This is a genomic window from Enterobacter sp. Lyrl_3 (assembly GCF_051948675.1).
GTDB lineage: Bacteria > Pseudomonadota > Gammaproteobacteria > Enterobacterales > Enterobacteriaceae > Enterobacter > Enterobacter cloacae.
This window is the reverse complement of record NZ_JAYJLI010000013.1, coordinates 1-57,671: the sequence shown is the minus strand read 5'-3', so window position 1 is coordinate 57,671 and position 57,671 is coordinate 1. Positions and strand designations below refer to the sequence as shown.

The following is a 57,671-nucleotide window of genomic DNA, read 5'->3' as shown; positions in this document are numbered from 1 at the left end:
ATGACATCCCCACCACGCCAACGGCGAGGCAAACGAGGATAATTGCTTTGATGGTGTCGCCTTTCAGGCAAGAGAGAGAACGTTTCATACAATTTTAGCCATATCGAACGTGTATCCATTATAATGAACGGATCAGATTCGGTTTACAAGATGAACGAATCGTTCGATTTATAGAACAAGAGGCCGTTTATGACGCAGCCAATCAGCGTGATCGCCAAAAGTCTGGTGCGAGAACGCCTGCGAACCGGACTTTCACTGGCGGAAATTGCCCGCCGTGCCGGTATCGCCAAATCCACACTTTCGCAGCTGGAGTCCGGCAATGGCAATCCCAGCCTTGAGACGCTGTGGTCGCTATGTGTGGCGCTGGATATTCCCTTTGCACGGTTGCTGGAGCCGCAGCAGCCGACCACGCAGGTGATCCGCCGCGGTGAAGGCACAAAAGTGGTCGCCGGGCAGGCCAATTACGAAGCCATTCTGCTGGCGGCATGCCCCCCGGGCGCACGGCGCGATGTCTACCTGCTCATCACCCAGCCAGGTGCCGATCGTATTTCCCAGCCCCATTCACCGGGGTCGGTTGAACATATTATTGTGACCCAGGGCCGGGCACTGGTCGGTCTGCTTGATGCCGCGGAGGTGCTGGAGGCAGGGGATTACATTTGCTATCCCGCCGACGAACCGCATATCTTCAAGGCCCTGGAGCCAGACACCTACGCGCTACTGGTGGCGGAACAAAATTAACCAGGAAACGGAAACGCATGTCGCTTAAAGCTATCGCCAAAGAACTGGGGCTTTCGGTTACCACCGTCAGTCGTGCCCTCAACGGATATGACGACGTCTCCAGCGAGACGCGCGCCCGCGTGGAAGCGGAAGCCCAGCGACGCGGCTATCGGCCCAATACCTTTGCCCGTCGTCTGAAGATGGGCAAGATCGACGCGGTGGGGCTGGTTTTTCCGGTACATCCTGTTCCGCTCAATAACAGCGTATTTATGGACATGGTCGGCGAAATTAGCCACGAACTGGCGCGACATGAAATCGATCTCCTGCTGATTGCCGATGACGATCTGGCCGATAAACACAGCTATATGCGCATGGTGCAAAGCCGTCGCGTGGATGCGCTGATTGTGGCGCACACGCTGGATCACGATCCGCGCCTTGAGCAGCTTCAGGCTGCCGGATTCCCCTTTCTGGCTCTCGGACGCAGTCAGCTGCCGCAGCCCTACGCGTGGTTTGATTTTGACAACTACGCCGGTACGTATCAGGCCACCCGCTGGCTGATCGAAAAAGGCCATCAGCGCATTGCTTTGCTCGGCGAAAGTAACAACCAGGCGTTCATCACCCAGCGTCGCCAGGGGTATCTGGATGCGCTGCGTGAAGCCGGGCTGTCCAGCGAGTGGCTGCGCGCCATGCCGCCTTCCCGCCGGGTCGGCTACGCCACAACAAAAGAGCTGCTCTCTCTGCCGCAACCCCCCACGGCCATCATCACCGACTGCAACACCCACGGCGACGGCGCGGCAATGGCGCTGGCACAGCTTGGCCGTCTAACCGGCGAGAATGCCGTATCGCTGGTGGTCTACGACGGTTTGCCCCAGGACAGCATCGTCGATATCGACGTGGCGGCGGTGATCCAGTCTACCCGTCAGGGCGTCGGGAAGCAGATTGCCGATATGGTGCGCCAGCTGATTAACGGCGACGACATCGACACTCTTCAGGTGCTCTGGCAGCCGGAATTCTCCCCAGGCCAGACGGCGTAAACAACGCAAAATTCCAAACCCGATCACAGATCCGAAACGTTTTGGTTTGTATCCGAAACGTTTCGGATCAACACTCAGGACATCCCGATGACTGGAGATGTCTGATGCAAGATTCCGTTTTTCGACTCGTAAGCAACACGGTGGACGTGGTGATAAAAACGCACCCGTTTGCCGAAATTCTCTACTGGGGGCCGCACCTTCAGCACTTTTCGCCGCAGGATGCCGCTACGCTCGAACGCCCGGTGGCTAACGGCAGGCTCGACGTGGATTCCCCGGTTACGCTGATGGCTGAACCTGGACACGGCCTGTTTGGTTCACCCGGCATTGAGGGGCACCGGCAGGGGCTGGATGGTTCCCCGGTTTTCAGCACCACCGACGTGCAGCAGCAGGGACAAACCCTGACGATAACGGCAGAAGATGAACACGCGGGCCTGCGCCTGACCAGCGTGCTGGCGCTGGACGCCAGCGGCGTGCTGGTCGTGCGGCACGGCGTAACCAACCTGAAATCGCAGGCGTGGCAGGTGGACCGTTTTGCCGTCACGCTGCCCGTGGCGGAGCGCGCCCGGGAGGTGATGGCGTTTCATGGCCGCTGGATCCGTGAATTCCAGCCGCACCGCGTCATGCTGGAGCATGACAGCTTTGTGATTGAGAACCGCCGGGGTAGAACGTCTCACGAACACTTCCCGGCGCTCATTTCAGGCACGCCGTCGTTCAGCGAAATGCACGGCGATGTCTGGGGTGTGCATCTGGGCTGGAGCGGCAACCATCGCCTTCGCGCTGAAGCCAAAACCGATGGCCGTCGCTATCTGCAAGCGGAAGCGCTCTACCTGCCAGGAGAGATGGCGCTGGAAGAGGGACAAACGCTCTGGACGCCACGCCTTTATGCGAGCTACTCCGCGCACGGGCTGAACGGGATGAGCCAGCAGTTTCACCGCTACCTGCGCGACAACATCATCCGTTTCCCGGAAAACAAACCGCGTCCGGTCCATCTCAACACCTGGGAGGGGATCTACTTCAACCATGATCCGAACTACATCATGCGTATGGCTGACGAGGCGGCCGCGCTGGGTGTGGAACGCTTTATCATCGACGACGGCTGGTTTAAAGGGCGCAACGACGACCATGCTGCGCTGGGCGACTGGTATCTGGATGAGAATAAATACCCGAACGGCCTGCGGCCAGTGATCGACCATGTCAAAAACCTCGGCATGGAGTTCGGCATCTGGATTGAACCGGAGATGATCAACCCGGATTCCGATCTCTACCGCGAGCATCCTGACTGGGTTCTGGCGCTGCCGGGATACGCGCAGGCGACCGGACGACACCAGCTGGTGCTCAACCTGAACATTCCGCAAGCGTTTGATTACCTGGTGGAGCGCATGAGCTGGCTGCTGGGCGAGCATGCGGTTGATTATGTGAAATGGGATATGAACCGCGAGCTGGTGCAGCCTGGCCATAACGGCAGAGCCGCCGCCGACGCGCAGACCCGCCAGTTTTATCGACTTTTAGATGTGCTGGGCGAGCGTTTCCCGCATATTGAATTTGAATCCTGCTCCTCCGGTGGCGGACGAATCGATTACGAGGTGCTGACTCGCAGCCATCGCTTCTGGGCGTCCGACAACAACGACGCGCTGGAGCGCAACGCTATTCAGCGCGGCATGAGCTACTTCTTCCCGCCGGAGGTGATGGGCGCGCATATCGGTCATCATAAATGCCACGCGACGTTCCGCCAGCACAGCATTGCCTTCCGCGGCCTGACGGCGCTATTTGGCCATATGGGGCTGGAGCTGGATCCGCTCACCGTCGATGAGAAAGAGCGCGAAGGTTATCGCCATTACGCTGCGCTGCATAAGCAGTGGCGCGAGGTGATCCACCATGGCACCCAGTGGCGCGTAGATATGCCGGACGTCACCACGCTGGCACAGGGGATCGTGAGCGAAGACAAGTCGCAGGGACTGTTTATCGTCAGCCAGCTCGCGATGCCGGATTATACCCTGATGATGCCGCTGCGCATGCCGGGGCTGGAGGCCAGCGCGCAGTACCGTATCTCGCTGCTCGATCACCCGAATATTCAGATTACGGGAGAGGGGGGGCACACCATGCGCAAGCTGCCAGCATGGATGGAGACACCGCAAACGGTGAGCGGTGAGTGGCTGATGCAGGCGGGTATTGCGCTGCCGATTCTCGATCCGGAAACCGCCATTCTGATTGGTGTGGAACGCGTGTAAGGGTGACGGGCCGGGAAACTGGCCCTCCGTTGAGGATAAAAATAATGAACACAACAACCTGTACCCACAAAGACAACCCTAACTTCTGGATCTTCGGGCTGTTCTTCTTTCTCTACTTCTTCATCATGGCCACCTGCTTTCCGTTCCTGCCTATCTGGCTGTCGGACATCATCGGCCTGAACAAAACCCATACCGGCATTGTTTTCTCCTGCATTTCGCTGTCGGCTATCGCCTTCCAGCCGGTGCTGGGGGTGATTTCGGACAAGCTGGGGCTGAAGAAGCATCTGCTGTGGATTATCTCTGTACTGCTCTTTCTGTTCGCGCCCTTCTTCCTGTACGTCTTCGCGCCGCTGCTGAAAACCAACATCTGGCTGGGTGCGCTGAGCGGCGGGCTGTATATCGGCTTTGTTTTCTCGGCCGGGTCCGGGGCGATTGAGGCCTATATCGAACGCGTGAGCCGCAACAGCGCCTTTGAATACGGCAAGGCGCGCATGTTCGGCTGCCTTGGCTGGGGGCTGTGCGCCTCAACGGGGGGCATCCTGTTTGGTATCGATCCGTCATACGTTTTCTGGATGGGATCGGCGGCGGCGCTGTTGCTGATGCTGCTGCTGGTGGTCGCAAAGCCGAAGCCCAATCAGACGGTACAGGTGATGAATGCCCTGGGGGCCAACCAGCCGCAGATCACCGCGAAAACGGTCTTTAACCTGTTCCGTCAGCGCAGAATGTGGATGTTTATTCTGTACGTGATTGGCGTGGCCTGCGTCTATGACGTTTTTGATCAGCAGTTCGCCACCTTCTTCAAAACCTTCTTCGCCACGCCGCAGGAGGGCACTCGCGCCTTTGGTTTCGCGACGACGGCGGGGGAGATCTGTAACGCCATTATTATGTTCTGCTCGCCGTGGATCATTAACCGTATTGGGGCGAAAAATACGCTGCTGATCGCCGGATTGATTATGGCGACGCGCATCATCGGCTCGTCGTTTGCCACCACCGCCGTGGAGGTCATCGCCCTGAAAATGCTGCACGCGCTGGAGGTCCCGTTCCTGCTGGTGGGAGCCTTCAAGTACATCACCGGCGTGTTTGATACGCGACTCTCGGCCACTATCTATCTGATTGGCTTTCAGTTTGCCAAACAGTCAGCGGCCATTTTCCTCTCCGCCTTTGCCGGAAATATGTATGACCGGATCGGCTTCCAGGAGACGTATCTGATGCTGGGCTGCTTCGTGCTGGCAATTACGGTGGTGTCGGCGTTTACGCTGAGCAGCAGGCAGGAGATAGCCGCTGCCGCGGGCGCGGCAGCGTTAACCAGTCAGTCCAGATAAAACACCTCTTCCAGCCCGGTACTCACCGGGCTGTTGTCCGGATTCGACGGCATTACATCACGCATGTGTTTCCACCAGCGCTGGCAGACGTCGGTATTCGCGACCGCGTTCCAGCGCTCCTCCGATTCAATCTCTACGGTGGCAAACAGCAGATTACGTTCCCTGTCGAGATAAATGGCGTAGTGGTGCGCGCCGTGGTCCTTCAGCACCGCTTCCAGCTCGGGCCAGATGGGGTTGTGGCGACGCGCGTACTCCTCGTGCGCGTCCAGGTTTACCTGCATCACAAAGGCTTTGCGGATCATAATGCCTCCAGATACAGCTCGCGCACCTCGTCGCGGCTGGCGGTGCGCGGGTTGCATGGCGCGCACGGGTCGGCGAGGGCTTTATCCAGCCAGCCTTCGATATCGGCTTTGGTGACACCAAGCTTGCTGAAGCCGGACGGAATGCCGACGCGGGCGCTCAGGTCGCGAATCGCCTGAATCGCTGACAGACTGGCCGCTTCGTCGCTCATGCCGCGCGTGTCGACGCCCATCGCCTGCGCCACGCGAGCAAACCGTGCTACGGCGTTCGGGCGGTTAAAGTTTTCGATGATCGGCAGCAGGATGGCGTTACATACGCCGTGCGGCAGATTGTGCGTCGCGCCCGGCTGGTGCGCCAGGGCATGCACGAGGCCGAGGCCAGCACTGTTAAACGCCATGCCCGCCAGATACTGACCAAACGCCATCTGCTCGCGTGCTTCCAGGTTATGACCGTCGTCGACCGCTTTGGGCAGCCAGAGGTTAATCAGGCGAATCGCCTCCAGCGCGTTGGCATCGGTCAGCGGGTGCGCGCCAACGGACACGTAGGCTTCAATGGCGTGCGTTAACGCATCCATTCCCGTTGCGGCAGTGACGGACGCAGGAATATCCAGCATAACGCTGGCATCATCCACGGCAATATCCGGAATGATGTTCGGGTCGATGATCACCTCTTTCACCTGACGCGCGGAGTCAATAATCACCGCGTTGCTGGTCATCTCCGCCGCCGTGCCTGCGGTGGTGTTGATCGCCACCAGCGGCACGCCCGGGTTTTTCACCTTGCCGACGCCGGAATAATCGGTGGACGGACCCGGATTGGCGGTGAGGATTTTAATCGCTTTGGCGGTATCAATCGGGCTGCCGCCGCCGAAGGCGATAAGATAATCACATTCCGCGTCCCGGTATGCTGCATAGCCTTTTTGCACCAGCGCCTCCGTCGGGTTGGGAAAGACCGCGTCAAACAGCTGATATGACATCTGGTGCGCATCCAGCGCGGTAAACAGACTGTCCAGCAGGCCCAGCTTCACCAGCTGGCCGTCGGTGACAATCAGCGCTTTGCCCCACCGTTTGTTCGCCACCAGCCTGACCATGTCGCCAATAGCACCCGCGCCGTGCAGGCTGATTTTTGGCAGTGCCAACATAAAGCTCATGATAATTCTCCTTAACTATCGCCCGGACCGTCCGGTCAGCGAGGGTTTATGCATATATTTCCAGCGCTGAACGGAGCGGGGTTACGCCGAAGCGCTTGCCGAGCGCAATAAGTTCTTCGCGGGTAATGGTTTGCTTCATACCGCCCATGGAATAAACCTTTACCAGCACTTCAGCGGATTTCTCGGCGGTGTCGATCAGGCCGAAGGTTTCATCAAGCGTAGGGCCGCTGCCGAAGACGCCGTGGAACGGCCACAGCACCAGCGAATGTTTTTGCATATCTCTGGCGGTCGCCTGGCCGATTTCGTCGGTGCCCGGTACCATCCACGGCAGAATGCCGACCCCGTCCGGGAAGACCACCAGACACTCGGTGCTGCCTTCCCACAGCTTGCGGGTGATGAAGTCAGAGCTGTTTTCCAGCACGTAGGTCAGGGCGATCAGGTTGGTGGCGTGGCAGTGCATGATCACGCGGTCTTTGCCGTCAGTCGCCCTGATGCGCTCGCAGTGCGAGAGGAAGTGCGCCGGCAGTTCAGATGTGGGTACCGCTTCATCGGTCAGGCCCCACAGGATGTGGTAGCCCGCGCCGTCGCTGTCCACTTTCACCACGCCAAGGTTGGCCTCAGGATCAATCTGGACGTTACGGAAGAACTTGCCGGAACCGGTGACGATAAACGGCGTATTGGCGAGCAGCGGCATGGGCTGGCTCAGGGCAATATAGCGCGGCTTCTGGTGGAAATCGGCCGTGTAGGGTTCGATATCCGCGTCGTCCAGGCGCAGCGTCAGGTTGCCGCCGTTACGCTCGTCCCAGCCCTTCAGCCAGGCATCGGAGGTGGCTTTGATCATGCCCTGGACGAACCAGGAGGTGGTGATGGTCTGCATAGTTTTCTTTTCCAGTTATCGCGGTGAGGTGAAATCCCTCACCCCAGCCCTCTCCCACAGGGAGAGGGGGTAAAAGTTCCCTCTCCCTGTGGGAGAGGGTTAGGGTGAGGGCAAAATTACCCGCGCTGACTCAGCACGTCTTTCTCATACGCCCGCACGTTTTCCAGCCACTGGCTGCCTGCCGGTGTGTCGTTACGCTGGCAGTACATCTCCCACACGGCCTGCCACGGCAGGGATTTCTGCTCTTCCAGTAGCGCCAGGCGCGCGGTGTAGTCACCGTTTGCTTCCAGCTGTTTCAGCGCTGCGGTTGGCTCCAGCAGCGCACGCAGCAGGGCTTTTTTCATATTGCGGGTGCCGATCACCCATGCCGCGATGCGGTTGATAGAGGCGTCAAAGAAGTCGAGGCCAATGTGCACGCGGTCGAAGAGGTCATGACGGATGATTTCGCTGGCAATCGCCTGGGTTTCGTCATCCAGCAGCACCACGTGGTCGCTGTCCCAGCGCACTGGACGGCTGACGTGCAGCAGCAGGCGCGGCACGAAGAGCATGGCGGCGGAGATTTTGTCGGAGATCACTTCTGTGGGGTGGAAGTGACCGGCGTCCAGGCACAACGCGGTCTGGCGGCTGGTGGCGTAACCCATGTAGAACTCGTTCGAGCCGACGGTATAGCTCTCCGCGCCAATGCCGAACAGCTTGCTCTCCACCGCGTCGATGTGGTGCGCCGGGTTGAGTTTTTCGCTGATGGCCTCATCCAGCGCGGCCAGCAGGCGCTGACGCGGGGCGAGACGGTCGACGGTGATGTCTTTCATGCCGTCCGGGATCCAGATGTTCATCACCGACGGCGTGCCAAGCTGCTCGCCAAACCAGGCTGAGACGCGGCGGCAGGCTTTAACGTGGTCGATCCAGAACTGACGGATCTCGTCGTTGGCATGCGCAAGGGTAAACCCGTCTGCGCTCAGCGGGTGCGAGAAGCAGGACGGGTTAAAATCCAGACCCAGTTTGTTGGCTTTGGCCCATTCCACCCAGTTTTTAAAGTGCTCCGGTTTGATTGCGTTACGCGCCACCGGCTCGTCGGACTCCAGATAGATCGCGTGCAGGTTCAGGCGTTTTGGCCCCGGGATCAGACTCAGCGCCAGTTCCAGATCCGCACGCAGTTCGGTGGCGTTGCGCGCTTTGCCCGGATAGTTACCCGTCGCCTGAATGCCACCCGTCAGAGAACCGCCCGGGTTCTCGAAGCCGGCGACGTCATCGCCCTGCCAGCAGTGCATGGAGACAGGCAGACGGTCGAGCTGGCGCAGCGCCGCGTCGACATCCACGCCGACGGCGGCGAAACGCTGTTTAGCCAAGTCCCAGGCTTGTTCAAGTTGAGTGGTCATGCGCAAAGCTCCTTAGTCAGTCGTTTTTGCTGAAACTGCGCCCGGTAGCGGGCAATTTCATGGCAGGGATTAGGGGTAAAGGTGGTCAGGCGGGTATTCGCGGTGACCACCGAACGGAATTCGTCGACGTCTGAAAGTTCGTCCAGAGTCATCAGTTGAATACCGATGTTGCCGAGCGTTGAGGCCTCCACCGGACCCGCCACCACGGTGATGCCGCAGACATCGGCGCAGAGCTGGTTCAGCAGCTGGTTCTGGCAGCCGCCGCCCACGATATGCAGCTGGCTGAACGGTTTGCCGCGAAGGCTTGCCAGCTCGCTCAGAACATCCGCGTAGAGCAGGGCCAGGCTGTCAAAAATGCAGCGCGCCAGCTCGGCAGGACGGGAAGGCACCGGCTGCCCGGCTTCGAAACAGGCGGCCTGGATTTCGGCGCTCATATGCACCGGGTTAATAAAGCGGTCGTCGTTCGGGTTGATCAGGAACGTACAGGCCTTCAGCTTTTCGGTCTCTGCGATAAGCGCAGGCAGGTCGGCAATGTGCTGCTCTTTCAGCATCCTCTGGAGCAGCCAGAGCCCCATGATGTTCTTCAGCACGCGGTAGCGGCCTTCGGCACCGCCTTCGTTAGTGATGTTTGCTGCCATCGCGGCGTCGCTGGTGTACGGCGTTTTGCTCTCAAAGCCCATCAGAGACCAGGTGCCGGAAGAGAGATAGGCCGCGTCTTTACCGGCCAACGGAGATGCAATTACCGCGCTGGCGGTGTCGTGACTGGCGACGGCGACCACCGGGATTTCATTCCCCTGCGGGCAAATCCAGTAACCGATTACGTTACCCGGATGGGTCGGCGTGCCGAACCAGGAAGGCGAAGCGCCGGTCCAGGCCAGCAGGGTTTCATCCCAGCTGTCGGTGTTGATGTTGACCAGCTGCGTGGTGGTGGCGTTGGTGTATTCCCAGTTCATGTTGCCGGTCAGCCGGTAGCTTAAGTAATCCGGGATCAGCAGCGTGTGCGCCACCTTTTTGACCAGCTCCGGCTGCTGCTCAACCAGCGCGCGCAGCTGATACAGCGTGTTAAAGGACAGAAACTGAATGCCGCTGCGGCCATAGATGTTGTCCTTGCCAAGCTGCGCGATGGCCTGTGCCATCAGCCCGTCGGTGCGGCTGTCGCGATACGAGACGGGCAGGCCGACGCGGTCGCCGTGGCTGTCGAGCAGAACGTAGTCCACCCCCCAGGTATCAATGCCAATGCTGTCGATGCGAATGCCGTCGTTGCAGACGTTGTTCAGCCCGGTGCGGATCTCCGCTTCCAGGGCATCAATATCCCAGGTATCAAAACCGTCCTGTTTTTGCAGGCAGTTGGCGAAACGGTGCATTTCGCGAAGCGTAAGTGTGCGCTTGCCGCAGTCCCAGGTGGCGAGCATTACGCGGCCGCTGGATGCGCCTAAATCGACAGCCACACAATGGCGAAAAGTCATGGTCAGGTCCCTTCTTAAGTCATTGGTGCTGAGTGTAAAAAAGGGAAGAAAAGACCACCTTCTCGTCACTGACAGCCCGAATCTCGCGCTGGCAAGAAAGCAAAGATGAACGTGAGGGAGTTCACAATTTCCAGTCAGGGCGGGGTTTACGGGCAATGTGACGCTGACCGCATTTCCCGATTTTTCTGTCTGTTTCTTAAAAAATGGACAGCTTTTGCGACGTTTGCTGTCAAAAATTTAAGGTGAGTGTGGAGGGCCTTAATTACTATTTTGAGAACTTTTCTCATTAGTGGGGGCCGTTATGACCGTACTGCACAGCGTCGATTTTTTCCCGTCGGGAACGTCTCCGGTCGCGATTGAGCCACGGCTCCCGCAGGCTGCGTTTCCTGAACATCATCATGATTTTCATGAAATTGTGATTGTCGAGCATGGGACAGGCATTCACGTCTTTAACGGCCAGCCGTACACCATCAGCGGCGGTATGGTGTGCTTCGTGCGCGATCACGACAGGCATTTGTATGAACACACCGACAACCTGTGTCTGACCAACGTGCTCTATCGTTCGCCGGACGCGTTCCAGTTTCTGTCGGGGTTGAATAAGCTCCTGCCTCAGGAGCAGGATGGGCACTACCCGTCTCACTGGCGGGTGAATCAGTCCACGTTGCAGCAGGTGCGCCAGCTGGTGAATCAACTGGAGCAGAGCGAGGACGGGCAGGAGACCCATGCCATTGCCACCCGCGAGTTGCTGTTTATGCAGCTGCTGGTGCTGCTGCGTCGCAGCTCTCTGGTGGAAGGGCTGGCAAATAACGACGCGCGGCTGAACCAGCTGATGGCCTGGCTGGAGGACCATTTCGCCGAGGATGTGTGCTGGGAAACGCTGGCGGATGATTTTTCGCTGTCGTTACGCACGCTCCATCGTCAGCTCAAGCAGCACACCGGGCTGACGCCCCAGCGCTACCTCAATCGTCTGCGCCTGATTAAGGCGCGTCATCTTTTACGTCACACCGATGAAAGCGTCACGGATATCGCCTATCGCTGCGGTTTCGGCGACAGTAATCACTTTTCGACCCTTTTTCGCCGCGAGTTTAGCTGGTCGCCGCGCGATATCCGTCAGGGGAAGGATGCTTCACTCCAGTAACGCGAAGGCAATCACCGTTTTATTGCCGCAAAAAGGCTAATAATGTCCGGTTATTCACCGTAGAGGTTGTGGTGTGGCCGCTCAGTTAATTCTTCGCAAAGATGATTTTTTTGCCTCCGCGAGTCAGGCCGTCGCGGTGGCCGACCGCTACCCGCAAAATGTCTTTGCCGAGCATACCCATGAATTTTGCGAGCTGGTGCTGGTGTGGCGCGGCAACGGCTTACACATCCTCAATGACAGGCCCTACCGCATTACGCGTGGCGATCTGTTTTACATTCGCGCCGAAGACAAACACGCCTACGCCTCGGTTAACGATCTGGTGTTGCAGAACGTGATCTACTGCCCGGACAGGCTCAAACTGAACGTCGACTGGGCGGCCCATATCCCCGGTTTTCTCAATGCCAGAGGCGAACCCCACTGGCGCTTGAGCAGCAGCGGTATGGCGCAGGTGCGCCAGACAATCTCCCAGCTGGAGCAGGAGAGCCAGAAGCACGATCCGGTGGCAAACACGATGGCGGAACTGCTGTTCGCCCAGCTGGTCATGACTCTCAAACGCCATCGTTACGCTACCGATAACCCCTCCGCGACCGTTCAGGAAGCGCTGCTGGACAAGCTGATCGCCCGGCTTGCGGGCAGCCTGAATAAAAGTTTCGTGCTGGAAAAGTTCTGCGAGCAGGAGCAGTGCAGCGAGCGCGCGCTGCGCCAGCAGTTCCGCACCCAGACGGGGATGACGGTGAACCACTACCTGCGCCAGCTGCGCATCTGCCACGCCCAGTATCTGTTGCAGCATACGGAGCTGATGGTCAGTGAGGTGGCGATGCGCTGCGGGTTTGAGGACAGTAATTACTTTTCGGTGGTGTTTAACCGCGAGGTGGGGATGACGCCGGTTCAGTGGCGTCATCGCAGTCGAAAGGCAGCGTAATCAGTTCGCCATGCCGAGGCCGACAATGTTAGCGGCAATGATGATCACCACGCAGCCCAGGCTCAGGACGCCCACCGGACGACGCCCGGCGTTATTCCACTCCTTCAGTACCAGCCCAACCAGTCCGCCACACAGTACGTAGAAGCTCATGTGCAGCATCCAGCTTATGTAGTCGTACTGCGGTGGAATGCTGGCGTGACCCCAGGCGTAGAAAAAGAACTGCAGATACCACATGAGGCCACCCAGCATCGACAGCAGCACATTGGTGAGGATTAAGGATTTTGCCAGTGAGAAATCGGCTTTTACCGACAGTTCCTTCACTTTTGCCAGACGAATGAAGCAGAAGCCGAGGTTTACCAGCGCGCCGCCGCCCATGATCACCACGTAGCTTGGCAGCGCCACGTACAGCGGGTCGACGCCCAGCGCAGCGGCCGCTTCGTGCATAGGTTTTGCGGCGTTCATGGCGAACGACATGCCCGCCGAGAAGATGCCGCACATCACTGCCAGCAGCAGCCCTTTCTTCAGGTTAAAGTCCTCGGCTTTGATGCCCATCTTGCGCTCTTTCAGCTGACCCGCACGAGTGACGATACCCACACCGATCACCGCGACAAGCACGCCCAGCAGCGTCATCTGCCCGCCTTTGGTGTTGAGCAACACATCGACATTGCCGTTAAGAATGGGCGTCATCAGCGTGCCGACGATCAGGGTAATGCCAATTGCGATGCCGATACCCATCGACATCCCGAGGTAGCGCATGGTCAGGCCATAGTTGATGTTGCCGATGCCCCACATCGCACCGAACAGAAACACCGGCAGCAGGGTGGAGGCATTGAAGGAGGTGAAGTAGCCCCAGAAATCCGGGAGCAGCATGGCGCTAATGGTCCACGGCAAAATCAGCCAGGAGACGGTACCGCCAACCGACCACATGGTTTCCCACGACCACCCTTTCACCTTTTTGAACGGGGCATAGAAACAGGCTGCACTGGCTGCGCCTATCAAATGCCAGAAGATACCCATCGTAATCGCATGATTCATTTTTACGTCCTCATCGTTTTTATAGTCGGTGGCTTCCCCCCGACTTGATGAGTGTAAAAATTAGGCGGTTCAGGAACCTTCAGAAGGTTGCCGCACTTTGGTTCTGGATGGCAATCAGCACGTTAACCGGGTGAGCAGACTCACAATTTTGTCATTTGGCAAAACCCGAATAACCTTATAAAAACTACGGCATTGATAATCATTTTCAATATCATTTAATTAACTATAATGAACCAACTGCTTACGCGGCATTAACAGCTGTGCCGCCCGACACTAATGGAGAGGATTATGAGTTATACACTGCCATCCCTGCCGTATGCCTATGACGCACTGGAACCGCATTTCGACAAGCAGACGATGGAAATCCATCACACTAAACACCACCAGACCTATGTGAACAACGCGAATGCTGCGCTGGAAAGCCTGCCAGAGTTCGCTAACCTGCCTGTTGAAGAGCTGATCACTAAACTGGACCAGCTGCCAGCGGACAAGAAAACCGTGCTGCGTAACAACGCGGGCGGCCACGCAAACCACAGCCTGTTCTGGAAAGGCCTGAAAACCGGTACCACCCTGCAGGGCGACCTGAAAGCGGCTATCGAGCGCGACTTCGGTTCTGTTGATAACTTCAAAGCGGAATTCGAAAAAGCGGCTGCAACCCGTTTCGGCTCTGGCTGGGCGTGGCTGGTTCTGAAAGGTGACAAACTGGCGGTCGTTTCTACCGCAAACCAGGACTCCCCGCTGATGGGTGAAGCGATCTCTGGCGCATCTGGTTTCCCAATTCTGGGTCTGGACGTGTGGGAACACGCTTACTACCTGAAGTTCCAGAACCGTCGCCCGGACTACATCAAAGCCTTCTGGGATGTGGTGAACTGGGACGAAGCTGCAGCGCGTTTCGCCGCGAAAAAATAAGGTTGCATTGACGCCTGTGAGAAGCGAGTCTGTTGACTCGCTTTTTTTGTATCTGAAGGAGTAGAGATGCATTACCCGGTGAATGTGTTTACAGGCAAGGTAAGGGAATACGACGGCAGCCGCCCGAGCGCCATCGCCAAAGTGCAGGTCGACGGAGAGCTGACGTTAATCGAGCTCGGGCTTGCGGGCGACGAGCAGGCCGAGAAGAAAATCCACGGCGGGCCCGAACGCGCGCTGTGCCACTATCCGCGCGAGCATTATCAATACTGGATAACCGAATTCCCTGAACAGGCGGACCTGTTCGTCGCCCCCGCGTTCGGTGAGAATCTCTCCACCGAAGGGCTGACGGAGAAGAACGTCTTCATTGGTGATATTTTCCGCTGGGGTGATGCCCTGATTCAGGTAACGCAACCGCGCTCGCCATGCTTCAAGCTTAACTTCCATTTCGGCATTAACGACATGTCCGCACGGCTGCAGAGCGCGGGTAAAACCGGCTGGTTGTACCGGGTGGTGCTGGCGGGGCAGGTGTCTGCGGATGCGCCGCTGGAGCTGGTGTCGCGCCTGAGCGATGTGTCGGTGTATGACGCCTGTGCCATTGCCTGGCATATGCCGTTTGATGACGAGCAGTATCATCGGCTGCTGTCGGCGGCAGGGTTATCCACCAGCTGGACAAGAACGATGCAGAAACGCCGCACTAGTCGGCAGATTGAGGATAATTCGCGGAGATTGTGGGGGAAATAGTGCCCTTCACCCCGGCCCTCTCCCCAAAGGGGCGAGGGTGAAAAAACCGCACCGAGCAGTCCCCTCTCCCCTTTGGGGAGAGGGTTAGGGTGAGGGGATTACACGCGCTTATACAACGGTAGCCACAGCGTTAACCGCAGCCCGCCCAACGGACTGTCGTCGGCTTTCACCCAGCCGCGATGCTGCTGCATAGCGGTTTCAACAATCGCCAGACCCAGCCCGGTACCGCCAGATTCACGGTCCCGCGCCTCGTCGGTGCGGTAGAACGGACGGAAAATCTGCTCGCGATCTTCCGGGCTTACGCCAGGACCATCGTCATCCACAATGATGGTGATACCGTCTTTATCCACCGAGAAGGCCACCTCAATCTTCGTATGCGAGTAGCGCAGGGCGTTACGCACGATATTCTCCAGCGCGCTCTCCAGCGTGTTTGGGTTACCGTACAGCGGCCATGGCCCCGGCGGGAAGTTGACGGTGAACGATTTACCCATCTGTTCCGCTTCGAACGCCGCGTTGTCTAACACTTCATGCCACAGCTGATTGGCTTTCACCGTTTCGCTCACCAGCGCGTTTTTCTGCTGATTGCGCGACATCACCAGCAGATCGTTGATCATGCTGTCCAGACGCTGGGCTTCGGTTTCGATACGTTCCAGCTCTTTGCTCTCACCGCTGCGGCGACGCAGCAGCGCGGTGCCCAGCTGGAGTCGCGTGAGCGGCGTACGCAGTTCGTGCGAGATATCCGACAGCAGCCGCTGCTGCGTGGTCATCATGCGCTCAAGAGCGGTGATCATCTGGTTGAAACTGGCCCCGGCGGCAAGAAACTCCTGCGGTCCGGCTTCCAGCTCAGGGTGCTGTCGCAGGTTACCCTGCGCCACTTCGTCGGCGGCGTTTTTCAGCTTACGCGCCGGTTTTGCCAGGCTCCACGCCAGCCATAACAGCAGTGGAGAACTGACCAGCATCGTCACAATCAGCAGCAGAAGCGGACGGTCAAACAGCAGGTTGATAAAATCGGACTGGGAATTGCTCGCCGGGCGAATCAAATAAAGCTGGTAGTTATCTTCCCCATCCCTGACTGAGAAAGGGCCCACCATCTCAACCCGACCATATTTTTTCTTCTGCGGATGATCGGCGTTATCCGCCTGGCCAATAAAGTTGCGGATGATCTGCATTTCATTGCGATCCGCGCCAATCACGCGGCCTTCGCTGGTCACCAGCAGCAGGCGTTGTCCGGGAGGTGCCCATTTGTCGATAGCGCGAAACAGTCTGCGCCACCACATCAAATCGTTTGGCGGATCGTTTGCCAGCTCGGCTTCTACGTGCTGCTCGATCATCACGCCCTGACGTTGCTCGCTGTCGAGAAGCTCCGTCATCTGGCGTGAGTCGAGTTTTGGCAACATCAAAACCAGCATTAAAACCAGTGCCAGCGTCAGCCAGAAGATGGCGAAGATGCGGGCGGTTAAGCTTCCTATCATGAAGCGGAAACCATCAGATAGCCGCGACCACGCAGGGTTTTAAACCACGGATGACCGTCTTTACGCTCCGGCAGTTTGCGGCGCAGGTTCGAGATATGCATATCGATGGCACGGTCAAACGGCGTGAGGCGTTTACCCAGCACTTCCTGGCTTAAGTGTTCACGCGATACCACCTGACCGAGGTGCTGCGCCAGCAGATACAGCAGCGTGAACTCGGTACCGGTCAGCTCCAGCGTTTCACCGTCAAAGCTTGCTTCCTGACGACCCGGATTGAGGCTCAGGGAGTCCACTTCCAGCGTCGGTGAACTGTTGTCAGTATTCTGCTGCTGTTCGCTCCAGTGGGAACGACGCAGGATAGCGCGAATACGGGCGACCAGTTCGCGGTCGTTGAACGGCTTCGGTAGATAGTCATCTGCACCCAGCTCAAGGCCGAGTACACGGTCTAGTTCGCTGCCGCGTGCGGTCAGCATGATAACGGGGGTCTGGTGTGTCTGGCGAAGCTCTTTCAGCGTATCAATGCCGTTTTTCTTCGGCATCATGACGTCGAGCAAAAGTAGATCGATGCTGTCGTCAAGGAGACTCAGCGCCTGCTCGCCATCATGGGCGACCAGAACGTTGAAACCTTCCATGTCGAGCAACTCCTTTAAAAGAGATGTGAGCTCTCGGTCATCATCAACTAACAGGATTTTATTCATTGTTTAAATACCTCCGAGGCAGAAATTACGACATCAAGGCTATCTAATCCATGACTTTACGTTGTTTTACACCCCCTGACGCATGTTTGCAGCCTGAATCGTAGACTGTCTCTCGTTGAATCGCGACATGAAAGATTTTGGGAGCAAGTGATGCGCAAAGTTACCGCTGCCGTCATGGCCTCAACGCTGGCGTTCAGTGCGTTTAGCCAGGCCGCTGTAGCTATCATCGGCGATAACGCGTCCTCACAAGAGGGCATCGCGCAGCACAGCAGCCAAAGCCATATGTTTGACGGCATAAGTTTAACCGAACATCAGCGTCAACAGATGCGAGATCTGATGCAGAGGGCACGACACGATCAGCCCCCTGTTAATGTTAGCGAAATGGAGACAATGCATCGCCTTGTCACCGCAGAAAATTTTGACGAAAACGCTGTACGTGCTCAGGCAGAAAAAATGGCACAGGAGCAGGTTGCCCGCCAGGTAGAGATGGCGAAGGTTCGCAACCAGATGTTCCACCTGTTGTCGCCCGAGCAGCAAGCGGTTTTGAACCAGAAACATCAGCAACGTATGGACCAATTGCGTAAGGTTGCACGGATGCAGCGAAGCTCAGAAACGACGCTTTTCAGTAGCAATAGCAGTACCCGTAGTAACCAGTAAACCCTGTTTTCCTTGCCATAGACACCATCCCTGTCTTCCCCCACATGATGTGGGGGTTTTTTTTGCCCTTCATTCTGATGTGTTAACCGTTTATTCATCCTTTGACTCCGTAACCTTCCGTTATACTAGCGGCATGGCATGACAGGAGTATTTATGAATCAATCCTATGGAAGACTGGTCAGCCGGGCCGCCATTGCCGCGACGGTCGTGGCCTCAAGCTTACTGGTCATCAAAATATTCGCGTGGTGGTACACGGGCTCGGTCAGTATTCTGGCGGCGCTGGTGGACTCGCTGATGGATATTGCCGCCTCGCTGACCAATCTGCTGGTGGTGCGTTACTCGCTGCAACCGGCGGATGAAGAGCACACCTTCGGGCACGGCAAAGCCGAATCGCTGGCGGCGCTGGCGCAAAGTATGTTTATTTCCGGCTCTGCGCTGTTTCTGTTTTTAACCGGCATTCAGCATCTTGTTTCGCCATCACCCATGAACGATCCCGGCGTGGGCGTGGTGGTGACTGTGGCTGCACTTATATGCACCCTTGTTCTTGTAACGTTCCAGCGCTGGGTGGTTCGAAAAACGCAAAGTCAGGCTGTACGGGCGGATATGCTTCATTATCAGTCTGATGTTATGATGAATGGCGCTATTCTTATTGCGCTCGGTCTGGCCTGGTATGGCTGGCATCGGGCCGATGCGTTATTTGCGTTAGGGATTGGCATCTATATTTTATACAGCGCTTTGCGGATGGGGTATGACGCGGTGCAATCGCTTCTTGACCGTGCGCTCCCCGACGCAGAACGCGATGAAATTTATACTATCGTGACCTCCTGGCCGGGTGTCAGTGGTGCTCACGATCTTCGTACGCGGCAGTCAGGGCCGACCCGCTTTATTCAGATTCACATAGAAATGGAAGACAACCTGCCATTGGTTCAGGCTCACGTTATTGCTGAGCAGGTGGAGCAGGCGATTTTGCAGCGTTTTCCTGGGTCAGACGTCATTATTCACCAGGATCCCTGCTCGGTTGTACCCGGTTATGTTGGGCTTTCGTAATTCGTTGTAAAAAAGTGAGCCAGGCCAGCATTTTGTGTATAAATTACCGCCATTTGGTCTGACCTGAATCAATTCAGCTGGAAGTGGTTGATATACTATTTGCAGTATTCGTTGGTCGACAAGTTTCTTCCGGCAACAGATTTCAATTTTGCATTCCTAAGTTCAGAGGTAGTCATGATTAAGAAAATCGGTGTGTTGACAAGCGGCGGTGATGCGCCGGGCATGAACGCGGCAATTCGTGGGGTTGTTCGTGCAGCGCTGACGGAAGGTCTGGAAGTTTTTGGTATCTATGATGGTTATCTGGGTCTGTATGAAGACCGTATGGTTCAGCTCGACCGTTACAGCGTATCTGACATGATCAACCGCGGTGGTACTTTCCTCGGTTCTGCGCGCTTCCCGGAATTCCGCGACGAACACGTGCGTGAAGTGGCTATCGAGAACATGAAAAAACGCGGCCTCGACGCACTGGTTGTTATCGGTGGTGATGGTTCGTACATGGGTGCAAAACGTCTGACTGAAATGGGCTTCCCGTGCATCGGTCTGCCTGGCACCATCGACAACGACATCAAAGGTACTGACTACACCATCGGTTACTTCACCGCCCTAGGTACCGTTGTGGAAGCGATTGACCGTCTGCGTGACACCTCTTCTTCTCACCAGCGTATCTCCATCGTTGAAGTGATGGGCCGTTACTGTGGTGACCTGACCCTGGCTGCGGCTATCGCGGGCGGTTGTGAGTTCGTCGTGGTTCCGGAAGTGGAATTCAGCCGTGAAGATCTGGTTGCAGAAATCAAAGCCGGTATCGCCAAAGGTAAGAAACACGCCATCGTTGCGATCACAGAGCATATCTGTGACGTTGATGAGCTGGCGAAGTACATCGAAGCAGAAACCAAACGCGAAACCCGCGCGACCGTTCTGGGTCACATCCAGCGTGGTGGTTCCCCGGGTCCATACGACCGTATCCTGGCTTCCCGCATGGGTGCGTACGCCATTGAACTGCTGCTGCAGGGTCACGGCGGTCGTTGCGTCGGTATTCAGAACGAAAAACTGGTTCACCATGACATCATCGACGCCATCGAAAACATGAAGCGTCCGTTCAAAGGTGACTGGCTGGACTGCGCGAAAAAACTGTACTGATCGGTATTTGTATTGTGCCGGGTGGCGGCAAGGTAAATGCAAAACGGTAACCCCAGGGTTACCGTTTTTTATGGTTGCGCCCTCTCCCGTGGGAGAGGGTTGGGGTGAGGGCATCAGGCCACTCATCCACTTTTTTATTCCTCAAAGTTATAGCCAATCTTTTTTTATTCTTTAATCATCAATTCCGTTTCTGGCACGCTGCATTCATCAAAACACTACATATGAGAGCTGGGCGATGAATAAATGGGGCGTGGGTTTAACATTATTGCTGGCATCGACCAGCGTTCTGGCTAAGGACATCCAGTTACTGAACGTGTCATACGACCCGACGCGTGAGCTGTACGAGCAGTACAACAAAGCCTTTGCGGCACACTGGAAACAGGAAACGGGCGACAATGTGGTGGTTCGCCAGTCTCACGGCGGCTCTGGTAAGCAGGCGACCTCCGTCATCAACGGCATTGAAGCGGATGTGGTGACTCTGGCGCTGGCCTACGATGTGGACGCAATTGCCGAACGTGGCCGCATCGACAAAAACTGGATCAAACGCCTGCCGGATAACTCCGCGCCATATACCTCGACCATCGTTTTCCTGGTGCGTAAAGGCAACCCGAAACAGATCCATGACTGGAACGATCTGGTTAAACCTGGCGTATCGGTCATCACGCCGAACCCGAAAAGCTCCGGCGGCGCACGCTGGAATTACCTGGCAGCCTGGGGCTATGCCCTGCATCACAACAATGGCGATCAGGCCAAGGCTCAGGAGTTCGTCAAAGCGCTGTATAAAAACGTTGAAGTGCTCGACTCCGGCGCGCGTGGCGCAACTAATACCTTCGTAGAGCGCGGCATTGGCGATGTGCTGATTGCCTGGGAAAACGAAGCCCTGCTGGCAACCAACGAACTGGGTAAAGACAAATTCGAGATCGTGACCCCGAGCGAATCTATCCTCGCCGAGCCGACCGTTTCTGTGGTGGATAAAGTGGTCGATAAGAAAGGGACCAAAGCGGTGGCGGAAGCCTACCTGAAGTATCTCTATTCGCCAGAAGGCCAGGAAATTGCGGCGAAGAACTTCTATCGCCCACGCGATCCGGCGGTTGCGAAGAAATACGACAGCGTATTCCCGAAACTGAAACTCTTCACCATTGATGATGAGTTTGGCGGCTGGACAAAAGCCCAGAAAGACCACTTCTCTAACGGCGGTACATTCGATCAGATCAGCAAACGCTAGGCTTTTGTAACGAACGACACGGTGACCCGGTGTGAGAAATCCGCCGGGTTTTTTATTTGGTCATCATTTTGCGTTACTCTTTGGCCTCTACTGAAAACAGGGAACGCATTGTGAAAAAAATTATCTTACTGATTCTGATTGTTATCGCCCTTGCCGCGGGTGGCGTGTACTGGATGAAAGCAGGTAATCCGAATGCGTTGCGTCACATCGTGCTGGACCAGTGTGTGCCGAATCAGATCCAGCACCGCAATCCGGCGCCGTGTGCACAGGTGAAACCTGACGCGGGCTATGTGGTGTTCAAGGATCGCAACGGTCCGCTGCAATACTTATTGATGCCCACCTACCGCATCAACGGCACCGAAAGCCCGCTTCTGACAAAGCCTCAAACACCGAACTTCTTCTGGCTGGCATGGCAGGCCCGTAGCTTTATGAGCATGAAGCACGGATCTGAGGTGCCGGACAGCGCAATTTCATTGACCATCAACTCACCCACGGGCCGCACGCAGAATCATTTCCATATCCACATCTCCTGCCTGCGCCCGGACGTGCGCGAGAAGCTCAATGCCGCGCAGGGGCAAATCAGCACCCAATGGCTGCCCCTTCCCGGTGGACTGGAAGGACATGAATATCTCGCCCGCCGGGTGACGGAGAACGAGCTGGTGCAGCGGAGTCCGTTTATGATGCTGGCGGAAGAGCTGCCGGAAGCGCGTGACCATATGGGGCGCTTCGCGCTGGCGATGGCCCAGCAGTCGGATGGCTCGTTTGTGTTGCTGGCAACCGAACGTAATCTGCTGATGCTTAACCGCGCGTCGGCTGAGGAATTGCAGGATCATCAATGCGATATCCTGAAGTGACCCCATCATAAATAGCATTTACTCGTCCTGCCTGTCGCCGTAGACTTGCTGAAAAAAACAACAGGAGACAGGCATGTCGCTCTGGTTAACCCACCCTCTGTTTGTGCCCTCAGCGATCGTCGGCGTCACCATTGTGTTATGGGCGACGTCGCTATTGCCGGAATTCATTACCGCGCTGCTGTTCTTCACGGCAGCGATGACCGCCAGAATTGCCCCGCCGGAGGTCATTTTTGGCGGCTTTGCCTCGTCTGCCTTCTGGCTGGTGTTCAGCGGCTTTGTGCTTGGTGTGGCAATCCGGAAAACCGGTCTGGCTGACAGGGCTGCACGGGCGCTCTCCGCCCGGCTTACTGACTCCTGGGTGCTAATGGTGGCCAGCGTGGTTCTGCTGAGTTATGCCCTGGCGTTTGTGATGCCGTCGAACATGGGGCGTATCGCGCTGCTGATGCCCATCGTGGCCGCGATGGCAAAACGTGCCGGTATTGCCGACGGATCGCGCGCCTGGTTTGGCCTGGCGCTGGCCGTTGGTTTCGGCACCTTCCAGCTTTCGGCCACCATCCTCCCTGCCAACGTTCCCAATCTGGTGATGAGCGGTGCGGCAGAGGGATCATACGGTATTCATCTGAACTACGTGCCTTATCTGCTGCTGCACACGCCCGTGCTCGGTATTCTCAAAGGGTTGATTCTGATTGGTTTAATCTGCTGGTTATTCCCCGGCAGCCCGAAGCCGCCCAAGGATCTGGCACCCGCTGAACCGATGGGGCGAGATGAAAAACGCCTTGCCTGGCTGCTGGCGGTGGTATTGGGAATGTGGGTGACGGAGAGCTGGCACGGTGTGGGGCCGGCATGGACCGGACTTGCGGCATCGGTCATTGTGATGCTGCCACGCGTAGGTTTTATCACCGGAGAAGAGTTCTCGGCGGGGGTGAATATGCGCACCTGTATTTATGTGACAGGCATCCTCGGTTTGGCCATTGTGGTGACGCAAACCGGTATCGGCCCGGCGGTGGGGGAGGCGTTGCTGAAGATAATGCCGCTGGACGCCGACAGACCGTTCACCAGTTTCCTGGCGCTGACCGGGATCACTACGGCAATGAACTTTATTATGACGGCTAACGGTGTTCCGGCGCTCTATACCACGCTGGCGCAAAACTTTTCGGAGGCGACGGGCTTTCCGCTATTGTCTGTCATCATGATTCAGGTGCTGGGCTATTCCACGCCGCTGCTGCCGTATCAGGCGTCGCCGATAGTGGTGGCGATGGGCTTAGGAAAGGTGCCTGCAAGGGCGGGGATGGTGCTCTGTCTGGCGCTGGCAATTGCCACGTATCTGGTGCTGCTGCCGCTGGATTATCTGTGGTTTAGCGTTTTAGGTCGTTTGTAGCGATTTTGTAGGGCGGGTAAGCGCAAGCGCCACCCGCCACAACAGCATTACGCCTGTTTAGCCGCTTCTGCCGCTTTAACGATCACCGCGAAAGCGTCAGCTTTCAGGGATGCACCGCCAACCAGCGCGCCATCGATGTCTGGCTGGGTGAACAGTTCTGCCGCGTTAGAGGCATTTACGGAACCGCCGTACTGGATGATGACCTGCTCTGCCACTTTAGCGTCGGCTTTCGCAATGTGGTCACGGATGAATTTGTGAACCGCCTGAGCCTGCGCTGGGGTTGCAGATTTGCCGGTACCGATCGCCCAGACTGGCTCGTAAGCGATAACCGCGCCTTCGAATGCTGCCGCGCCCTGCGTTTTCAGCACAGCGTCGATCTGACGTGCGCACACTTCTTCCGTTTTGCCTGCTTCGTTTTCTGCTTCGGTTTCACCGATGCACAGAACCGGGATCAGACCCTGCTCTTTCAGCACCGCAAATTTCTTCGCGATGAACTCGTCGGATTCTTTGTGGTAGGTGCGACGCTCAGAGTGGCCGATGATGATGTATTTGGCGCCGATATCTTTCAGCATTTCAGCGGAGGTTTCACCGGTGAATGCGCCAGACAGGTTAACGTCAACGTTCTGTGCGCCCAGAATGATGTGGCTGCCGTCAGCGGCACGTTTAGCCAGATCCAGGTACATATCCGGCGGAGCGATAGCAACCGCGCAGCCAGTCACGCCAGCCAGCTCTTTACGCAGGTTCGCAATCAGTTCGTTTACCATGTGGCGGCTGCCGTTCAGTTTCCAGTTACCCATCACTAAAGGATGTCGCATTTCAATTCTCCACGCTAAATAAGCGAATTAAGGAATATGGCCACCCTGACGGGCAGCATGGTCTGTGAATCAGTATAGAGATTTTCCCTCGAAAGGCTTTGCTTTTTGTCATTAATTCGCCCCTCCGAGTGTGTCAGATAGTGCCAGCTTAATCGGTTCAACAGCGAAGGTCAGGCCTTTTTCGCCGTTATCCGCCACCACATAGCGCACCGCGCCTTCGGTTTCGGTGTAATAGCGCTTGTTTTTACCCGTAACCAGCAGTTTTTGCAGCTTTTGTTGGCTCTGTTTTTTTGTCAGTGCGGGCGTAAATGCCTGCAGCACCGCGCTCATGTACTCCAGCGCCTTCGCCTTGGCGGCTTTCTGCTCTGGCCCCTGAATCGGCAGCCAGGTGATCTGCATACTTTTGATTTTTAGCGTACCGCGCTCCAGCGCAGTGGAAGCGTACAAGTTTTCGTTAATCTTGCTGGCGGCACGGGTCAGGTTTGGAGTATCGCGTGCGCCATCAATGGCGCGAAATTCATCCAGCGGCAGCGTTGGATTGGTTTTGTTAAACGTTTCACGAAACTGACTGATGGACTGATCGAACGATGGCGCACCCGCCAGGAGGTAGGGCGCGGTTGTCGGAGCAGGGGGTTCGGCGGCGTGCAGGGGGAGACCGGCGCTCAGCATCGCGAAACACAGGAAAAGAAGGTGTGCCGAATTTTTCATCAACATTGTCCCTGGCCGTAAGTGCTCATGATTAAATCGATATCTGGTCGGCTTGTCAAAAGGTCACAACTCCAGGGTAAAATGCGCACGATATGATAATAAGGAACCTTACATGACCATACAGCAGTGGTTGTTTTCATTCAAAGGGCGTATTGGACGCCGTGATTTCTGGATCTGGATGGCGACGTGGATTATCGCCATGCTGCTTCTGTTTTTTGTGGCCTATAACGCATGGCTGAGCACGCAAACCGCGGCGTTTGCGCTGGTTTGTTTACTTTGGCCAACCGCGGCCGTGGTGGTGAAACGCCTGCACGATCGCGGTCGTTCCGGTGCATGGGCTTTTCTGATTATTCTGGCGTGGATGCTGGTCGCCGGGAACTGGTCAATACTTCCGTCCATCCTCCCCTGGGTGGTGGGCAGACTGCTACCGACCATTATCTTTGTGATGATGGTTATCGATCTGGGTGCGTTCATCGGCACCCAGAGCGAAAACAAATACGGTAAAGACACTCTTGAGGTGAAATACCGCTGATCACCAGTAGTGTTCGGCGGTCATATGACCCGGTCGGCGGCGAAGGTGTTTCGTCATCTGCCGGGTATCTTTCAGAAGCTGCTGAGTGTCCCGTACCATCTGCGGGTTACCACACAGCATCACGTGGCTGGTTTCGGCACGCATCGGCAAGCCAACGGCTTCTTCCAGGGCTCCACTCTCAATTAATGCCGGCACGCGGCCGGTCAGCGAACCTGCTGCCGTTTCCCGGCTCACCACGGTCTGGATTTTCAGCTTTCCGGCATACTGCCGCTCCAGCTCCTGCATCTGCGGCAGATAGCTTAAGTCTGCGGCGTAACGCGCGGCATGCACCAGCACGATGTTTTTAAACCGCTCCAGGTCTTTGCCGTACTGCAGAATGGAGAGATAGGGGCCGATGGCCGTGCCGGTTGCCAGCATCCACAGGGTTTCGCAGTCCGGAATTTCGTCAAGCACAAAGAAACCTGCTGCGTCACTCACAATCTGGACATCATCACCGGGTTTAAGCGCCGCCAGGCGCGGGCTGAGTTTGCCGTCCGGGACGGTAACCAGATAGAACTCGAGATCCGGATTATCGGGCGCGTTGACGTACGAGTAAGCGCGTTGCACGCGTTCGCCGTCGATATCCAGCCCCAGTTTGGCAAACTGTCCGGCCGTAAACGGATGGATGGGGGCGTGCACGGTGAGACTAAATAGCGCATCGGTCCAGAATTTTATCTTAGTGACTTTACCTGTTACCCAGTCCGCCATGATCTTCTCCTGTGCTGTTTCTCGGATCTATCTTCCGTATTTGTGATGAAGATATCCAGCCCATTCGGGCCGGAAAGCTCTATCGATCAAACGGTTTTACAGAATGTGCGTCTGTACGTCCGGGTCTTTACGGTCGAGATAGTGAATTGACTGAATGCGACGAATGGTGCGCGATTTACCGCGGATCAGCAGCGTTTCCGTGGTCGCCATGTTGCCTTTGCGGGTGATGCCATCCAGCAGATCGCCTTTGGTGATGCCGGTCGCGGAGAAAACAACGTTGTCGCTGCGGGCCATTTCGTGAAGTGCGAGGACTTTATTGGCTTCGATACCCATTGCCTCACAGCGCGCCAGCTCATCTTCGCCAATGCGGCGATTCTCTTCGTTGTCGCCTTTGACCTCATGACGGGGCAGCAGGCGGGCCTGCATGTCGCCATCCAGTGCGCGGATCACCGCAGCAGAGACCACGCCTTCCGGCGCGCCGCCAATCCCGTACAGGACATCCACTTCACTGTCTGGCATGCAGGTCAGAATGGAGGCCGCCACGTCGCCATCCGGGATGGCAAACACGCGTACGCCCAGCTTTTGCATCTGCGCGATGGTAGCGTCGTGACGCGGTTTCGCCAGAATGGTGACGGTGAGTTCGCTCAGCGGCTTGTTCAGCGCGCTGGCGACATTACGCAGGTTCTCTTCCAGCGGCAGGCTGAGGTCAATGGCGCCTTTCGCGCCTGGACCGACAATCAGCTTTTCCATGTACATATCCGGTGCGTTGAGGAAGCAGCCTTTATCACCCACGGCCAGCACGGCCAGCGCGTTGGCCTGACCCATCGCCGTCATGCGTGTGCCTTCGATCGGGTCGACGGCGATATCCACGGCATCGCCTTTGCCGGTACCCACTTTTTCACCGATGTAGAGCATTGGCGCTTCGTCGATCTCGCCTTCGCCGATCACAATAGTGCCGTCAATATTGACCTGATTGAGGACAATGCGCATGGCATGGACAGCCGCACCGTCGGCGGTATTTTTGTCGCCACGGCCAAGCCATTTATAGCCTGCCAGGGCAGCGGCTTCGGTAACGCGGGAAAACTCGATAGCAAGTTCACGTTTCATGAGGTACTCGTGCAATCAAAAGGAATTGCACGAAGTTTATCACAGAGTGGGGATGGTGCGGTCTGAATGGCCCCTCACCCTAACCCTCTCCCCAAAGGGGCGAGGGGACTAAAAACACCCTCTCCCCTTTGGGGAGAGGGCCGGGGTGAGGGGGTGAACTGTGCATTATTCGTCGTGCTCTTCCCACGCCAGGGCGCGTTTCACCGCTTTCTTCCAGCCGCTGTAGCGGTAGTTACGCTCGGTGGTTTCGATGCCAGGGCGGAATTCACGTTCGATAACCGCTTTTTCCTGCAGCTCGTCCAGATTCTGCCAGAAGCCGACCGCCAGGCCCGCAAGGTACGCCGCACCCAGCGCGGTCACTTCGCGCACTTCCGGGCGTTCCACGCGGGTGCCCAGAATGTCGGACTGGAACTGCATCAGGAAGTTGTTCGCGACCGCACCGCCGTCCACGCGCAGAGCGTGCAGACGGATGCCGGAGTCAGCCTGCATCGCTTCCAGTACGTCGCGCGTCTGGTAAGCGATAGATTCCAGGGTGGCGCGAATAATGTGGTTAGAATTCACGCCACGCGTCAGGCCGAAAATCGCGCCGCGTGCATACGGATCCCAGTACGGTGCGCCCAGACCGGTAAACGCAGGTACCACGTACACGCCGTTGGTATCCTTCACTTTGGTGGCGAAGTACTCGGAGTCGAACGCATCACTGATAAGCTTCATTTCGTCGCGCAGCCACTGGATGGATGCACCCGCCATGAACACCGCACCTTCCAGCGCATAGTTCACTTCACCACGTGGGCCACAGGCGATGGTGGTCAGCAGACCGTTTTCTGATTTCACCGCTTTCTCGCCGGTATTCATCAGCATAAAGCAGCCGGTACCGTAGGTGTTTTTCGCCATCCCTTCTTTAACGCACAGCTGGCCGAACAGCGCCGCCTGCTGGTCACCGGCGATACCGGCGATAGGAATACGCGTGCCGCCTTTACCACCGATGTTGGTCTGACCGTACACTTCAGAAGATTTACGTACTTCTGGCAGCATAGCGCGTGGAATATCCAGCGCGTCCAGCATCTTATCATCCCACTCCAGCGTGTTGATGTTGAACAGCATGGTACGCGAGGCGTTGGTGTAGTCCGTGACGTGGACGCGACCCTGGGTCATCTTCCAGATAAGCCAGGTATCGACGGTACCGAACAGCAGTTCGCCGCGTTTTGCACGCTCACGTGAACCTTCCACGTGGTCAAGGATCCACTTCACTTTGGTACCCGAGAAATACGGGTCGACCACCAGGCCCGTGGCGCTGCGGACGTACTCTTCCATACCGTCGCGCTTCAGCTGTTCGCAAATCTCTGACGTACGACGACACTGCCAGACGATGGCGTTATAAATTGGCTTGCCGGTTTCACGTTCCCAGACGATTGTCGTTTCACGCTGGTTGGTAATACCAATCGCGGCTATTTCGTCAGAACTGATATCGGCTTTCGCCAGCACTTCGACCAGCGTGGAGCTTTGCGATGCCCAGATCTCCATCGGGTCGTGCTCTACCCAGCCTGGACGAGGATAGATTTGCTCAAATTCACGCTGTGACACGCTGACAATGTTCGCGTCATGATCCATTACGACAGCGCGGGAGCTGGTGGTGCCCTGGTCGAGCGCAACGATATATTTTTTTTCGGTCATGGTGTAAGTCCCGTAGTCAGATTACAGCGAAGCTTTTTGTTGTGCGGTAGAAGTCGTCTCTTTCTCCTCGTCCACACAGGTGTCGCACGGTAAGTGGCGACCAATTAATTTGCGATAGCTAAACGCACCCAGCGCAGCCCCGACAACCGGCGCAAACAGCGGAACCAGGAAGTAAGGAATGTCTTTGCCACCGGTGAAGGCCACGTCGCCCCAGCCAGCGATAAAGGCGAACGCTTTTGGTCCGATATCACGCGCCGGGTTCATCGCGAAGCCGGTCAGCGGGCCCATGGATGCGCCGATCACCGCAATCAGCAGGCCAATCAGCAGAGGTGCCAGCGGACCGCGCGGAATGCCGTTTCCGTCGTCGGTCAGCGCCAGGATAACGCCCATCAGAATAGCGGTAATCACCATTTCAACTGCGAACGCCTGCACAAAATTGATATGCGGGTTTGGATACGTTGAGAAGATACCTGCCAGATCCAGACTTTCGACGCTGCCGCGCACCATATGATGCGTCTGTTCGAAGTCGATGAAAAGATTGTAATAAAGCCCGTAAACTAACGCCGCTGCGCAAAACGCGCCGGCAAATTGAGAAATAATGAAAGGAACAACTTTGCGTCCGTCGAAGCACGCGAACAGCCACAGTGCGATGGTCACCGCCGGGTTAAGATGTGCGCCAGAAACCCCTGCAGTCAGGTAGATGGCCATTGCCACACCCAGACCCCAGATAATACTGATTTCCCACTGACCAAAACTGGCACCTGCCACTTTCAGTGCAGCAACACAGCCCACTCCGAAGAATATCAACAACCCGGTACCAAGGAACTCGGCAATGCACTGGCCTTTTAAGGTTGATGTCTGACTCATAATCGGAATCCTGAAGAGATTGATGTTTATTGTTAGCATGGCCGCCCGTGACAGCCATGATGTCCTGTAGACATAGTGTTAATTTATCGTTAACGAGCAAAAACGAGAAATATCGAAATCAAAATGTGTGGTCTGCGTCAATAAAATGAGCGTTTACGCGCCATAAAGCGCATTTTTGCATCAGCGAGAGAGTGTGAGCTGAATCATTTCATTAACTAATGAGTTAACAACTTAGGGGTAATTGCCGCGAACGCACCAGGACGAGGCCGAAAAGTGTTGCAAACCGCGATCTGCGCGGTGTGTCGCTGGACAGGGGCGACGGGGCTTCATACAATCGGCATAGATGTTGTGCGCGTTTACGTTAAAGCGTCGCCTTGCAATTCAGGAGAGGTAGGATCATGTCTTTAGAAGTGTTTGAGAAACTGGAATCGAAAGTACAGCAGGCGATTGACACCATCACGCTGCTGCAGATGGAAATTGAAGAGCTGAAAGAAAAGAACAACAGCCTGGCGCAAGAAGTGCAGACAGCTCAGCACGGCCGTGAAGAACTGGAGCGCGAAAACAACCAGCTGCGTGAACAGCAGAACGGCTGGCAGGAACGTCTGCAGGCGCTGCTGGGGCGTATGGAAGAGGTTTAATTCCCCTGGGATTGAACTGAGTAGGCCGGGTAAGGCGAAGCCGCCACCCGGCTTTTTTATGGTTATCGCGAATGGGTAATAACCATAAAAAAGGCCGCCCAAGGCGGCCTTAACGCTACTTGTCCTGCGCTGTCGTAGCAAAAGCAAAGAACACATTGGGTTCATCACTCTTCACAACGAGTACGCTGGCGACAATGAACGCGATACATAAATAGCGTTTCATTATGCGGTCCCTGCAGCTAACCGCTCCACCGTTCACCACCGGTGATAAGTCGGTGGACACAAGCCCTGGTATTAGCCTGTTTTACGGTTGTGAATACACCTTTCCCTGGACCGATGCCCATTTGCGAGATGGCGGAAAGGGACGCTGCATCATAATAAGCAGCAACCGTGGTGTTAAGGTATTCATAAAGAATTAGGATTTTATAAAGCTTCTGAGGGGTTGCCCAAGGTTTGGACGAGAGTATGATGAAGATCCTTGGTATTAGCCTGCAAGCCTTCCCAACGGACCGCGAATCCCGAGGGACAAAAAAACCGCCACATTGCTGTTGGCGGTTTTTTTATGGCGCTCGCTTACTGTTTACTACTCAATATCCAGCGGATCTTCGGAGAGGATAATGCCGGTGTTATCGGCATAGAGATGGTCGCCGGAGAAGAAGGTCACGCCGCCGAAATTGACGCGGATATCGCTTTCACCAATGCCTTCACCTGCGGCGCCTACCGGAATGGCGGCAATCGCCTGAATGCCGATATCGAGGTCTTCGAGATCGTCCACCTGGCGGACTGAACCGTAGACCACAATGCCTTCCCATTCATTTTGCACGGCAATTCCGGCCAGTTCCGCGTCAATCAATGCACGACGTACGGAGCCGCCGCCATCAACCAGCAGCACGCGACCACGACCGTTCTGTTCGAGCAGATCGTACAGCAACCCGTTATCCTCGAAACATTTCACCGTGATGATTTGTCCGCCAAACGAAGACCGTCCACCAAAGTTGGAGAACAGCGGTTCAACGACGTTGACATCTTCCTGGTAGATGTCACAAAGCTCGGAGGTATCGTATTTCATAGGTTTAACGCTCTGTTGCTGCGAATGTGTTCAGTATATCGTGCGAAATGCGTTGTTGGCAAAATCATCAATTGTTAATTGATATTTGTCAGTTAACTCAGCGTCTGGCTCAGGACAATCCCTATCACGAACAACAGGTTAGTGAGCAGTGCGCCTTTTACCGTGCGCTCAAGCATCGGTGGCATGGCTGCCGGGCTGAGCTCACGCATCACAAAGCGGGCCTGTTTAATCAGTAGCGGCGCGGCGAGCACAAACAGCCAGCCCCAGAGACTATGCAGCGAGATCAGGTTGAACAGCGCGAGGCAGAGCAGGGCGCCCATCAGCAGGCAGGCATGATAGCGACGCGCGTTAACCGGCCCCAGACGCACGGCCAGCGTGTTTTTGCCGTTCTCACGGTCGCTGTCGATATCGCGCAGATTGTTGATGTTAAGTACCGCCGTTGCCAGCAGACCGCAGGCGGTGGCGGGCAGGAACAGGGCAGGAATAAGCGTATGCGCCTGTAAGTACCAGCTGCCCATCACGCTCAGCCAGCCAAAAAATACCAGCACGGAAATATCACCCAGGCCGATATAACCGTAAGGGCGCGTGCCGACGGTATAGGTAATGGCGGCGATAATAGCGAGCAGGCCCAGCACCAGAAAACCAATGAAATCACTGGTGGTTTTCGAGGCGACCGTCACCAGCGCCAGGCCGGATAAACAAATCAGTACCACGGTGATAATCAACGCGCGCTTCATCTGTGCCTGCGTAATCACCCCTTTCTGCATCCCGCGCAGAGGGCCGATACGGTCAGGCTTATCGCTACCCTTAACCGCATCGCCGTAGTCGTTGGCGAGATTAGAGAGGATCTGCAACAAACCGGCTGTGACCAGCGCCAGCACGGCAACCAGCGGATTGAAATACCCCTGCCACCAGGCAAGGACGGTACCGACGATAATCGCGGCAAAGGCCAGAGGAAGGGTTTTAGGGCGTAGACTTTCGAGCCACGCCTGAGTACGGCTGATATCAGTCATAGTTATTAAGCCAAAAAAATGGGGGCATTAGCCCCCATTAAATGTGATGAGAATGCAGTAACCGCGATTATAGGATAAAACGGCTCAGATCTTCATCTGCCACTAACGCATCCAGGTGTTTACCCACATATTCTGCGTCAATAGTAATGGTTTGACCGTTCAGGTCGCTCGCATCATAAGAGATATCTTCCATCAGGCGTTCCAGCACCGTGTGCAGACGACGTGCACCGATGTTCTCGGTGGTTTCGTTGACCTGCCAGGCCGCCTGAGCGATGCGTTTGATACCGTCTTCGGTGAACTCAATGTTCACGCCTTCGGTCGCCATCAGCGCTTTGTACTGTACGGTCACAGACGCGTTTGGCTCGGTCAGGATACGTTCGAAATCTTCAGTGGTCAGCGCCTGCAGCTCAACGCGGATAGGCAGACGGCCCTGCAGTTCCGGGATCAGGTCAGACGGGCTGGCAATCTGGAACGCACCGGACGCGATAAACAGGATGTGGTCCGTTTTAACCATGCCGTGCTTGGTGGAGACGGTGCAGCCTTCTACCAGCGGCAACAGGTCGCGCTGCACGCCTTCACGGGAGACGTCCGGGCCGGACGCGTTACCGCGCTTACAGATCTTATCGATTTCGTCGATAAACACGATACCGTGCTGCTCAACCGCGTCGATCGCATCCTGCTTCAGCTCTTCCGGGTTCACCAGCTTTGCTGCTTCTTCTTCAATCAGCAGCTTCATTGCATCTTTGATTTTCAGCTTACGCGCTTTCTGTTTCTGACCGCCCAGGTTCTGGAACATGGACTGCAGCTGGCTGGTCATCTCCTCCATGCCAGGAGGTGCCATGATTTCCACACCCATTGGCGCGGCGGCGAGATCGATCTCAATCTCTTTGTCATCCAGCTGGCCTTCGCGCAGCTTTTTGCGGAATGCCTGACGTGCCGCAGAAGGTTCAGCCTGCTGTTCAGCCTGGCCCCAGTTGTTTTTCGCCGGCGGGATCAGCACGTCAAGAATACGCTCTTCAGCCATCTCTTCCGCGCGATAGCGGTTTTTCTCGATCGCCTGAACGCGAACCATCTTGATTGCCGAGTCGGTCAGATCGCGGATGATCGAGTCAACTTCTTTACCTACATAGCCCACTTCGGTGAATTTAGTGGCTTCAACTTTGATGAACGGCGCGTTAGCCAGTTTCGCCAGACGGCGAGCGATTTCGGTTTTACCGACACCGGTTGGGCCGATCATCAGAATGTTTTTTGGCGTCACTTCATGGCGCAGCTCTTCGTCGAGCTGCATGCGGCGCCAGCGGTTACGCAGAGCAATAGCCACGGAACGCTTGGCGTTATCCTGGCCGATAATATGTTTGTCCAGTTCGCTGACAATTTCGCGTGGGGTCATTTCAGACATGGGAGATCCTTACGCTTTAGAGGTCAATTCTTCGATGGTGTGGTTGTGGTTGGTATAGATGCAGATATCGCCTGCAATATCCAACGCCTTCACAGCGATATCACGCGCATTCATGTCGGTATTCTCCAACAGTGCGCGAGCCGCAGCCTGGGCATAAGGGCCGCCAGAGCCGATGGCAATCAGGTCGTTTTCCGGCTGAATGACGTCACCGTTACCGGTGATGATCAGCGATGCGGTTTCATCGGCCACGGCCAGCAGCGCTTCGAGTTTGCGCAGCATGCGGTCGGTTCGCCAGTCTTTCGCCAGCTCCACGGCGGCTTTCACCAGATGACCCTGGTGCATTTCCAGTTTACGTTCAAACAGTTCAAACAGCGTGAAAGCATCAGCCGTGCCGCCTGCAAAACCGGCGATCACTTTGTCGTTGTATAAACGACGGACTTTTTTCACGTTGCCTTTCATTACGGTATTACCCAGCGTGGCCTGGCCATCACCGGCGATTACCACGTGGCCGTTACGGCGTACACTTACTATTGTTGTCACGAGCAGACCCCCTGGTTACAGAATCGGGAAACAGAAGCCCTGAGCCTGTGCTCAGGGCTGAATAGAAAGATAGATGGGGGGGAATTTGGGGGTTTCAACCCCCGGAAGCAAGTCGGATGCAGTTTGTGTGGCCGGCGACTTTCAAACGAGAAATGGTGCCATCGGCATTTTCTTTGCCTTTGACCGGGCCAATCACCACGCGATTCCAGCCGTTATTGGTGGTAATGCGCGAGTCAAATCCTTCAAATGCCAGCTGAGCGCGGACCGTTTCGGCCTGCTCGGCACCTTTGAACGAACCGCACTGTACCATCCAGCGGCGTTCGTCTTTCTTCTCAGCCGTCTGCTTCGGTGCCTCGGTCTCTTTGGTGACCGGTGCGGCCTGCTGTGTTTTCGGCTGCTGCGCTGTGGTATGCGCAGGCGTTTGCAGCAGATCCTGATACGGTTGAGCCGTTTGCTTCTGCGTCTGGGCCTTTGGCTGCTGAGTAGGCTGAGACTGCGCCGTTCGCGTTTGCGGCTGCTGGTACGGCTGTTCCGTCACGCGCGGCTGCGCTTTAGGCTGCTGTACCGGCTGGTTTTGCGTCCACTGCTGCTGTTGTTGTTGCTGCTGAATCTGTGCCTGACGCTGGCGCTGCAGTTGCAGTGTTTGCTGACGCTGCGCCGGCGTTTGTTCATTCCACGGCACTTCATTCAACTGCGTAGGCTGCTGGCGCATATCGGCCTGCATCTGTGCCAGCAACTGACGCTGTTCGTCCGTTAGCTGATCGGCATTTTTCACCTCGCCACCGGCGGATGGCTCGGTCGGCGCACGCACGCCAGGCTGACGGCTTTCCAGCTCTTTAATATAGCGCCAGCGCTCTTCAGGCTTCGGTGGCAGACCATTTCCAACCACTTTGTTGCCCTGAAGGGCCTCAGCCTCTTCTTTTTTATGGTGCGTGATAAAGTACAGGCCGCCGATGAAGGCCACCAGTACCGCCGCAGCAATAGCGACCATTGCTGGCGAGACAGCAGGCAGGTTACGTTGCTTTTTCTTTGCGCTACTCTTTTTGCGTCGCGAAGGTGCCGGCTGGCCGCGACGTACATAATCTCGTTGTGCCACTATCGTTTCGCTGTATTTATTCGTTCGTCAGTCCGCCATGTTACTTAAGCGGCGGGGCTTTGACCAGATAAGGGTGTCCTAAAGACATTTACTTTAAGTCAATGCCTGGGTAGAACCACGAATAATCAGTTCGCAGTCCAGCAACCTCGATCCGCTGCTAACTGTTTGACCCTGCAACTGATCGAGTAAAAGAAGCATCGCTTCACGGCCAATGTCGTAGCGTGGCTGCGAAACGGTTGAGAGCGGGGGATCGCAAAATTCTGAAAGCGAAATATTATCGAAACCGATAATCGACAAATCTTTCGGTATGCGCAGGCCGCGGCGTTTCGCATACGATAATGCCCCCAGCGCCATAACGTCGCTGTGGCAGAACACTGCGGTAGGCGGCTCAGGCAACGCCAGTAGTTTTTCCAGCGCCTGACCACCGGCTTCGAAGGAAAAATTACCGCGCGCAATGTAGTGCGGATCAACCGTCACGCCGGTTCGGCGAAGCGCCTGAACATAGCCCTGCAGGCGATAGTGACACAGCGGCATCTCTTCTGGCCCGGCAATGCAGCCAATCCGTTTATGCCCCAGCTCCTGCAGGTAGTTAACGGCGTTGAACGCGGCGGTCAGGTTATCAATATGCACCGTTGGCAGTTCCAGCTCCGGCGCAAACTCGTTGGCCATCACCATCGGCGGTAAATTGCGCTGCTCTTCAATGCTGGCATCAAACGGCAGGCGCGAACCAAGCAGCAGCATGCCGTCGATCTGCTTGGTGATAATGAGGTCGATAAAGGTTTTTTCCTGCTGATTCTGGTGCGCGCAGTCGCCAATGAGCACCAGATACCCTTGCTCCGCAGCGGTCACTTCGATGCCGCGAATAATTTCGCTGAAGAAGGGATCGCAGATGTCCGGCACAATCACCAGGATGGTCCGCGACTCATTACGTTTAACGTTACGCCCCATCGCCTGTGGGAAATACCCCACTTCCAGCGCGGCCTGTTCTACCCGGTTGCGGGTCGCCTGAGAGACTTTATCCGGGTTCATTAATGCGCGGGACACGGTTGCCGTAGAGACTTGTGCTTTCTGGGCAACGTCTTTCATGGTCGCCGTGGCAACCTCTTTCCTGGACTTCAACGTCTTCTCCTCGCCTGAACACCGAACTTCTGACGCCACCATTTTTACAGATAGTTAATGGAATCGGTTACAGAATTTTCATAAAAAGTGTGAGGGACGTTAAATTTTTCGATCCGGCTTCAGCCTTCGATGGGATCAACGTCAAGCACCCACTTCACTTTGCGCGCTTCTGGCAGGGTGTTGATCAAGGCCAGCGTGCCGCTGACGATGTGCTGTAAACGGATGCGCGAAGGGTGTTGCAGCAAAATCTGCCAGCGAAAACGTCCGCCGCGCTTGGGGGCCAGCGCCGGAACCGGCCCTAAAATCCACAGTTGATTATCAACCAGCGGGCTGGCCTGCAGAAGGTTCCTCAACTGCTGCAGGAAAAGCGGCGCCTGCTGGTTGTTATGATCTTCCGCGCGGATGATCACGTGGCTGGTCCACGGGGGAAGCTGCATGGTCTGGCGTTCAGCCAGCGCCTGCTCGGCAAAGGCGTCATAGCCTTTATGCAGCAGGGTTTGCAGCAACGGATGCTCAGGATGGTGCGTTTGCAGTACCACTTCGCCCTGTTTCCCGGCGCGTCCCGCGCGTCCGGCCACCTGGGTATAAAGCTGGGCAAAACGCTCGGCTGAGCGGAAATCGGCAGAGAACAGTGCGCCATCGACATCCAGCAGGGCAACTAGCGTCACGTCCGGGAAGTGATGACCTTTAGCCAGCATCTGGGTGCCAATCAGGATGCGCGCGCCACCGCGATGCACTTCTGCCAGCTGCTGTTCCAGCGCCCCTTTACGGCTGGTGGTGTCCCTGTCGATTCGGGAAATGGGCACATCCGGGAAGAACGGCTCCAGGGCCTGTTCCAGTTGTTCAGTGCCCAGACCGACCGGCACGATGTGCGTTGACCCGCATGATGGACACTGACGCGGCACCGGGCGCTGGCTGTCGCAGTGGTGGCAGCGCAAATGGCGCTGGGCCTGATGGAAGGTGTAGTAGTGGTCGCAACGCGGGCATTCTGCGATCCAGCCGCAGTCGTGACACAGCAGTGCCGGGGCAAAGCCGCGTCTGTTGAGGAACAAAATAACCTGATTGCCCGCCTGCAAATGCTGACGCATCCGGGTGATAAGGGCAGGTGCTAACCCCGCCTGCACCTGCTGACCTTTCAGGTCCAGCACGTGTTGAATGGCCGAACGCGCATTCCCCGCGCGACGCGTCAGGCGCAGCATATGGTATTTACGCTGACGAACGTTATGCAGCGTTTCGAGCGCCGGGGTAGCAGAGCCCAGAATAATGGGGATTTGCTCGCTGTGTGCGCGATAGACGGCCAGATCGCGGGCGTGATACCGCCAGCCTTCCTGCTGCTTATAAGAGCTGTCGTGTTCTTCATCAATGACGATGACGCCAAGATTTTTGAACGGTGTAAACAGTGATGAACGGGTGCCAATCACGATCGCCGCTTCGCCGTTTTTCGCTTTCAGCCAGGCGCTGAGGCGTTCGCTGTCATTCAGGCCAGAGTGCAGCACCTCAACCGGCGCATTAAACCGCTCGCGAAAGCGCGCGATGGTTTGCGGCGTCAGGCCAATTTCCGGCACCATCACCAGCGCCTGTTTGCCCTGCGCGAGCACGTTTTCCAGCACACTGAGATAGACTTCTGTCTTGCCGGAACCGGTGACCCCGGCCAGTAGCCAGGCGGAGAAATGGCCGGAGGCACTGTGGATCGCCCCCACGGCGGTGGCCTGCTCGGTGTTCAGGCGCAGGCGATCGCCCGAGACGGAAAATCGCTCCCGCCAGTCATACAGGGCCGGAGCCTCGCTTGCCAGTTCGCTCAGCCCTTTTTTTCGTAGTGCCTGGAGCGCGGTTTCGCTGACTTCCAGCTCATCGACCTGATGGCGCCAGATTTTCCCCTGACGCAGGGCGGCCAGCGCCTGCTGTTGTTTCTGGGAGCGCTTCAGGCTGTTAATGTCCACCGCCTGGCCCTGTTCGGTCGCAAACCAGTACCACATTGGCGCGTGGCTGGCGCTTTTGCCCTGGCGCAGCATAATCGGTAAAGCGTGGAACAGAACATCGCCAATCGGATGATGATAATAATCCGCCGCCCACAGCAGCAGTCGCCAGGTGCTGGTGGAGTAAACGGGCTCGCTGTCGAGCACCTCAACGACCGATTTCAGTTCGTTAAGCGGCAATTCGCTCTTGTCGCTGACGGAGACGACGATCCCTACGCGCTGCTGTTTGCCAAAGGGCACGGTCACGCGACAGCCCGCTTTAACGCTCATGCTGTCGGGCAGCAGATAATCAAACGTGCGGGGAAGCGGAACGGGCAGGGCAACGTGAGCGACGGGCATCGAATCTTCCTGACTTGAAAAGTGGCGCGTTAGTATACACATTAGTGAAAGCGGCGTGCGGATCAGTTTGCATACGTTGGTCAAATTCTGTATGATTCGCCGCCTTTGGTGTACTTTACGCCAAAGAACTTACATTCAACATCGCGTGGTGTCTGGCGTTAGGGCTGGAAGAGCGACGCGGCCTTAACTGAGGTTCTCCCATGAAAAAAGATATTCACCCGAAATACGAAATGATTACTGCAAACTGCTCTTGCGGTAACTCTATCCAGATCCGCTCTACCGTGGGTCACGATCTGAACCTGGACGTGTGCGGCAAATGCCACCCGTTCTACACTGGTAAGCAGCGTGACGTTGCAACCGGTGGCCGTGTTGACCGCTTCAACAAGCGTTTCAGCATCCCGGGCGCTAAATAAGTTTCCCGAAAAAAAGGCACCGCAAGGTGCCTTTTTTGTATCCGCTTATCAGTATTCCCACGTCTCCGGGTCGATACCCAGTTCACGCATGATCACCTTCGCCTCTTCCGGGATTTCGTCGCTACGCTCTTTGCGCAGGTCGTCATCGTTCGGCAACGGTTGGCCGGTAAACGCATGCAGAAACGCTTCGCACAGCAGTTCGCTGTTGGTTGCGTGGCGCAGGTTGTTCACCTGACGACGCGTACGTTCATCGGTGAGGATCTTCAACACCTTCAGAGGAATGGAAACCGTAATTTTCTTTACTTGCTCACTCTTCTTACCGTGCTCAGCGTATGGGCTGATATATTCGCCGCTCCATTCAGCCATGAGATACCTTTAATCCTCTCAGTCATTAATCTAAAGGTGCAAAACCTGTAACCGTCGGTTTTGAACCGTAAACCTGCGTAGTTTACCGTAGAGACGATACCGTGGCACGGATATTGCCGCTGCAGCGTGCACTAAAGCATATAATTTTAACGGCTATTTGCGCATTGCTCAATCTATACGCAAAGAAGTTTAGATGTCCAGATGTATTGACGTCCATACTTTCAATGTTTACTCTGGTGCCTGACTTTTCACCTAATTAGCCAGGAAGCCTTCACCATGACGCGTAAACAGGCCACCATCGCAGTGCGTAGCGGATTGAATGATGACGAGCAGTACGGCTGTGTTGTCCCGCCGATTCATCTTTCCAGTACCTATAATTTCACCGGATTTAATGAACCCCGTGCGCATGACTACTCGCGTCGTGGCAACCCTACGCGTGATGTTACCCAGCGCGCGCTGGCGGAACTGGAAGGTGGCGCAGGGGCAGTATTAACCAATACCGGCATGTCTGCCATTCATCTGGTGACTACCGTGTTCCTGAAGCCGGGCGATCTGCTGGTTGCGCCGCACGACTGTTACGGCGGCAGCTATCGTCTGTTTGATAGCCTGGCAAAACGCGGCTGTTACCGGGTGTTGTTTGTCGATCAAAATGACGAACAGGCGCTGAAACAGGCGCTGGCAGAGAAGCCGAAGCTGGTGCTGGTGGAAAGTCCAAGCAATCCATTGTTGCGCGTTGTCGATATTGCGAAAATTTGTCAGCTCACAAGGGATGCGGGAGCGATAAGTGTAGTGGATAATACGTTCCTCAGTCCGGCCCTTCAGAACCCACTGGCGCTGGGTGCAGATCTGGTATTGCATTCATGCACTAAATATCTGAACGGTCATTCTGATGTCGTCGCAGGCGTGGTGATTGCAAAAGATCCCGACGTTGTCACCGAACTGGCATGGTGGGCCAATAACATTGGCGTCACCGCCGGGGCCTTCGACAGCTATCTGCTGTTACGCGGGATTCGCACGCTGTCGCCGCGTATGGAGGTGGCACAGCGCAATGCCCAGGCGATTGTCGATTTCCTGAAAACGCAGCCGCTGGTGAAGAAGCTTTATCACCCGTCGCTGCCTGAAAACCAGGGGCACGAGATTGCCGCGCGTCAGCAGAAAGGGTTTGGCGCGATGTTAAGTTTTGAACTGGACGGTGACGAGCAAACGCTGCGTCGCTTCCTGAGCGGGCTGTCATTGTTTACGCTGGCGGAATCGTTAGGTGGGGTTGAAAGTTTGATCTCCCACGCCGCAACCATGACGCACGCAGGTATGGCACCAGAGGCACGTGCCGCCGCCGGGATTTCTGAGACGCTGCTGCGGATCTCAACCGGTATTGAAGATTCTGAAGATTTAATTGCCGATCTGGAAAATGGCTTCCGGGTCGCAGCCAAGGGGTAATCATGAGTGTGATAGCGCAGGCAGGGGCGAAGGGTCGTCAACTGCACAAGTTTGGTGGTAGTAGTCTTGCTGATGTGAAGTGTTACCTGCGCGTTGCAGGGATCATGACAGAGTATTCACAGCCGGGTGACATGATGGTTGTCTCCGCGGCGGGCAGCACCACCAACCAGCTGATTAGCTGGCTGAAATTGAGCCAGACCGATCGCCTCTCTGCGCATCAGGTGCAACAGTCCTTACGCCGTTACCAGAGTGAGCTGATTGCCGGTTTGCTGCCTGCAGACGTGGCGGATGGGCTGATTAGCGCTTTTACGCATGACCTTGAGCGTCTGGCCGCCCTGCTGGACAGCGGTATTACCGATGCGGTGTACGCCGAAGTGGTGGGGCACGGTGAAGTGTGGTCTGCGCGCCTGATGGCCGCCGTGCTGCAACATCTGGGCGTTGAGGCTGCCTGGCTCGACGCGCGTGATTTCCTGCGTGCCGAACGCGCCGCACAGCCACAGGTGGACGAAGGTCTATCCTACCCGCTGCTGCAACAGTTGCTGGTACAGCATCCGGGTAAACGCATTGTGGTGACCGGCTTTATCAGCCGCAGCAATGCCGGGGAAACCGTGCTGTTGGGGCGTAACGGCTCTGACTACTCGGCGACGCAAATCGGTGCCCTGGCGGGCGTGTCCCGCGTCACCATCTGGAGTGACGTCGCCGGTGTTTACAGCGCTGATCCACGCAAGGTGAAAGACGCCTGCCTGCTGCCGCTGCTGCGCCTGGATGAAGCCAGCGAGCTGGCACGTCTGGCCGCGCCGGTTCTGCACGCGCGTACGCTGCAGCCGGTTTCCGGCAGCGATATCGATCTGCAGCTGCGCTGCAGTTACACCCCGGATCAGGGCTCCACGCGCATCGAACGCGTGCTGGCATCCGGTACGGGAGCGCGTATTGTCACCAGCCACGACGACATCTGCCTGATTGAGTTCCAGGTCCCGGCGGGCCAGGACTTCAAACTGGCGCATAAAGATATCGACACGATCCTCAAACGTGCTCAGGTGCGTCCGCTGGCGGTTGGCGTACATAACGACCGTCAACTGCTGCAGTTCTGCTACACCGCCGAAGTGGCAGACAGCGCGCTAAAAATTCTGGATGAAGCGGGCCTGCCGGGCGAGCTTCGTCTGCGTCAGGGGCTGGCGCTGGTGGCGATGGTGGGCGCGGGCGTCACCCGTAACCCACTGCACTGCCACCGCTTCTGGCAACAGCTGAAAGGGCAACCGGTTGAATTTACCTGGCAGTCGGAAGAGGGCATCAGCCTCGTTGCCGTCCTGCGTAAAGGGCCAACTGAGAGCCTGATTCAGGGTCTGCATACCTCTCTGTTCCGTGCGGAAAAACGCATCGGCCTGGTGTTGTTCGGTAAAGGCAACATCGGTTCTCGCTGGCTGGAGCTGTTCGCGCGCGAGCAGGTCACGCTCTCAGCACGTACCGGCTTTGAATTTATCCTCGCCGGAGTGGTGGACAGCCGCCGCAGTCTGTTGAACTACGAGGGGCTGGATGCCAGCCGCGCACTTGCCTTCTTTAATGATGAAGCGGTTGAACAGGACGAAGAGGCGCTGTTCCTGTGGATGCGCGCGCACCCGTATGACGATCTGGTGGTGCTGGACGTTACTGCCAGCGAACAGCTTGCCGATCAGTATCTTGATTTCGCCAGCCACGGTTTCCACGTCATCAGTGCGAACAAACTGGCGGGGGCAAGCAGCACCGATAAGTACCGTCAGATCCACGACGCGTTCGAAAAAACCGGTCGTCACTGGCTCTATAACGCCACCGTAGGCGCGGGTCTGCCGGTTAACCATACCGTGCGCGATCTGATTGAAAGCGGCGACAGCATTCTGGCGCTGAGCGGTATTTTCTCCGGTACGCTCTCCTGGCTGTTCCTGCAGTTTGATGGCACCGTACCGTTCACTGACCTGGTGGATCAGGCGTGGCAGCAGGGGCTAACCGAACCCGATCCCCGCGTCGATCTTTCCGGTAAAGATGTGATGCGTAAGCTGGTGATCCTGGCGCGTGAAGCCGGTTATGACATTGAACCCGGCGCTGTTCGCGTCGAGTCGCTGGTGCCGGCAGGCTGCGAGGAAGGATCCATTGATCACTTCTTTGAAAACGGTGATGAACTGAACGAGCAGATGCTGCAACGTCTGGAAGCCGCAAACGAGATGGGCCTGGTGCTGCGCTATGTGGCGCGTTTCGAGGCCAACGGTAAAGCGCGTGTGGGTGTTGAGGCGGTGCGTCCTGAACATCCGCTGGCGGCGCTGCTGCCTTGCGATAACGTCTTTGCAATCGAAAGCCGCTGGTACCGCGATAACCCACTGGTGATCCGTGGCCCGGGTGCAGGGCGCGATGTCACCGCCGGGGCGATCCAGTCGGACATCAATCGTCTCGCTAAGTTGCTGTAATCCCGCATGTTCCCTCTCCCGGTGGGAGAGGGCCAGGGTGAGGGCAAGCAACCGCACTCACCCCATCATGAATTTCCTTCATCTTCCCTGAGCATTCCTCACCGTTATTGTTGATTATTTCTGTTGACGTCACTCCGCTTTTCCGTCATTTTTACATCTGGACGTCTAAACGTATAGAAGTTCACAACACAACAAACAACGACACGCGAAAGATAGAGGTAAGGTATGAGCTTTTTTCACGCCAACCAGCGGGAAGCCCTGAATCAGAGCCTGGCCGAAGTAAACGGCCAGATTAACGTCTCTTTTGAATTTTTCCCGCCGCGCACCAGTGAAATGGAGCAAACCCTCTGGAGCTCTATCGATCGCCTGAGCAGCCTGAAACCGAAATTTGTCTCCGTGACCTACGGCGCGAACTCCGGCGAGCGTGACCGTACGCACAGCATTATTAAAGGCATTAAAGACAGAACCGGTCTGGAAGCGGCGCCGCATCTGACCTGTATCGACGCCACCGGTGACGAGCTGCGTGCTATCGCCCAGGATTACTGGAATAACGGGATTCGTCATATCGTCGCCCTGCGCGGCGACCTGCCGCCGGGTAGCGGTAAGCCCGAAATGTATGCGGCGGATCTGGTCGCGCTGCTGAAAGACGTTGCCGATTTTGATATCTCCGTGGCGGCGTACCCGGAAGTGCATCCGGAAGCGAAAAGCGCTCAGGCCGACCTCCTTAACCTGAAGCGTAAAGTAGATGCCGGTGCGAACCGGGCCATTACTCAGTTCTTCTTTGATGTGGAAAGCTACCTGCGCTTCCGTGACCGCTGCGTTTCTGCGGGTATCGACGTGGAAATCATCCCGGGTATTCTGCCGGTCTCTAACTTCAAACAGGCGAAGAAATTTGCCGATATGACCAACGTACGCATTCCGCTGTGGATGTCCAAAATGTACGAAGGGCTGGACGATGATCCGGAAACGCGCAAGCTGGTGGGTGCCAATATCGCAATGGACATGGTGAAAATTTTAAGTCGGGAAGGGGTAAAAGATTTCCACTTCTACACGCTGAACCGCGCGGAAATGAGCTACGCCATTTGTCATACGCTCGGTGTTCGCCCGGCGTAATAAACATCAAGCCCTCCTGAATGGAGGGCTTTTTAGTCTGGCTAAAAGTTAAAAGGTATTAGCTATCGAATCTGTGGATTAATTCAACTATATCTTATTGCTAGTGGTGTATATCGTAACGGTAACACTGTAAAAGGGAGCATAGCGATGAGCACGTCAGACGAGAGCAATAAAGCGGCATCAGTCGGCAAATGCCCGTTCCACCAGGGCGGCGTCGATCACAGCGCGGGGGCAGGTACAGGCAGCCGCGACTGGTGGCCAAAACAACTCCGCATCGATCTTCTTAACCAACATTCCAATCGTTCGAACCCTCTGGGCGAAGACTTCGACTACCGCAAAGAATTTAGCAAGCTGGATTACTCCGCCCTCAAGGGCGATCTCAAAGCACTCTTAACCGACTCTCAACCGTGGTGGCCAGCCGACTGGGGCAGCTATGCGGGCCTGTTTATTCGCATGGCCTGGCACGGTGCGGGAACCTATCGCTCCGTCGACGGGCGCGGCGGTGCCGGACGCGGTCAACAGCGCTTTGCGCCGCTGAACTCCTGGCCAGATAACGTCAGTCTGGATAAAGCTCGCCGTCTGCTGTGGCCGATCAAGCAAAAATATGGTCAAAAAATCTCCTGGGCCGACCTGTTTATTCTTGCGGGTAACGTGGCGCTGGAAAACTCCGGCTTCCGTACCTTTGGTTTTGGTGCCGGGCGTGAAGATGTCTGGGAACCGGATCTCGACGTTAACTGGGGGGATGAAAAAGCCTGGCTGACCCATCGTGACCCGGAAGCGCTGGCGAAACGTCCGCTGGCGGCCACTGAAATGGGGCTGATCTACGTTAACCCGGAAGGACCAAACGCCAGCGGTGAACCGCTGTCCGCGGCGGCAGCCATTCGCGCCACCTTCGGTAACATGGGAATGAACGACGAAGAGACCGTGGCGCTGATTGCCGGGGGGCATACGCTCGGTAAAACTCATGGTGCGGGTGAAGCAACGCACGTTGGCACAGACCCGGAAGCGTCACCGATTGAAGCGCAGGGCTTGGGCTGGGCCAGCACGCACGGTACCGGTATTGGCGCTGACGCCATTACTTCCGGTCTGGAAGTCATCTGGTCACAAACCCCGACCCAGTGGAGCAACTATTTCTTCGAGAACCTGTTCAAATACGAATGGGTACAAACCCGTAGCCCGGCCGGTGCGATTCAGTTTGAAGCCGTGGACGCGCCTGAGATCATGCCAGACCCGTTCGACCCGTCGAAAAAACGCAAACCGACTATGCTGGTTACCGACCTGACGCTGCGTTTTGACCCGGAATTCGAAAAAATTTCCCGTCGCTTCCTGAACGATCCGCAGGCTTTCAACGAAGCCTTCGCCCGCGCGTGGTTCAAACTGACCCACCGCGATATGGGGCCAAAATCGCGTTATCTTGGCCCGGAAGTGCCGAAAGAAGATCTGATCTGGCAGGATCCGCTGCCGGAGGCAGTATTCAATCCGACCAAAGAGGACATTGAGAGCCTGAAGGCGGAAATTGCAGCATCCGGGCTCTCCGTGAGCGAACTGATTTCCGTGGCATGGGCGTCAGCCTCAACCTTCCGCGGCGGTGACAAGCGTGGCGGTGCCAACGGTGCGCGTCTGGCGCTTGCGCCTCAGCGCAACTGGGATGTTAATGCCGCAGCCGTACGCGCATTGCCTGCTCTGGAAGCTATTCAGCGCACCACCAATAAAGCCTCACTGGCCGATATCATTGTGCTCGCGGGTGTGGTAGGCGTTGAGCAGGCGGCGAAAGCGGCAGGCGTTTACGTCACCGTACCGTTCACGCCGGGCCGTGTGGATGCACGTCAGGATCAGACGGATATTGATATGTTTAACCTGCTTGAACCGATTGCTGACGGTTTCCGTAACTATCGTGCGCAGGTTGATGTTTCCACCACCGAATCGCTGCTGATTGATAAAGCCCAGCAGTTGACGTTAACCGCACCAGAAATGACGGTGCTGATCGGCGGCCTGCGCGTACTGGGTGCAAACTTCGACGGCAGTAAAAATGGTGTGTTCACCAACCGCGAAGGCGTGCTGAGCAATGACTTCTTCGTGAACCTGCTGGATATGAACACCCAGTGGAAGGCGACCGATGAATCGAACGAGCTGTTTGCCGGAAGCGATCGCACCAGCGGTGAAGTGAAATACACTGCCACTCGCACTGACCTGGTCTTCGGCTCTAACGCTGTCCTTCGCGCGCTGGCAGAGGTGTACGCCAGCAGTGATGCTCACGAGAAGTTCGTTCGCGACTTCGTTGCAGCGTGGGCGAAGGTGATGGATCTGGACCGTTTTGACGTGAAATAACCATTGAGCCGGGTACGCATAGCGCACCCGGCTTTTTTGTTACTCCCACTCCTGCAGGAAACGCTGTCCATACTGGTCGGCAACCAGCAGTGCCGCGTAAACTTGATCCGGCGACACGCCACCCGGCATGTTGTGAATGGTCTCTCCCTCAGCGCAAGACGCTTCGGCAATCAGGCGCATTTTGGCCGGAATGTCTTCTTTGATGTTCAGCTGCGCCAGCGTGATCGGCAATCCAACGCTGTGGCAAAGCGCCGCGACGGTTTCGATCTCCTCAACCGGCGCGTTTTCCAGCACCAGTTGCGTCAGCGTACCAAACGCCACTTTTTCACCGTGGTAGAAGTGATGCGCATCCGGCACTGCCGTCATCCCGTTGTGAATGGCATGCGCTGCCGCCAGCCCGCCGCTTTCAAACCCTACGCCGCTCAGATAGGTATTGGCTTCGATAATGCGTTCCAGCGCCGGGGTTACTACGTGCTGCTCGGCGGCCAGCATCGCTTTCTCGCCCTCTTCAATCAGCGTGTTGTAGCACAGCTCGGCAAGCGCTAACGCGGCCTGTGTGCACTTGCCGCCCGCCATGGTGGTCGCGCCACTGCGGGAACAGGCACGCGCTTCAAACCAGGTGGCAAGGGCATCACCAATTCCGGCGGCCAGCAGACGCGGCGGCGCACCAGCCACCACTTTGGTGTCGACAATCACCATATTGGGGTTATGCGGCAGCATCAGATAGCGTTCAAATTCGCCGCTGTCGGTGTAAATCACAGAAAGGGCGCTGCACGGGGCATCGGTGGAGGCGATAGTCGGGGCGATAGCGACCGGCACGTCCATAAAATGTGCCAGCGCTTTGGCGGTATCCAGCGTTTTACCGCCGCCAATGCCCAGCACCGCCATGCAGTCCGCACTGTCGGCCAGTTTTTTCAGACGATCGATCTCATTTTTCGAACATTCGCCGCCAAACGGCGCGATTTCGGCATGTAGCTCTGCATTTTTAAAACTCTGGCGCAGGGTCTCTTCGGCAAAACCCAGCACAAATTTATCGCCAACAACCAGCCAGCGTGTAGCCAGAGGTTTCAGATAGTCGCCGAGACGGGTGAGAACATCAGCGCCCTGGATATATTTCCCCGGCGATTGAATGATACGGTCCATAACATATCTCCCTTAGAGGTTGAGGTTACCAAACGCGTTTTTCCAGTCCTGCTCGAACTTCTCTATTGCTGACTCTACCGCCGGCGTGCCGAGCATTTGTGGCGCTACATCTAAGGGAAGCGTGATTGCTTCACATCCGGCGAGCAGGCAGTCCAGCGCCTGGCGTGGCGTTTTGAAGCTGGCTGCCAGCACCTTGCTCTCCGGTGCATGCTGTTCCAGCAGGGATTGCAGCTCCTGAACCATGCGAATGCCGTCCCCGCCCTGGGCATCCACGCGGTTTACGTATGGCGCGACATATTTTGCCCCGGCCAGCGCGGCCAGCAGGCCTTGCGCGGCGCTGTACACGGCGGTACCCAGCGTAGTGATGCCCGCTGTTTTTAGCGCCTTAATGGCGATAAGCCCCTGGGCGGTGACCGGGATTTTCACCACGATATCCGGGATAGCATTGCTCAGGCGTTTGGCTTCGGCCACCATGCCTTCTGCGTCGCGGCTCATTGTCTGGGCGAACAGCCTGCCTTTCGGTCCAATGGCGTTTTGCAGGCGCGGCAGCACCTCCCAGATTGACTCACGGCTGGCGGCAATGATGCTCGGATTGGTGGTGACGCCTGCAAGGGGGAAAACGCGCGCAAGGCGTTCTACTTCTGCCACGTTGGCGGTATCCAGATACAGTTCCATTATTTTTCCTTAAGTCAGAAAGATTGATTTAAGGATAAGGCGGGGCGGCAGGCGGGATATACAGGTCAATTTTGCCAAATACTGGACAAATGTAACGTGCTTAGCGATGTGCGATGCCGATCACAGTGCTAGTTTTTGGCGGTTAACTGGCTGTGATACTGGCGGCGATATTCGGAAGGAGAACGTTCGGTGTGTTTGCGAAACAGGCGGCAGAAGTAGTTGCTGTCCATAAAACCGCATCGTGCGGCGATATCCTTGATTTTGAGATCGTAGCCTTTAAGCAACTGTCGGGCATGTTCAAGTCGGGTTTGGGTCAGGTATTCGTTGAATCCGACACTGCCAACTTTCTGAAAGAGATGGGAAAGATAGTTTGGGGAGATGTAGAACGCCTGCGCCACCGATTCGCGCGTTAACAAAGAGGCGTGATGTTCGTCGATATAGCTACGAACCGCTTCGAAGAGCGCGCGACTGCGGTTGGCGGTGCGAATGTTGCTGCCAAAAAGATCCCGGCAGTGGCTGAGCAGACTCAGTACCACCAGCCTCGCGGTGTCTTGTTCATCCGGTTGCATCTGTAATTCGGCTAGTGTCTGGAGGAGAAACGCGCCGGTTCGCGGGCCACGCCGGGCGACCTGGAGCCGCTGCACAAGCACGTTCTCACGCTGTAACTCAATGGCCATTTGCTGCTTACTGAAGTTGATTCGCAGGAAGTTAGCCGGGTGATGAGTCACGTGCCCGGATGAGGAAAATATCGCCTCACAAGAGTTATCAAGGATAATAATGAGGCAGGGCGCTGTTCGGGGGGACTGCTCAGCCCTGGCTGAGAAATGAATCTGACCCAGCGATAACGTGCGGTTAACCAGGTCTGTCAAAATTCGGGTGATATCGGAATGCATCAGGAGACTACCGAAATGTGCCGGGTGGCGCTGACGCTTACCCGGCCTACCTGTCGTAGGCCCGGCAAGCGAAGCGCCGCCGGGCAGTGAGCATTAGCCGGTGTTACGCATACCCGCTGCAACGCCCGCAATCGTCACCATCAGCGCTTGTTCAACGCGTGGATCCGGATCTTTACCTTCCTCTTCCGCCAGACGCGAACGGTGCAGCAGCTCCGCCTGCAGGACGTTCAGTGGGTCGGTATAGATGTTACGCAGCTGGATAGACTCGGCAATCCACGGCAGATCGGCCATCAGATGGGAGTCGTTGGCGATATCCAGCACCACTTTGATGTCGCCTTCCAGCAGTTCGCGCAGCTCTTTACCCAGCGCCCACAGCTCTGGTTTCACCAGGCGCTGATCGTAGTATTCCGCCAGCCACAGGTCAGCTTTCGAGAAGACCATCTCCAGCATACCCAGACGGGTAGAGAAGAATGGCCAGTCGCGGCACATGGTTTCCAGTTCGTTCTGTTTGCCATCTTCCACCACCTTCTGCAGCGCCGCACCGGCACCCAGCCAGGCTGGCAGCATCAGACGGTTCTGCGTCCAGGCGAAGATCCACGGGATTGCACGCAGAGACTCCACGCCGCCGGTCGGACGACGCTTAGCCGGACGTGAACCCAGCGGCAGTTTGCCCAGCTCCTGCTCTGGCGTAGCAGAGCGGAAGTAAGGTACGAAGTCTTTGTTTTCACGCACGTAGCCGCGGTACAGGTCGCACGAGATGTCAGACAGCTCATCCATAATGCGACACCAGGACTCTTTCGGCTCCGGCGGTGGCAGCAGGTTTGCTTCGAGAATCGCACTGGTGTAGAGAGACAGGCTGCTGATGGTCACTTCCGGCAGGCCGTATTTGAAGCGGATCATCTCGCCCTGTTCGGTCACGCGCAGGCCGCCTTTCAGGCTTCCCGGCGGCTGAGAGAGCAGCGCCGCGTGCGCAGGCGCACCGCCACGGCCAATGGAGCCACCGCGACCGTGGAACAGCGTCAGCTCAATACCGGCTTTCTCGCAGGTTTTGATCAGCGCGTCCTGCGCCTGATACTGCGCCCAGGATGCCGCCATCACGCCCGCATCTTTTGCGGAGTCGGAATAGCCGATCATCACCATCTGTTTGCCCTGAATAAAGCCGCGATACCAGTCGATGTTCAGCAGCTGGGTCATTACATCATTGGCGTTGTTCAGGTCGTCGAGGGTTTCAAATAGCGGGGCGACCGGCAGGGCATAGTCGATACCGGCTTCTTTCAGCAGCAGGTGAACGGCCAGCACGTCGGACGGGGTTTTCGCCATCGAGATCACATAGGCGGCGACCGATCCTTTCGGCGCATCCACGATCGCTTTACAGGTGTTGAGCACTTCGCGGGTTTCGTTGCTTGGCTCCCAGTTGCGCGGCAGCAGAGGACGCTTGGAGTTCAGCTCGCGGATCAGGAAGGCCTGTTTGTCGGCTTCAGACCAGCTTTCGTAGTCGCCAATGCCAAGATAACGTGTCAGTTCGCCCAGCGCTTCGGTATGGCGGGTGCTCTCCTGACGCACGTCGATACGCACCAGCGGCACGCCAAAACACTTCACGCGGCGCAGGGTGTCGAGTAGTTCGCCATTGGCGATGATGCCCATCCCGCAGGCCTGCAGCGATTTATAGCAAGCGTATAGCGGTTCCCAGAGCTGTTCGTTCTGGCTCAGCAGACCTTCCGGCTTCGGCAGGCGCTGGCCTTTCAGGCGTGCTTCCAGCCAGGCCTGGGTCGCCATCAGCTGGCTACGCAGTTTTTTCATCAGGAAACGATACGGCTCGCTGGCACCTTCTTCACCGGCCAGCGCGCGCAGTTCTGGCGTTGCTTCTACCATCGACAGCTCGGAGATCAGCACCTGAATGTCTTTCAGGAACAGATCGGTGGCTTTCCAGCGGCTCAGCAGCAGCACGTGGCGGGTGATTTCTGCCGTCACGTTCGGGTTACCGTCGCGGTCACCGCCCATCCAGGAGGTAAAGCGTACCGGAACAAAATCTACCGGCAGGCGGTAGCCCAGGTTTGCTTCCAGCTGTTCGTTCAGCTCACGCAGGTAGTTCGGAACCCCTTCCCACAGGCTGTTTTCCACCACCGCAAAGCCCCATTTGGCCTCGTCTACCGGGCTTGGGCGATGCTTACGAATTTCATCGGTGTGCCAGGACTGCGCAATCAGCTGGCGCAGACGGCGCATCAGCTGGTTACGTTCGTAGTCGGCAATGTCTTTGTTATCCAACTGTTTCAGACAGTTGTTCACTTCAACCATTTTGTGGATCAGGGTACGACGGGTGATTTCAGTTGGGTGGGCAGTCAGCACCAGCTCCAGCGAAAGGGACTCCACCGCTTTTTTAATGGTGGCTTCGTTGAGGTTTGGCTGGTCTTTGAGTTTACGAAGCGTACGGGCAATGACTTCCGGGTTGCTGGCAGCTTCGCCGTTTGGCGAAATGCTATGGTATTGCTCAGCCGTGTTTGCCAGGTTCAGGAACTGGCTGAATGCGCGTGCAACGGGCAGCAGCTCATCGTTAGAGAGGTTCTGCAAGGTGGTGAGCAGCTCCTGACGACTCGCTTCGTTACCGGCACGGGAAGATTTAGACAGCTTGCGGATGGTTTCAACGCGGTCGAGGATGTTTTCCCCCAACGCATCTTTGATGGTATCTCCAAGCACTTTGCCGAGCATACTGACATTACTACGCAACGCGGAATATTGTTCGTTCATAAAAACCCAGTCACCCCATCATTTTTGTTTATGCCCATGCGAAAATCTTCTGGACATTATTTTGTCATCTCCCTTTATAAAGCCACGTAAAACCCCCGTCGTCAATTGCTGCGAAAACGGTTCAGCAAACGAATAAATGCGGGCAATTTACGAAATTTAATTCGCATTGCGTCAGATAAGAGATGCTTATGGGAATGTGACGGAGATCGCGGGATTTGTTGCCCTCACCCTAACCCTCTCCCACCGGGAGAGGGGACTGATCGGTGCGGTTTTAATGCCAGCAGAAGTGATGCACGACCTGGGTAATCAGTTCGCGGGTGGGCTTGATGAAGCGGGTTTCCAGGTATTCATCCGGCTGGTGCGCCTGGTTGATGGAGCCTGGGCCAAGTACCAGCGTAGGGCACAGCGTCTGAATAAACGGCGCTTCGGTGCAGTAGTTCACCACGTCGGTTTTCTCACCGAGCAGTTTTTCCACCACCTCAACCAGCTGATGATCGGGCGGACATTCATAACCCGGGATCGGTGGATGCAGTTCAGACACCGTCAGGCGGCCAGGCCAGCGTTCACTCACCGGGGCCAGCGCTTCGGTCAGCAAGCCGTCGAGATCGCTTAGCGTCATGCCCGGCAGCGGACGGATATCCATGTGCAGCTCACAGCAGGCGCAGATACGGTTAGAGGCATCGCCACCGTGCAGGCTCCCGAGGTTCAGCGTTGGATACGGCACGGTGAAGGCGTCGTAGTGATACCGCTCTTTCAGTTCATCGCGTAGAGTCATGATGCGGCCGATGGCGTCGTGCATCAGTTCAATGGCGTTCACGCCACGCGCCGGATCGCTGGAGTGGCCAGACTGGCCCATCACGCGCACTGCCGTGGAAATATGGCCTTTATGCGCACGGATCGGTTGTAATGACGTTGGCTCACCGATGATGGCGCAATCCGGGCGAATCGATGTGTTTTCTGAGAAGTAACGCGCCCCCGCCATGCTGGTCTCTTCATCGGCGGTCGCCAGAATGTAGAGCGGCTTTTTCAGTTTTGTCACGTCCACGTCACGCAGCGCGTCAAGGATAAAGGCGAAGAAGCCTTTCATGTCGGCGGTGCCAAGGCCGTAAAGCTTGTTGTCATGTTCGGTCAGGGTAAACGGGTCGCGGGTCCAGCGGCCATCGTCAAAGGGCACCGTGTCGGTATGACCGGCCAGCAGCAGTCCGCCTGCGCCGTGTCCGGTGCTGGCGAGCAGGTTAAATTTATGGCGTGTTCCAGGTACGGGCTGAACCTCAACGTTAAAGCCAAGATCGCTAAACCAACCCGCCAGCAGATTGATTAAAGACTCATTGCTCTGATCCAGCGCTTCTTCGGTCGCGCTGATGGAGGGTGTGGCAATCAGGGCGCGGTAAATCTCGATAAATGGCGGTAAGTTCATTTTCATTGTTGACACACCTTAGGTCGTGATAGTATCAATATTCATGCAATAAATGTGAATAAAAATACATTAACGTTGAGCATAAAGGAACCCGATGTTGAATACGCTGATTGTAGGCGCTAGCGGTTATGCGGGCGCAGAGCTTGTAAGCTACGTGAATCGCCATCCACATATGACCATAACCGCTTTGACCGTGTCAGCGCAAAGCAATGATGCAGGAAAGTTAATTTCCGATTTGCATCCGTGGCTTTTGGGCATTGTCGACTTGCCACTGCAGCCAATGTCTGACATCAGCGAGTTCACTGACGGCGTCGACGTGGTGTTTTTGGCCACCGCGCACGAGGTCAGTCACGACCTGGCGCCGCAATTCCTGGCGGCTGGTTGCGTGGTGTTCGACCTCTCCGGCGCGTTCCGTGTTAACGACGGCGCGTTCTACGAAAAATATTATGGCTTTACCCATCAGCATCCGGACCTGCTTGCAAAAGCCGTGTATGGGCTGGCGGAGTGGAGCGCAGACAAGCTGAAAGAAGCGGATCTGATTGCCGTGCCGGGCTGCTACCCGACGGCCGCACAGCTTTCTCTGAAGCCGCTGATCGACGCAGACCTGCTGGATCTGAACCAGTGGCCGGTGATCAACGCCACCAGTGGTGTAAGCGGTGCCGGACGCAAGGCTGCTATTTCTAACAGCTTCTGTGAAGTCAGCCTGCAGCCGTATGGCGTGTTTAATCACCGCCATCATCCGGAAATCACTACCCATCTGGGGGCCAATGTCATCTTTACACCGCACCTGGGCAGCTTCCCGCGTGGGATCCTCGAAACCATTACCTGCCGCCTGAAACCGGGCGTGACCAAAGACCAGGTGAGCGAGGCCTTTACTCAGGCGTATGCGGATAAACCGCTGGTGCGTCTCTACGACAAAGGCGTGCCCGCGCTGAAAAACGTGGTTGGCCTGCCGTTCTGCGACATCGGCTATGCCGTGCAGGGCGAGCATCTGATCGTGGTGGCAGCAGAAGATAACTTACTCAAAGGCGCTGCCGCTCAGGCAATGCAGTGTGCAAATATTCGTTTCGGTTTCCCGGAAACGCAGGCTCTTATATAAGGTGTGATGATGAACCCATTAATTATCAAACTCGGTGGTGTACTGCTGGACAGCGAAGAAGCGCTGGAGCGTCTGTTTACCGCGCTGGTTAACTATCGCGAATCGCACCAGCGTCCGCTGGTGATTGTGCACGGCGGCGGCTGCGTGGTGGATGAGCTGATGAAAGGGCTCAACCTGCCGGTGAAAAAGAAAAACGGCCTGCGCGTGACGCCTGCCGACCAGATTGACATCATCACCGGTGCGCTGGCAGGTACGGCGAATAAGACTCTGTTGTCCTGGGCGAAGAAACACCACATTGCCTCCGTTGGCCTCTATCTGGGCGATGGCGACAGCGTAAAAGTGACCCAGCTCGATGAAGAACTCGGCCACGTTGGACTGGCGCAGCCAGGTTCGCCTAAGCTGATTAACACGCTGCTGGAAGGCGGTTTCCTGCCGGTAGTGAGCTCTATCGGGGTGACCGAAGAGGGTGAGTTGATGAACGTGAATGCGGACCAGGCGGCAACGGCACTGGCGGCAACGCTGGGCGCGGACCTGATCCTGCTCTCCGATGTGAGCGGTATTCTGGATGGCAAAGGCCAGCGCATTGCGGAAATGACCGCGGCAAAAGCCGAACAGCTGATCGCCCAGGGCATTATTACCGACGGGATGATCGTCAAAGTGAATGCCGCGCTGGATGCCGCCCGTACGCTCGGTCGACCGGTGGATATCGCCTCCTGGCGTCACGCGGAGCAGCTTCCGGCGCTGTTTAACGGCACGCCAATTGGCACGCGTATTTTAGCGTAAGTTATTAATGAATGACCGTAGGCCGGGTAAGCGCAGCGCCACCCGGCGGAACTAACGAATAAAGGAACGATGTTATGGCACTTTGGGGTGGGCGTTTTACACAGGCAGCGGATCAACGGTTCAAACAGTTCAACGACTCTTTGCGCTTCGACTACCGCCTGGCCGAACAGGATATCGTCGGCTCTGTGGCCTGGTCCAAAGCGCTGGTGACGGTGGGCGTGCTGACCGCAGAGGAGCAGCAGCAGCTGGAAGAGGCGCTCAATAATCTGCTGGAAGAAGTGCGTCTGGATCCGCAGCAAATTCTGCAAAGCGATGCCGAAGATATTCACAGCTGGGTAGAAGGCAAACTGATCGACAAAGTTGGCCAGCTGGGTAAAAAGCTGCACACCGGCCGTAGCCGTAACGACCAGGTCGCGACCGATCTGAAGCTGTGGTGTAAAGATACCGTCGCGGAGCTGCTGGCGGCTAACCGTCAGCTGCAGAGCGCGCTGGTGGAAACGGCGCAGAACAACCAGGACGCGGTGATGCCGGGTTATACCCATTTGCAGCGCGCGCAGCCGGTGACCTTTGCGCACTGGTGTCTGGCCTATGTCGAGATGCTGGCGCGTGACGAAAGCCGCCTGCAGGATACCCTGAAGCGCCTGGACGTCAGCCCGCTGGGCAGCGGTGCGCTGGCGGGTACGGCATATGAAATTGACCGCGAGCAGCTGGCAGGCTGGCTGGGCTTTGCGTCTGCCACCCGTAACAGTCTGGACAGCGTCTCTGACCGTGACCACGTGCTGGAACTGCTGTCGAATGCTTCTATCGGGATGGTCCACCTGTCACGCTTTGCCGAAGACCTGATCTTCTTTAACTCTGGCGAAGCCGGATTTGTGGAGTTGTCTGACCGTGTAACGTCCGGCTCTTCCCTGATGCCGCAGAAGAAAAACCCGGATGCGCTGGAGCTGATTCGCGGGAAGTGTGGCCGCGTACAGGGCGCACTGACCGGCATGATGATGACCCTGAAAGGGCTGCCGCTGGCGTACAACAAAGATATGCAGGAAGACAAAGAAGGGCTGTTCGACGCGCTCGACACCTGGCTGGACTGCCTGCATATGGGTGCGCTGGTGCTGGACGGCATTCAGGTGAAACGTTCTCGTTGTCAGGAAGCGGCGCAGCAGGGTTATGCAAACGCGACCGAACTGGCGGATTACCTGGTGGCGAAAGGCGTACCGTTCCGTGAAGCGCACCACATTGTGGGCGAAGCGGTAGTGGAAGCGATTCGTCAGGGGAAACCGCTGGAAGAGCTGGCGCTTGCCGACCTGCAGAAATTCAGTGCGGTTATCGGGGAGGATGTGTACCCGATTCTCTCGTTGCAGTCATGCCTGGATAAGCGTGCGGCGAAAGGCGGTGTGTCGCCGAAGCAGGTGGCGCAGGCGATTGCGGACGCAAAAAACCGGTTGGTTTGATTTGTGCGGGCTGGTGCCCTCACCCCGGCCCCTCTCCCACTAGGAGAGGGGCTCGATCGG

Annotated in this window: 52 protein-coding genes (1 of these 52 running past the window's edge); 24 read left to right on the top strand and 28 right to left on the bottom strand. The window is 56.5% G+C overall.

Features of this window, described 5'->3' with window-relative positions:
• Positions 1–88: the start of an AzlC family ABC transporter permease gene (locus VF709_RS19300; protein WP_038985297.1), read on the bottom strand. It extends 572 nt beyond the left edge of the window; only the first 88 of its 660 coding nucleotides appear in the window; the start codon lies at positions 86–88; its stop codon lies off the left edge, out of view.
• A 101-nt stretch (positions 89–189) separates the two neighbouring features.
• Between VF709_RS19300 and VF709_RS19295 the strand changes: the two genes are divergently transcribed.
• The 4 genes from VF709_RS19295 to VF709_RS19280 all read left to right on the top strand — a co-directional run bounded on the left by VF709_RS19295 (position 190) and on the right by VF709_RS19280 (position 5,301).
• Positions 190–738 (top strand): helix-turn-helix domain-containing protein, encoded by a 549-nt coding sequence (locus VF709_RS19295; protein ID WP_013099345.1) that lies wholly within the window; start codon positions 190–192, stop codon positions 736–738.
• Complete coding sequence (locus VF709_RS19290; protein WP_255250413.1) at positions 657–1,751, top strand: LacI family DNA-binding transcriptional regulator; 1,095 nt, start codon at positions 657–659, stop codon at positions 1,749–1,751. The genes VF709_RS19295 and VF709_RS19290 overlap by 82 nt, the downstream gene beginning before the upstream one ends.
• A 104-nt stretch (positions 1,752–1,855) precedes the next feature.
• On the top strand, positions 1,856–3,979 hold the full coding sequence (locus tag VF709_RS19285) for an alpha-galactosidase (RefSeq protein WP_187170890.1): 2,124 nt from the start codon (positions 1,856–1,858) through the stop codon (positions 3,977–3,979).
• A gap of 44 nt (positions 3,980–4,023) precedes the next feature.
• Entirely contained in the window at positions 4,024–5,301 is a 1,278-nt protein-coding gene (locus VF709_RS19280) for an MFS transporter (protein WP_058679006.1), read from the top strand.
• Here VF709_RS19280 and rhaM read toward each other — a convergent pair.
• The 5 genes from rhaM to rhaB form a co-directional block, all read right to left on the bottom strand.
• Positions 5,289–5,603 (bottom strand): L-rhamnose mutarotase, encoded by a 315-nt coding sequence (gene rhaM, locus VF709_RS19275; RefSeq protein WP_114519384.1) that lies wholly within the window; start codon positions 5,601–5,603, stop codon positions 5,289–5,291. The two genes, VF709_RS19280 and rhaM, sit on opposite strands and share 13 nt — an antisense overlap.
• A complete protein-coding gene (fucO, locus tag VF709_RS19270; RefSeq protein ID WP_114519383.1) occupies positions 5,600–6,748 on the bottom strand; it encodes a lactaldehyde reductase in 1,149 nt (382 codons plus the stop codon). The genes rhaM and fucO overlap by 4 nt, the downstream gene beginning before the upstream one ends.
• 46 nt (positions 6,749–6,794) lie before the next feature.
• Positions 6,795–7,625: a rhamnulose-1-phosphate aldolase gene (rhaD, locus tag VF709_RS19265; RefSeq protein WP_038420828.1), complete on the bottom strand. Its 831-nt coding sequence runs from the start codon at positions 7,623–7,625 to the stop codon at positions 6,795–6,797.
• 116 nt (positions 7,626–7,741) lie between these two features.
• Complete coding sequence (gene rhaA / locus VF709_RS19260) at positions 7,742–9,001, bottom strand: L-rhamnose isomerase (protein ID WP_029882335.1); 1,260 nt, start codon at positions 8,999–9,001, stop codon at positions 7,742–7,744.
• Positions 8,998–10,467 carry a rhamnulokinase gene (gene rhaB, locus VF709_RS19255; RefSeq protein WP_086527978.1) on the bottom strand — a complete coding sequence of 490 codons (1,470 nt, stop codon included), beginning with the start codon at positions 10,465–10,467 and terminating at the stop codon, positions 8,998–9,000. Before rhaB ends, rhaA begins: the two co-directional genes overlap by 4 nt.
• A gap of 301 nt (positions 10,468–10,768) precedes the next feature.
• Between rhaB and rhaS the strand changes: the two genes are divergently transcribed.
• Together rhaS and rhaR are read left to right on the top strand one after the other, a co-directional pair.
• A complete protein-coding gene (rhaS, locus tag VF709_RS19250) occupies positions 10,769–11,605 on the top strand; it encodes an HTH-type transcriptional activator RhaS (protein ID WP_013099335.1) in 837 nt (278 codons plus the stop codon).
• Between the two features lie 73 nt (positions 11,606–11,678).
• Positions 11,679–12,527, top strand: coding sequence for an HTH-type transcriptional activator RhaR (gene rhaR, locus VF709_RS19245; RefSeq protein WP_038420824.1), 849 nt, complete (start codon positions 11,679–11,681; stop codon positions 12,525–12,527).
• Here the strand turns inward: rhaR and rhaT are convergent, their stop codons facing one another.
• Positions 12,528–13,562, bottom strand: a complete 1,035-nt coding sequence (gene rhaT, locus VF709_RS19240) for an L-rhamnose/proton symporter RhaT (RefSeq protein ID WP_038420823.1) — start codon at positions 13,560–13,562, stop codon at positions 12,528–12,530.
• A 288-nt stretch (positions 13,563–13,850) separates the two neighbouring features.
• Here rhaT and sodA point away from each other — a divergent pair, with 288 nt between their 5' ends.
• Both sodA and yiiM read left to right on the top strand, forming a co-directional pair.
• A complete protein-coding gene (gene sodA, locus VF709_RS19235) occupies positions 13,851–14,471 on the top strand; it encodes a superoxide dismutase [Mn] (RefSeq protein ID WP_003861999.1) in 621 nt (206 codons plus the stop codon).
• Positions 14,472–14,537: 66 nt separating this feature from the next.
• Entirely contained in the window at positions 14,538–15,212 is a 675-nt protein-coding gene (yiiM, locus tag VF709_RS19230) for a 6-hydroxyaminopurine reductase (RefSeq protein WP_038420822.1), read from the top strand.
• Between the two features lie 98 nt (positions 15,213–15,310).
• Here yiiM and cpxA read toward each other — a convergent pair whose 3' ends face one another.
• Positions 15,311–16,684: an envelope stress sensor histidine kinase CpxA gene (cpxA, locus tag VF709_RS19225; protein ID WP_038420821.1), complete on the bottom strand. Its 1,374-nt coding sequence runs from the start codon at positions 16,682–16,684 to the stop codon at positions 15,311–15,313.
• The gene (gene cpxR, locus VF709_RS19220) at positions 16,681–17,379 is read right to left on the bottom strand and encodes an envelope stress response regulator transcription factor CpxR (RefSeq protein ID WP_003862004.1); all 699 of its coding nucleotides are present in this window, start codon (positions 17,377–17,379) and stop codon (positions 16,681–16,683) included. The genes cpxA and cpxR overlap by 4 nt, the downstream gene beginning before the upstream one ends.
• Positions 17,380–17,529: 150 nt before the next feature.
• On the opposite strand from cpxR, the gene cpxP reads away from it, so the two are divergent.
• The 6 genes from cpxP (at position 17,530) to VF709_RS19190 (ending at position 23,677) form a co-directional block, all read left to right on the top strand.
• On the top strand, positions 17,530–18,036 hold the full coding sequence (gene cpxP, locus VF709_RS19215; RefSeq protein WP_013099329.1) for a cell-envelope stress modulator CpxP: 507 nt from the start codon (positions 17,530–17,532) through the stop codon (positions 18,034–18,036).
• Positions 18,037–18,189: 153 nt separating this feature from the next.
• The gene (fieF, locus tag VF709_RS19210; RefSeq protein ID WP_013099328.1) at positions 18,190–19,083 is read left to right on the top strand and encodes a CDF family cation-efflux transporter FieF; all 894 of its coding nucleotides are present in this window, start codon (positions 18,190–18,192) and stop codon (positions 19,081–19,083) included.
• A gap of 174 nt (positions 19,084–19,257) precedes the next feature.
• Positions 19,258–20,220: a 6-phosphofructokinase gene (gene pfkA / locus VF709_RS19205; protein WP_013099327.1), complete on the top strand. Its 963-nt coding sequence runs from the start codon at positions 19,258–19,260 to the stop codon at positions 20,218–20,220.
• Positions 20,221–20,455: 235 nt separating this feature from the next.
• Positions 20,456–21,445 (top strand): sulfate ABC transporter substrate-binding protein, encoded by a 990-nt coding sequence (locus VF709_RS19200; RefSeq protein ID WP_013099326.1) that lies wholly within the window; start codon positions 20,456–20,458, stop codon positions 21,443–21,445.
• 110 nt (positions 21,446–21,555) lie between these two features.
• On the top strand, positions 21,556–22,299 hold the full coding sequence (locus tag VF709_RS19195) for a CDP-diacylglycerol diphosphatase (RefSeq protein WP_020686902.1): 744 nt from the start codon (positions 21,556–21,558) through the stop codon (positions 22,297–22,299).
• Positions 22,300–22,372: 73 nt separating this feature from the next.
• Complete coding sequence (locus tag VF709_RS19190; RefSeq protein WP_149896932.1) at positions 22,373–23,677, top strand: SLC13 family permease; 1,305 nt, start codon at positions 22,373–22,375, stop codon at positions 23,675–23,677.
• Between the two features lie 47 nt (positions 23,678–23,724).
• Here VF709_RS19190 and tpiA read toward each other — a convergent pair whose 3' ends face one another.
• Positions 23,725–24,492 carry a triose-phosphate isomerase gene (tpiA, locus tag VF709_RS19185; protein ID WP_063622925.1) on the bottom strand — a complete coding sequence of 256 codons (768 nt, stop codon included), beginning with the start codon at positions 24,490–24,492 and terminating at the stop codon, positions 23,725–23,727.
• Positions 24,493–24,603: 111 nt separating this feature from the next.
• Complete coding sequence (locus VF709_RS19180; protein WP_013099322.1) at positions 24,604–25,200, bottom strand: DUF1454 family protein; 597 nt, start codon at positions 25,198–25,200, stop codon at positions 24,604–24,606.
• Positions 25,201–25,312: 112 nt separating this feature from the next.
• Between VF709_RS19180 and VF709_RS19175 the strand changes: the two genes are divergently transcribed.
• A complete protein-coding gene (locus VF709_RS19175) occupies positions 25,313–25,732 on the top strand; it encodes a DUF805 domain-containing protein (protein WP_020686904.1) in 420 nt (139 codons plus the stop codon).
• On the opposite strand, the gene fpr is transcribed toward VF709_RS19175, so the two are convergent.
• The 4 genes from fpr to VF709_RS19155 all read right to left on the bottom strand — a co-directional run bounded on the left by fpr (position 25,733) and on the right by VF709_RS19155 (position 30,127).
• Positions 25,733–26,479, bottom strand: a complete 747-nt coding sequence (gene fpr, locus VF709_RS19170) for a ferredoxin--NADP(+) reductase (RefSeq protein ID WP_013099320.1) — start codon at positions 26,477–26,479, stop codon at positions 25,733–25,735.
• 96 nt (positions 26,480–26,575) lie between these two features.
• Complete coding sequence (gene glpX / locus VF709_RS19165; RefSeq protein ID WP_013099319.1) at positions 26,576–27,586, bottom strand: class II fructose-bisphosphatase; 1,011 nt, start codon at positions 27,584–27,586, stop codon at positions 26,576–26,578.
• Positions 27,587–27,751: 165 nt separating this feature from the next.
• Entirely contained in the window at positions 27,752–29,260 is a 1,509-nt protein-coding gene (gene glpK, locus VF709_RS19160) for a glycerol kinase GlpK (protein ID WP_020686906.1), read from the bottom strand.
• Between the two features lie 21 nt (positions 29,261–29,281).
• On the bottom strand, positions 29,282–30,127 hold the full coding sequence (locus VF709_RS19155) for an MIP/aquaporin family protein (protein ID WP_013099317.1): 846 nt from the start codon (positions 30,125–30,127) through the stop codon (positions 29,282–29,284).
• A 398-nt stretch (positions 30,128–30,525) separates the two neighbouring features.
• Between VF709_RS19155 and zapB the strand changes: the two genes are divergently transcribed.
• Positions 30,526–30,765: a septal ring assembly protein ZapB gene (gene zapB, locus VF709_RS19150; RefSeq protein WP_013099316.1), complete on the top strand. Its 240-nt coding sequence runs from the start codon at positions 30,526–30,528 to the stop codon at positions 30,763–30,765.
• A 583-nt stretch (positions 30,766–31,348) separates the two neighbouring features.
• On the opposite strand, the gene rraA is transcribed toward zapB, so the two are convergent.
• The 7 genes from rraA to priA all read right to left on the bottom strand — a co-directional run bounded on the left by rraA (position 31,349) and on the right by priA (position 39,316).
• Positions 31,349–31,834 carry a ribonuclease E activity regulator RraA gene (gene rraA, locus VF709_RS19145; RefSeq protein WP_013099315.1) on the bottom strand — a complete coding sequence of 162 codons (486 nt, stop codon included), beginning with the start codon at positions 31,832–31,834 and terminating at the stop codon, positions 31,349–31,351.
• Between the two features lie 92 nt (positions 31,835–31,926).
• A complete protein-coding gene (menA, locus tag VF709_RS19140; protein ID WP_013099314.1) occupies positions 31,927–32,847 on the bottom strand; it encodes a 1,4-dihydroxy-2-naphthoate polyprenyltransferase in 921 nt (306 codons plus the stop codon).
• Positions 32,848–32,914: 67 nt separating this feature from the next.
• Positions 32,915–34,246, bottom strand: coding sequence for an HslU--HslV peptidase ATPase subunit (gene hslU / locus VF709_RS19135; RefSeq protein WP_013099313.1), 1,332 nt, complete (start codon positions 34,244–34,246; stop codon positions 32,915–32,917).
• 9 nt (positions 34,247–34,255) lie between these two features.
• Entirely contained in the window at positions 34,256–34,786 is a 531-nt protein-coding gene (gene hslV, locus VF709_RS19130) for an ATP-dependent protease subunit HslV (protein ID WP_008501802.1), read from the bottom strand.
• Between the two features lie 94 nt (positions 34,787–34,880).
• The gene (gene ftsN / locus VF709_RS19125; protein ID WP_062935394.1) at positions 34,881–35,882 is read right to left on the bottom strand and encodes a cell division protein FtsN; all 1,002 of its coding nucleotides are present in this window, start codon (positions 35,880–35,882) and stop codon (positions 34,881–34,883) included.
• Between the two features lie 93 nt (positions 35,883–35,975).
• Positions 35,976–37,001: a DNA-binding transcriptional regulator CytR gene (gene cytR, locus VF709_RS19120; protein WP_013099311.1), complete on the bottom strand. Its 1,026-nt coding sequence runs from the start codon at positions 36,999–37,001 to the stop codon at positions 35,976–35,978.
• 119 nt (positions 37,002–37,120) lie between these two features.
• Positions 37,121–39,316 carry a primosomal protein N' gene (gene priA / locus VF709_RS19115; RefSeq protein ID WP_149896933.1) on the bottom strand — a complete coding sequence of 732 codons (2,196 nt, stop codon included), beginning with the start codon at positions 39,314–39,316 and terminating at the stop codon, positions 37,121–37,123.
• A 200-nt stretch (positions 39,317–39,516) separates the two neighbouring features.
• On the opposite strand from priA, the gene rpmE reads away from it, so the two are divergent.
• On the top strand, positions 39,517–39,729 hold the full coding sequence (rpmE, locus tag VF709_RS19110; protein ID WP_003862040.1) for a 50S ribosomal protein L31: 213 nt from the start codon (positions 39,517–39,519) through the stop codon (positions 39,727–39,729).
• Between the two features lie 48 nt (positions 39,730–39,777).
• On the opposite strand, the gene metJ is transcribed toward rpmE, so the two are convergent.
• Positions 39,778–40,095 carry a met regulon transcriptional regulator MetJ gene (metJ, locus tag VF709_RS19105; RefSeq protein ID WP_003862042.1) on the bottom strand — a complete coding sequence of 106 codons (318 nt, stop codon included), beginning with the start codon at positions 40,093–40,095 and terminating at the stop codon, positions 39,778–39,780.
• 276 nt (positions 40,096–40,371) lie between these two features.
• Between metJ and metB the strand changes: the two genes are divergently transcribed.
• The 4 genes from metB (at position 40,372) to katG (ending at position 47,408) form a co-directional block, all read left to right on the top strand.
• Positions 40,372–41,532: a cystathionine gamma-synthase gene (gene metB / locus VF709_RS19100; protein ID WP_013099309.1), complete on the top strand. Its 1,161-nt coding sequence runs from the start codon at positions 40,372–40,374 to the stop codon at positions 41,530–41,532.
• A gap of 2 nt (positions 41,533–41,534) precedes the next feature.
• Positions 41,535–43,967, top strand: a complete 2,433-nt coding sequence (locus VF709_RS19095) for a bifunctional aspartate kinase/homoserine dehydrogenase II (RefSeq protein WP_029882892.1) — start codon at positions 41,535–41,537, stop codon at positions 43,965–43,967.
• Positions 43,968–44,192: 225 nt separating this feature from the next.
• Positions 44,193–45,080, top strand: a complete 888-nt coding sequence (gene metF, locus VF709_RS19090) for a methylenetetrahydrofolate reductase (RefSeq protein WP_013099307.1) — start codon at positions 44,193–44,195, stop codon at positions 45,078–45,080.
• A 147-nt stretch (positions 45,081–45,227) separates the two neighbouring features.
• A complete protein-coding gene (gene katG / locus VF709_RS19085; protein WP_149896934.1) occupies positions 45,228–47,408 on the top strand; it encodes a catalase/peroxidase HPI in 2,181 nt (726 codons plus the stop codon).
• Positions 47,409–47,447: 39 nt separating this feature from the next.
• Here the strand turns inward: katG and gldA are convergent, their stop codons facing one another.
• The 5 genes from gldA to argE form a co-directional block, all read right to left on the bottom strand.
• The gene (gldA, locus tag VF709_RS19080; protein WP_149896935.1) at positions 47,448–48,551 is read right to left on the bottom strand and encodes a bifunctional L-1,2-propanediol dehydrogenase/glycerol dehydrogenase; all 1,104 of its coding nucleotides are present in this window, start codon (positions 48,549–48,551) and stop codon (positions 47,448–47,450) included.
• A gap of 12 nt (positions 48,552–48,563) precedes the next feature.
• Positions 48,564–49,226: a fructose-6-phosphate aldolase gene (gene fsa / locus VF709_RS19075; protein WP_440232178.1), complete on the bottom strand. Its 663-nt coding sequence runs from the start codon at positions 49,224–49,226 to the stop codon at positions 48,564–48,566.
• A gap of 128 nt (positions 49,227–49,354) precedes the next feature.
• Entirely contained in the window at positions 49,355–50,119 is a 765-nt protein-coding gene (locus VF709_RS19070) for a helix-turn-helix transcriptional regulator (RefSeq protein WP_440232177.1), read from the bottom strand.
• 93 nt (positions 50,120–50,212) lie between these two features.
• Entirely contained in the window at positions 50,213–52,864 is a 2,652-nt protein-coding gene (gene ppc, locus VF709_RS19065) for a phosphoenolpyruvate carboxylase (protein ID WP_013099302.1), read from the bottom strand.
• A 271-nt stretch (positions 52,865–53,135) separates the two neighbouring features.
• Positions 53,136–54,287, bottom strand: a complete 1,152-nt coding sequence (gene argE, locus VF709_RS19060) for an acetylornithine deacetylase (protein WP_013099301.1) — start codon at positions 54,285–54,287, stop codon at positions 53,136–53,138.
• A gap of 88 nt (positions 54,288–54,375) precedes the next feature.
• On the opposite strand from argE, the gene argC reads away from it, so the two are divergent.
• From argC to argH, 3 genes are all read left to right on the top strand, one after another.
• Positions 54,376–55,380 carry an N-acetyl-gamma-glutamyl-phosphate reductase gene (gene argC, locus VF709_RS19055; RefSeq protein ID WP_095453649.1) on the top strand — a complete coding sequence of 335 codons (1,005 nt, stop codon included), beginning with the start codon at positions 54,376–54,378 and terminating at the stop codon, positions 55,378–55,380.
• A 6-nt stretch (positions 55,381–55,386) separates the two neighbouring features.
• Positions 55,387–56,163 (top strand): acetylglutamate kinase, encoded by a 777-nt coding sequence (gene argB / locus VF709_RS19050; RefSeq protein ID WP_020686923.1) that lies wholly within the window; start codon positions 55,387–55,389, stop codon positions 56,161–56,163.
• Between the two features lie 74 nt (positions 56,164–56,237).
• Complete coding sequence (gene argH, locus VF709_RS19045) at positions 56,238–57,611, top strand: argininosuccinate lyase (RefSeq protein WP_020686924.1); 1,374 nt, start codon at positions 56,238–56,240, stop codon at positions 57,609–57,611.
• Positions 57,612–57,671 lie beyond the last annotated feature (60 nt).

Excerpts from the sequence above, each read along its gene's own strand:
- VF709_RS19295 (WP_013099345.1), top strand. The coding sequence starts at position 190 with ATGACGCAGCCAATCAGCGTGATCGCCAAAAGTCTGGTGCGAGAACGC.
- VF709_RS19285 (WP_187170890.1), top strand. The coding sequence starts at position 1,856 with ATGCAAGATTCCGTTTTTCGACTCGTAAGCAACACGGTGGACGTGGTG.
- VF709_RS19280 (WP_058679006.1), top strand. The coding sequence starts at position 4,024 with ATGAACACAACAACCTGTACCCACAAAGACAACCCTAACTTCTGGATC.
- rhaM (WP_114519384.1), bottom strand. The coding sequence starts at position 5,603 with ATGATCCGCAAAGCCTTTGTGATGCAGGTAAACCTGGACGCGCACGAG.
- fucO (WP_114519383.1), bottom strand. The coding sequence starts at position 6,748 with ATGAGCTTTATGTTGGCACTGCCAAAAATCAGCCTGCACGGCGCGGGT.
- rhaD (WP_038420828.1), bottom strand. The coding sequence starts at position 7,625 with ATGCAGACCATCACCACCTCCTGGTTCGTCCAGGGCATGATCAAAGCC.
- rhaA (WP_029882335.1), bottom strand. The coding sequence starts at position 9,001 with ATGACCACTCAACTTGAACAAGCCTGGGACTTGGCTAAACAGCGTTTC.
- rhaB (WP_086527978.1), bottom strand. The coding sequence starts at position 10,467 with ATGACTTTTCGCCATTGTGTGGCTGTCGATTTAGGCGCATCCAGCGGC.
- rhaS (WP_013099335.1), top strand. The coding sequence starts at position 10,769 with ATGACCGTACTGCACAGCGTCGATTTTTTCCCGTCGGGAACGTCTCCG.
- rhaT (WP_038420823.1), bottom strand. The coding sequence starts at position 13,562 with ATGAATCATGCGATTACGATGGGTATCTTCTGGCATTTGATAGGCGCA.
- sodA (WP_003861999.1), top strand. The coding sequence starts at position 13,851 with ATGAGTTATACACTGCCATCCCTGCCGTATGCCTATGACGCACTGGAA.
- yiiM (WP_038420822.1), top strand. The coding sequence starts at position 14,538 with ATGCATTACCCGGTGAATGTGTTTACAGGCAAGGTAAGGGAATACGAC.
- cpxA (WP_038420821.1), bottom strand. The coding sequence starts at position 16,684 with ATGATAGGAAGCTTAACCGCCCGCATCTTCGCCATCTTCTGGCTGACG.
- cpxR (WP_003862004.1), bottom strand. The coding sequence starts at position 17,379 with ATGAATAAAATCCTGTTAGTTGATGATGACCGAGAGCTCACATCTCTT.
- cpxP (WP_013099329.1), top strand. The coding sequence starts at position 17,530 with ATGCGCAAAGTTACCGCTGCCGTCATGGCCTCAACGCTGGCGTTCAGT.
- fieF (WP_013099328.1), top strand. The coding sequence starts at position 18,190 with ATGAATCAATCCTATGGAAGACTGGTCAGCCGGGCCGCCATTGCCGCG.
- pfkA (WP_013099327.1), top strand. The coding sequence starts at position 19,258 with ATGATTAAGAAAATCGGTGTGTTGACAAGCGGCGGTGATGCGCCGGGC.
- VF709_RS19200 (WP_013099326.1), top strand. The coding sequence starts at position 20,456 with ATGAATAAATGGGGCGTGGGTTTAACATTATTGCTGGCATCGACCAGC.
- VF709_RS19190 (WP_149896932.1), top strand. The coding sequence starts at position 22,373 with ATGTCGCTCTGGTTAACCCACCCTCTGTTTGTGCCCTCAGCGATCGTC.
- tpiA (WP_063622925.1), bottom strand. The coding sequence starts at position 24,492 with ATGCGACATCCTTTAGTGATGGGTAACTGGAAACTGAACGGCAGCCGC.
- VF709_RS19180 (WP_013099322.1), bottom strand. The coding sequence starts at position 25,200 with ATGAAAAATTCGGCACACCTTCTTTTCCTGTGTTTCGCGATGCTGAGC.
- VF709_RS19175 (WP_020686904.1), top strand. The coding sequence starts at position 25,313 with ATGACCATACAGCAGTGGTTGTTTTCATTCAAAGGGCGTATTGGACGC.
- fpr (WP_013099320.1), bottom strand. The coding sequence starts at position 26,479 with ATGGCGGACTGGGTAACAGGTAAAGTCACTAAGATAAAATTCTGGACC.
- glpX (WP_013099319.1), bottom strand. The coding sequence starts at position 27,586 with ATGAAACGTGAACTTGCTATCGAGTTTTCCCGCGTTACCGAAGCCGCT.
- glpK (WP_020686906.1), bottom strand. The coding sequence starts at position 29,260 with ATGACCGAAAAAAAATATATCGTTGCGCTCGACCAGGGCACCACCAGC.
- VF709_RS19155 (WP_013099317.1), bottom strand. The coding sequence starts at position 30,127 with ATGAGTCAGACATCAACCTTAAAAGGCCAGTGCATTGCCGAGTTCCTT.
- zapB (WP_013099316.1), top strand. The coding sequence starts at position 30,526 with ATGTCTTTAGAAGTGTTTGAGAAACTGGAATCGAAAGTACAGCAGGCG.
- rraA (WP_013099315.1), bottom strand. The coding sequence starts at position 31,834 with ATGAAATACGATACCTCCGAGCTTTGTGACATCTACCAGGAAGATGTC.
- menA (WP_013099314.1), bottom strand. The coding sequence starts at position 32,847 with ATGACTGATATCAGCCGTACTCAGGCGTGGCTCGAAAGTCTACGCCCT.
- hslU (WP_013099313.1), bottom strand. The coding sequence starts at position 34,246 with ATGTCTGAAATGACCCCACGCGAAATTGTCAGCGAACTGGACAAACAT.
- priA (WP_149896933.1), bottom strand. The coding sequence starts at position 39,316 with ATGCCCGTCGCTCACGTTGCCCTGCCCGTTCCGCTTCCCCGCACGTTT.
- rpmE (WP_003862040.1), top strand. The coding sequence starts at position 39,517 with ATGAAAAAAGATATTCACCCGAAATACGAAATGATTACTGCAAACTGC.
- metJ (WP_003862042.1), bottom strand. The coding sequence starts at position 40,095 with ATGGCTGAATGGAGCGGCGAATATATCAGCCCATACGCTGAGCACGGT.
- metB (WP_013099309.1), top strand. The coding sequence starts at position 40,372 with ATGACGCGTAAACAGGCCACCATCGCAGTGCGTAGCGGATTGAATGAT.
- VF709_RS19095 (WP_029882892.1), top strand. The coding sequence starts at position 41,535 with ATGAGTGTGATAGCGCAGGCAGGGGCGAAGGGTCGTCAACTGCACAAG.
- metF (WP_013099307.1), top strand. The coding sequence starts at position 44,193 with ATGAGCTTTTTTCACGCCAACCAGCGGGAAGCCCTGAATCAGAGCCTG.
- katG (WP_149896934.1), top strand. The coding sequence starts at position 45,228 with ATGAGCACGTCAGACGAGAGCAATAAAGCGGCATCAGTCGGCAAATGC.
- gldA (WP_149896935.1), bottom strand. The coding sequence starts at position 48,551 with ATGGACCGTATCATTCAATCGCCGGGGAAATATATCCAGGGCGCTGAT.
- fsa (WP_440232178.1), bottom strand. The coding sequence starts at position 49,226 with ATGGAACTGTATCTGGATACCGCCAACGTGGCAGAAGTAGAACGCCTT.
- VF709_RS19070 (WP_440232177.1), bottom strand. The coding sequence starts at position 50,119 with ATGCATTCCGATATCACCCGAATTTTGACAGACCTGGTTAACCGCACG.
- ppc (WP_013099302.1), bottom strand. The coding sequence starts at position 52,864 with ATGAACGAACAATATTCCGCGTTGCGTAGTAATGTCAGTATGCTCGGC.
- argE (WP_013099301.1), bottom strand. The coding sequence starts at position 54,287 with ATGAAAATGAACTTACCGCCATTTATCGAGATTTACCGCGCCCTGATT.
- argC (WP_095453649.1), top strand. The coding sequence starts at position 54,376 with ATGTTGAATACGCTGATTGTAGGCGCTAGCGGTTATGCGGGCGCAGAG.
- argB (WP_020686923.1), top strand. The coding sequence starts at position 55,387 with ATGATGAACCCATTAATTATCAAACTCGGTGGTGTACTGCTGGACAGC.
- argH (WP_020686924.1), top strand. The coding sequence starts at position 56,238 with ATGGCACTTTGGGGTGGGCGTTTTACACAGGCAGCGGATCAACGGTTC.